The 55,296-nt window shown below is 64.4% G+C and carries 54 protein-coding genes and 1 tRNA gene (1 of these 55 only partly in view); 35 read left to right on the top strand and 20 right to left on the bottom strand.

The features are described from left to right. The 6 genes from AB8808_RS14905 to AB8808_RS14880 form a co-directional block, all read left to right on the top strand. Nucleotides 1-389, top strand: the 3' portion of a protein-coding gene (locus AB8808_RS14905; protein ID WP_369930434.1) for an AbiU2 domain-containing protein. Its footprint begins 337 nt before the window's first position; the window shows 389 of its 726 coding nt (coding positions 338-726); the start codon falls outside the window, past its left edge; its stop codon occupies nt 387-389. Nucleotides 390-781: 392 nt separating this feature from the next. Next, nucleotides 782-1,813, top strand: a complete 1,032-nt coding sequence (locus AB8808_RS14900) for a hypothetical protein (RefSeq protein ID WP_369930433.1) — start codon at nt 782-784, stop codon at nt 1,811-1,813. Between the two features lie 906 nt (nt 1,814-2,719). Further along, the gene (locus tag AB8808_RS14895; RefSeq protein ID WP_369930432.1) at nt 2,720-3,091 is read left to right on the top strand and encodes a DNA-binding protein; all 372 of its coding nucleotides are present in this window, start codon (nt 2,720-2,722) and stop codon (nt 3,089-3,091) included. Between the two features lie 421 nt (nt 3,092-3,512). Beyond that, on the top strand, nt 3,513-3,716 hold the full coding sequence (locus AB8808_RS14890; RefSeq protein WP_369930431.1) for a hypothetical protein: 204 nt from the start codon (nt 3,513-3,515) through the stop codon (nt 3,714-3,716). A gap of 35 nt (nt 3,717-3,751) precedes the next feature. Continuing rightward, nucleotides 3,752-4,054: a helix-turn-helix transcriptional regulator gene (locus tag AB8808_RS14885; RefSeq protein WP_369930430.1), complete on the top strand. Its 303-nt coding sequence runs from the start codon at nt 3,752-3,754 to the stop codon at nt 4,052-4,054. Nucleotides 4,055-4,096: 42 nt separating this feature from the next. Further along, a complete protein-coding gene (locus tag AB8808_RS14880; protein ID WP_369930429.1) occupies nt 4,097-5,104 on the top strand; it encodes a reverse transcriptase family protein in 1,008 nt (335 codons plus the stop codon). A gap of 433 nt (nt 5,105-5,537) precedes the next feature. On the opposite strand, the gene AB8808_RS14875 is transcribed toward AB8808_RS14880, so the two are convergent. The 3 genes from AB8808_RS14875 to AB8808_RS14865 are packed head-to-tail and all read right to left on the bottom strand — an operon-like array spanning nt 5,538 to nt 7,875. Then, nucleotides 5,538-5,795, bottom strand: coding sequence for a hypothetical protein (locus tag AB8808_RS14875; protein WP_369930428.1), 258 nt, complete (start codon nt 5,793-5,795; stop codon nt 5,538-5,540). Between the two features lie 11 nt (nt 5,796-5,806). Next, the gene (locus tag AB8808_RS14870; RefSeq protein ID WP_369930427.1) at nt 5,807-7,603 is read right to left on the bottom strand and encodes a type IV secretory system conjugative DNA transfer family protein; all 1,797 of its coding nucleotides are present in this window, start codon (nt 7,601-7,603) and stop codon (nt 5,807-5,809) included. A gap of 26 nt (nt 7,604-7,629) precedes the next feature. Then, complete coding sequence (locus tag AB8808_RS14865) at nt 7,630-7,875, bottom strand: hypothetical protein (RefSeq protein ID WP_369930426.1); 246 nt, start codon at nt 7,873-7,875, stop codon at nt 7,630-7,632. A 440-nt stretch (nt 7,876-8,315) separates the two neighbouring features. On the opposite strand from AB8808_RS14865, the gene mobA reads away from it, so the two are divergent. Continuing rightward, complete coding sequence (gene mobA, locus AB8808_RS14860) at nt 8,316-8,642, top strand: plasmid mobilization protein MobA (protein ID WP_369930425.1); 327 nt, start codon at nt 8,316-8,318, stop codon at nt 8,640-8,642. Continuing rightward, entirely contained in the window at nt 8,632-11,028 is a 2,397-nt protein-coding gene (gene traI, locus AB8808_RS14855; RefSeq protein WP_369930424.1) for a TraI/MobA(P) family conjugative relaxase, read from the top strand. Before mobA ends, traI begins: the two co-directional genes overlap by 11 nt. Here traI and AB8808_RS14850 read toward each other — a convergent pair. Then, nucleotides 11,023-11,199, bottom strand: a complete 177-nt coding sequence (locus AB8808_RS14850; RefSeq protein ID WP_369930423.1) for a hypothetical protein — start codon at nt 11,197-11,199, stop codon at nt 11,023-11,025. The two genes, traI and AB8808_RS14850, sit on opposite strands and share 6 nt — an antisense overlap. Nucleotides 11,200-11,240: 41 nt before the next feature. Here AB8808_RS14850 and AB8808_RS14845 point away from each other — a divergent pair, with 41 nt between their 5' ends. Beyond that, entirely contained in the window at nt 11,241-11,726 is a 486-nt protein-coding gene (locus tag AB8808_RS14845; RefSeq protein WP_369930422.1) for a hypothetical protein, read from the top strand. Between the two features lie 63 nt (nt 11,727-11,789). On the opposite strand, the gene AB8808_RS14840 is transcribed toward AB8808_RS14845, so the two are convergent. Then, nucleotides 11,790-12,089 (bottom strand): hypothetical protein, encoded by a 300-nt coding sequence (locus AB8808_RS14840; protein WP_369930421.1) that lies wholly within the window; start codon nt 12,087-12,089, stop codon nt 11,790-11,792. Nucleotides 12,090-12,099: 10 nt separating this feature from the next. Next, on the bottom strand, nt 12,100-13,125 hold the full coding sequence (locus AB8808_RS14835; RefSeq protein WP_369930420.1) for a YadA-like family protein: 1,026 nt from the start codon (nt 13,123-13,125) through the stop codon (nt 12,100-12,102). 544 nt (nt 13,126-13,669) lie between these two features. Between AB8808_RS14835 and AB8808_RS14830 the strand changes: the two genes are divergently transcribed. The 3 genes from AB8808_RS14830 (at nt 13,670) to AB8808_RS14820 (ending at nt 15,587) form a co-directional block, all read left to right on the top strand. Continuing rightward, complete coding sequence (locus AB8808_RS14830; protein WP_369930419.1) at nt 13,670-14,359, top strand: hypothetical protein; 690 nt, start codon at nt 13,670-13,672, stop codon at nt 14,357-14,359. Between the two features lie 61 nt (nt 14,360-14,420). After that, nucleotides 14,421-14,648 carry a hypothetical protein gene (locus tag AB8808_RS14825; protein ID WP_369930418.1) on the top strand — a complete coding sequence of 76 codons (228 nt, stop codon included), beginning with the start codon at nt 14,421-14,423 and terminating at the stop codon, nt 14,646-14,648. Between the two features lie 90 nt (nt 14,649-14,738). Then, the gene (locus AB8808_RS14820) at nt 14,739-15,587 is read left to right on the top strand and encodes an HNH endonuclease (protein WP_369930417.1); all 849 of its coding nucleotides are present in this window, start codon (nt 14,739-14,741) and stop codon (nt 15,585-15,587) included. Between the two features lie 50 nt (nt 15,588-15,637). On the opposite strand, the gene AB8808_RS14815 is transcribed toward AB8808_RS14820, so the two are convergent. From AB8808_RS14815 to AB8808_RS14805, 3 genes are all read right to left on the bottom strand, one after another. Further along, on the bottom strand, nt 15,638-16,279 hold the full coding sequence (locus AB8808_RS14815) for a DUF2026 family protein (protein WP_369930416.1): 642 nt from the start codon (nt 16,277-16,279) through the stop codon (nt 15,638-15,640). A 638-nt stretch (nt 16,280-16,917) separates the two neighbouring features. Further along, the gene (locus AB8808_RS14810; protein WP_369930415.1) at nt 16,918-17,736 is read right to left on the bottom strand and encodes a replication protein RepA; all 819 of its coding nucleotides are present in this window, start codon (nt 17,734-17,736) and stop codon (nt 16,918-16,920) included. Nucleotides 17,737-18,602: 866 nt separating this feature from the next. Further along, nucleotides 18,603-18,679 (bottom strand) — tRNA-Pro (locus tag AB8808_RS14805). Between the two features lie 155 nt (nt 18,680-18,834). Here AB8808_RS14805 and hisS point away from each other — a divergent pair. Both hisS and AB8808_RS14795 read left to right on the top strand, forming a co-directional pair. Then, a complete protein-coding gene (gene hisS, locus AB8808_RS14800) occupies nt 18,835-20,226 on the top strand; it encodes a histidine--tRNA ligase (protein WP_369930414.1) in 1,392 nt (463 codons plus the stop codon). Nucleotides 20,227-20,256: 30 nt separating this feature from the next. After that, complete coding sequence (locus AB8808_RS14795) at nt 20,257-22,152, top strand: HAL/PAL/TAL family ammonia-lyase (protein ID WP_369930413.1); 1,896 nt, start codon at nt 20,257-20,259, stop codon at nt 22,150-22,152. Here AB8808_RS14795 and AB8808_RS14790 read toward each other — a convergent pair whose 3' ends face one another. After that, complete coding sequence (locus tag AB8808_RS14790) at nt 22,153-22,851, bottom strand: response regulator (protein WP_369930412.1); 699 nt, start codon at nt 22,849-22,851, stop codon at nt 22,153-22,155. A gap of 146 nt (nt 22,852-22,997) precedes the next feature. Between AB8808_RS14790 and AB8808_RS14785 the strand changes: the two genes are divergently transcribed. Genes AB8808_RS14785 through hisIE form a run of 9 tightly spaced genes read left to right on the top strand, consistent with a single transcriptional unit; the run spans nt 22,998 to nt 30,369 of the window. Beyond that, the gene (locus AB8808_RS14785; protein ID WP_369930411.1) at nt 22,998-23,315 is read left to right on the top strand and encodes a YerC/YecD family TrpR-related protein; all 318 of its coding nucleotides are present in this window, start codon (nt 22,998-23,000) and stop codon (nt 23,313-23,315) included. Further along, nucleotides 23,312-24,205, top strand: a complete 894-nt coding sequence (gene hisG / locus AB8808_RS14780) for an ATP phosphoribosyltransferase (RefSeq protein ID WP_369930410.1) — start codon at nt 23,312-23,314, stop codon at nt 24,203-24,205. The genes AB8808_RS14785 and hisG overlap by 4 nt, the downstream gene beginning before the upstream one ends. Continuing rightward, nucleotides 24,202-25,509: a histidinol dehydrogenase gene (hisD, locus tag AB8808_RS14775; protein ID WP_369930409.1), complete on the top strand. Its 1,308-nt coding sequence runs from the start codon at nt 24,202-24,204 to the stop codon at nt 25,507-25,509. Before hisG ends, hisD begins: the two co-directional genes overlap by 4 nt. Further along, nucleotides 25,506-26,564 (top strand): histidinol-phosphate transaminase, encoded by a 1,059-nt coding sequence (hisC, locus tag AB8808_RS14770; protein WP_369930408.1) that lies wholly within the window; start codon nt 25,506-25,508, stop codon nt 26,562-26,564. Before hisD ends, hisC (AB8808_RS14770) begins: the two co-directional genes overlap by 4 nt. Continuing rightward, nucleotides 26,561-27,625 (top strand): bifunctional histidinol-phosphatase/imidazoleglycerol-phosphate dehydratase HisB, encoded by a 1,065-nt coding sequence (gene hisB, locus AB8808_RS14765; RefSeq protein WP_369930407.1) that lies wholly within the window; start codon nt 26,561-26,563, stop codon nt 27,623-27,625. The genes hisC (AB8808_RS14770) and hisB overlap by 4 nt, the downstream gene beginning before the upstream one ends. After that, nucleotides 27,625-28,215: an imidazole glycerol phosphate synthase subunit HisH gene (gene hisH / locus AB8808_RS14760; protein ID WP_369930406.1), complete on the top strand. Its 591-nt coding sequence runs from the start codon at nt 27,625-27,627 to the stop codon at nt 28,213-28,215. Before hisB ends, hisH begins: the two co-directional genes overlap by 1 nt. Continuing rightward, entirely contained in the window at nt 28,212-28,964 is a 753-nt protein-coding gene (gene hisA / locus AB8808_RS14755; RefSeq protein ID WP_369930405.1) for a 1-(5-phosphoribosyl)-5-[(5-phosphoribosylamino)methylideneamino]imidazole-4-carboxamide isomerase, read from the top strand. The genes hisH and hisA overlap by 4 nt, the downstream gene beginning before the upstream one ends. After that, a complete protein-coding gene (gene hisF, locus AB8808_RS14750) occupies nt 28,958-29,728 on the top strand; it encodes an imidazole glycerol phosphate synthase subunit HisF (RefSeq protein ID WP_369930404.1) in 771 nt (256 codons plus the stop codon). The genes hisA and hisF overlap by 7 nt, the downstream gene beginning before the upstream one ends. Then, nucleotides 29,725-30,369, top strand: a complete 645-nt coding sequence (hisIE, locus tag AB8808_RS14745; RefSeq protein WP_369930403.1) for a bifunctional phosphoribosyl-AMP cyclohydrolase/phosphoribosyl-ATP diphosphatase HisIE — start codon at nt 29,725-29,727, stop codon at nt 30,367-30,369. The genes hisF and hisIE overlap by 4 nt, the downstream gene beginning before the upstream one ends. A 163-nt stretch (nt 30,370-30,532) precedes the next feature. Here hisIE and AB8808_RS14740 read toward each other — a convergent pair whose 3' ends face one another. From AB8808_RS14740 to AB8808_RS14730, 3 genes are read right to left on the bottom strand one after another with little or no spacing between them, the layout of a single operon-like run. Continuing rightward, a complete protein-coding gene (locus tag AB8808_RS14740; RefSeq protein WP_369930402.1) occupies nt 30,533-32,221 on the bottom strand; it encodes a pseudouridine synthase in 1,689 nt (562 codons plus the stop codon). Beyond that, entirely contained in the window at nt 32,218-33,069 is an 852-nt protein-coding gene (gene scpB / locus AB8808_RS14735) for an SMC-Scp complex subunit ScpB (RefSeq protein WP_369930400.1), read from the bottom strand. The genes AB8808_RS14740 and scpB overlap by 4 nt, the downstream gene beginning before the upstream one ends. 23 nt (nt 33,070-33,092) lie before the next feature. Beyond that, on the bottom strand, nt 33,093-33,899 hold the full coding sequence (locus AB8808_RS14730) for a segregation and condensation protein A (RefSeq protein WP_185754507.1): 807 nt from the start codon (nt 33,897-33,899) through the stop codon (nt 33,093-33,095). Nucleotides 33,900-34,291: 392 nt separating this feature from the next. On the opposite strand from AB8808_RS14730, the gene dinB reads away from it, so the two are divergent. Further along, nucleotides 34,292-35,479 (top strand): DNA polymerase IV, encoded by a 1,188-nt coding sequence (dinB, locus tag AB8808_RS14725; RefSeq protein ID WP_369930399.1) that lies wholly within the window; start codon nt 34,292-34,294, stop codon nt 35,477-35,479. A gap of 155 nt (nt 35,480-35,634) precedes the next feature. After that, nucleotides 35,635-35,964, top strand: a complete 330-nt coding sequence (locus AB8808_RS14720) for a PilZ domain-containing protein (RefSeq protein ID WP_369930398.1) — start codon at nt 35,635-35,637, stop codon at nt 35,962-35,964. Between the two features lie 347 nt (nt 35,965-36,311). Here AB8808_RS14720 and AB8808_RS14715 read toward each other — a convergent pair whose 3' ends face one another. Further along, nucleotides 36,312-38,003, bottom strand: a complete 1,692-nt coding sequence (locus AB8808_RS14715; RefSeq protein WP_369930397.1) for an AMP-binding protein — start codon at nt 38,001-38,003, stop codon at nt 36,312-36,314. A gap of 313 nt (nt 38,004-38,316) precedes the next feature. Next, on the bottom strand, nt 38,317-41,064 hold the full coding sequence (acnA, locus tag AB8808_RS14710) for an aconitate hydratase AcnA (protein WP_369930396.1): 2,748 nt from the start codon (nt 41,062-41,064) through the stop codon (nt 38,317-38,319). Between the two features lie 229 nt (nt 41,065-41,293). On the opposite strand from acnA, the gene AB8808_RS14705 reads away from it, so the two are divergent. After that, the gene (locus AB8808_RS14705; protein ID WP_369930395.1) at nt 41,294-42,226 is read left to right on the top strand and encodes a LysR family transcriptional regulator; all 933 of its coding nucleotides are present in this window, start codon (nt 41,294-41,296) and stop codon (nt 42,224-42,226) included. Nucleotides 42,227-42,389: 163 nt separating this feature from the next. On the opposite strand, the gene hflD is transcribed toward AB8808_RS14705, so the two are convergent. The 3 genes from hflD to AB8808_RS14690 are packed head-to-tail and all read right to left on the bottom strand — an operon-like array spanning nt 42,390 to nt 44,663. After that, nucleotides 42,390-43,016 (bottom strand): high frequency lysogenization protein HflD, encoded by a 627-nt coding sequence (gene hflD, locus AB8808_RS14700; protein WP_369930394.1) that lies wholly within the window; start codon nt 43,014-43,016, stop codon nt 42,390-42,392. Between the two features lie 31 nt (nt 43,017-43,047). After that, on the bottom strand, nt 43,048-44,142 hold the full coding sequence (gene mnmA, locus AB8808_RS14695; RefSeq protein WP_369930393.1) for a tRNA 2-thiouridine(34) synthase MnmA: 1,095 nt from the start codon (nt 44,140-44,142) through the stop codon (nt 43,048-43,050). Next, a complete protein-coding gene (locus AB8808_RS14690; protein ID WP_369930392.1) occupies nt 44,139-44,663 on the bottom strand; it encodes an NUDIX hydrolase in 525 nt (174 codons plus the stop codon). The genes mnmA and AB8808_RS14690 overlap by 4 nt, the downstream gene beginning before the upstream one ends. Before the next feature lie 88 nt (nt 44,664-44,751). On the opposite strand from AB8808_RS14690, the gene clpS reads away from it, so the two are divergent. The 3 genes from clpS (at nt 44,752) to AB8808_RS14675 (ending at nt 48,137) form a co-directional block, all read left to right on the top strand. Continuing rightward, a complete protein-coding gene (gene clpS / locus AB8808_RS14685; RefSeq protein WP_036140598.1) occupies nt 44,752-45,084 on the top strand; it encodes an ATP-dependent Clp protease adapter ClpS in 333 nt (110 codons plus the stop codon). A 78-nt stretch (nt 45,085-45,162) separates the two neighbouring features. Further along, nucleotides 45,163-47,430, top strand: coding sequence for an ATP-dependent Clp protease ATP-binding subunit ClpA (gene clpA, locus AB8808_RS14680; RefSeq protein ID WP_369930391.1), 2,268 nt, complete (start codon nt 45,163-45,165; stop codon nt 47,428-47,430). A gap of 107 nt (nt 47,431-47,537) precedes the next feature. Then, complete coding sequence (locus tag AB8808_RS14675; RefSeq protein WP_036140600.1) at nt 47,538-48,137, top strand: ATP-dependent Clp protease proteolytic subunit; 600 nt, start codon at nt 47,538-47,540, stop codon at nt 48,135-48,137. Nucleotides 48,138-48,216: 79 nt separating this feature from the next. Here AB8808_RS14675 and infA read toward each other — a convergent pair whose 3' ends face one another. Together infA and AB8808_RS14665 are read right to left on the bottom strand one after the other, a co-directional pair. Further along, nucleotides 48,217-48,435 (bottom strand): translation initiation factor IF-1, encoded by a 219-nt coding sequence (gene infA / locus AB8808_RS14670; protein ID WP_036140601.1) that lies wholly within the window; start codon nt 48,433-48,435, stop codon nt 48,217-48,219. A gap of 95 nt (nt 48,436-48,530) precedes the next feature. Continuing rightward, a complete protein-coding gene (locus AB8808_RS14665; RefSeq protein ID WP_036140602.1) occupies nt 48,531-48,806 on the bottom strand; it encodes a polyhydroxyalkanoic acid system family protein in 276 nt (91 codons plus the stop codon). A gap of 140 nt (nt 48,807-48,946) precedes the next feature. Between AB8808_RS14665 and AB8808_RS14660 the strand changes: the two genes are divergently transcribed. The 6 genes from AB8808_RS14660 to kdsB all read left to right on the top strand — a co-directional run bounded on the left by AB8808_RS14660 (nt 48,947) and on the right by kdsB (nt 55,285). Beyond that, a complete protein-coding gene (locus AB8808_RS14660) occupies nt 48,947-49,720 on the top strand; it encodes an FHA domain-containing protein (protein WP_369930390.1) in 774 nt (257 codons plus the stop codon). 44 nt (nt 49,721-49,764) lie between these two features. Beyond that, the gene (gene serC / locus AB8808_RS14655) at nt 49,765-50,850 is read left to right on the top strand and encodes a 3-phosphoserine/phosphohydroxythreonine transaminase (protein WP_369930389.1); all 1,086 of its coding nucleotides are present in this window, start codon (nt 49,765-49,767) and stop codon (nt 50,848-50,850) included. An 80-nt stretch (nt 50,851-50,930) separates the two neighbouring features. Further along, complete coding sequence (gene pheA / locus AB8808_RS14650) at nt 50,931-52,031, top strand: prephenate dehydratase (protein ID WP_285402077.1); 1,101 nt, start codon at nt 50,931-50,933, stop codon at nt 52,029-52,031. After that, the gene (gene hisC / locus AB8808_RS14645) at nt 52,028-53,140 is read left to right on the top strand and encodes a histidinol-phosphate transaminase (protein ID WP_369930388.1); all 1,113 of its coding nucleotides are present in this window, start codon (nt 52,028-52,030) and stop codon (nt 53,138-53,140) included. The genes pheA and hisC (AB8808_RS14645) overlap by 4 nt, the downstream gene beginning before the upstream one ends. Then, the gene (gene aroA, locus AB8808_RS14640) at nt 53,137-54,453 is read left to right on the top strand and encodes a 3-phosphoshikimate 1-carboxyvinyltransferase (protein ID WP_369930387.1); all 1,317 of its coding nucleotides are present in this window, start codon (nt 53,137-53,139) and stop codon (nt 54,451-54,453) included. Before hisC (AB8808_RS14645) ends, aroA begins: the two co-directional genes overlap by 4 nt. Nucleotides 54,454-54,490: 37 nt before the next feature. Beyond that, the gene (gene kdsB, locus AB8808_RS14635; RefSeq protein WP_369930386.1) at nt 54,491-55,285 is read left to right on the top strand and encodes a 3-deoxy-manno-octulosonate cytidylyltransferase; all 795 of its coding nucleotides are present in this window, start codon (nt 54,491-54,493) and stop codon (nt 55,283-55,285) included. Nucleotides 55,286-55,296: the final 11 nt, after the last annotated feature.

Here is a 55,296-nt window from a genome sequence, read left to right as displayed (position 1 = left end):
GGTTCGCGGCGCTGAGTGCCGACGAGCGTGCCGGATTTAACCTTGACTCGTCGGAAGGCCTATACGAGCCAGATATCAGTGATTTCAGAATGCTCGATCGGCAGGTGAAGGAGCAGAGGCGGATCTTCAAAGCGAAGCACCAAGATATCCGTCACAAGTGGTTCGCCCACAGGGAGTACACCAAAGAGGACGTCGGCGTTCTATTCGAGGCGGCGGACCTCGCCAGCATCGAGGGGGTGGCAGCTTTCCTCAGTTCGCTTAACGCTGAGCTCTGGAATGCGTATCAGAATGGCCACCGGCCCGTTATCGACCTGCAGCGCTTTCAAGCCGACTCTCAGATGATCGTCACGAAAGACACCAAGGCCTTCCTAAAACGGATCGCACCCTGACGGTCGGCGCCCTTTCAGCACCGACTAAAGCCAGCGGCCCCGCGACTGTCCGCGGCCAGTGTTAAGGCGCAGAAGTTTTATGCGTCGGGGTGTCGCCCTGGTTTATAAAGTCCTGGAGGACCCGGTGCGGACTCTTCGGTGGCGGCGACGCGAAGCGAATCTCGCCGGGCTCCACTGTATAGACCTTGCCGTCCACGCCTTCGACGATGGCAACGGTTATACGAACGCCTCCAAAGTCGGGAGCGGCCGAGCGCTTGTTGCCGAATACAATGCTGACCGCGCCCGCTCCACATCCGCAGTCATCGCGCGATTCTTATCTCGCGTGGTTACCCCACGGTGGATAGAGCCACTATCTGGCGCTATGCTTCGCCCGAAATACGGGGGAGCTGAGTATGAGCCTAGGTGACCTGCATAACCCGAGGGCGGCCGCGCGCGTCTACGACGAGTTCCGCAGGCGCTATCAGCAGCGCGTCTGCTTGGCGCCGTTCGCCGAGCACTCCGGTGGCGTCGTGGCGGCCCACACGTTGGCGGTGGGCAGTGTCCTACGCCCGATATCCCGAGATGCGCGCGTCTATGCGCTGAACACTCGGAGGCTCGTACCCAACCAACCGCATTTTCAGCTAGCAAAACTAGGCATCGGCGACGTCTCTAGCTTGCATGCGTTCTGCGCTTCGCACGACAAATCACTCTTCAGTTGTGTCGAAGATGAGCCGTTTCGCTTCTCGCCCGAACAACGTTTCAAGATGGCGTACCGAGCCGCAGCCCGTGAGTGCTATCTAAAGCGCAAGCAATTCGATTCGTTTCCAAAACTGGAAGACATGGCCGAGATTCACGGTATTGATACGCCTGTAGGGTACACGCAGGAGGCCATGATTCACCAAGCCTCTATTTTGAAGGGCGCCGAAGAAGCTGAAGCATTCAAGGCTGCACTGGACGTGCATCTGTTAACGGGTGACTGGGGCCGCGTAGTGACCGCTGCGGTTGTGTTTGAGAAACGGCCGTCTGTTGTGGCTACATTCGCGTTCGGGCCCTTCTTCAACCTGGACGGAACGGAACTCCAGTTGATCGATGACCTAGAGACTAGCGCCTCCCTTCTGTCAATTTCAGTGATCCCACTGGAGGTTGGAGGAGCGGCGATCTTCAGTTGGCTGGACACCGCCAATAGTGCGCCGAGGTCATATTTCGAATCGGTCGCAAAGTCCACGGACCTAACGGCGGCCGTTCTGCACGTCATTTTCGACAACGGCGAAAACTTCGCCATTGCGCCTGACTGGTACGAATCTCTCTCTGATCTTCAAAAAAACTATATCGACAGCCGCTTACCGATCCAAGAAGCCGGATTTGAGTATGAAGTCACGGGAAGGCCTGAGTCGACCGCACCTTTCCTTGACGATTGGGGAAGCGCAGTCACCACGTATTTTTAGTTCTGCTGCCGGGGCATTTGCCTTCACGTTCGCTACCGGCTCTTGCTTGCCGCTTCACTGTGTTTCTGGTGTTAGATGGTGGCAACACGGTGACTATTGGGGCGCGGTATGGTGTGCACACCCCGCCTAGATGTTGGCTTCTTGGTGTGACCTTGGTGTACGCATGTTGCTAGTCCGGGGAGACAGCGGAGCTTTGTTCTGAGCTGGACCGCCGCGATGCCGTCCCCCGTTCCAGCTGCGCGAAAGCACCGTTAGAGTTATGAAGGCAGCGCGAACGCGACGGCCTTGTGGATAACGTCTGTATGGCGAGACTTATCCACGCCGAAACACGATCCCATTTTCGCGCCGAAAAACAAGCCTATTGGGCCGCTTTCACGCCGAAACGCTAGTGAAAAGCGGCCTAAACACTAGTTAAAGTAAGAACGCTGAAATGCTAACTTCCCCCGCCCAGTACCGCCGCTCGGCTGATTCTCCACTACCCCCAAGTAGCTCTAGTTCTTACTTCTATAAAAGAACAAGTAGTTGGCAAGGGTCATCTGTGGATAAGAGCTGCACCGAGGGGGACACAGGAGGCGGGAATGAGTGCTTCGAGATGCGTGAATCAAAAGCGGGTTTGGCGTAGCAGCGGCGAGGTTCACCGAATGCTTGCGCCCCACGAGCGCGAGGCGACCTTCCAGGTTCCGTTCGGAAGAGCGCCGCCGTCCCTCACCCGAAAGGCGGCTCTGACGCAGCTGGCCGCTGACAGCGGCATTGAGCCGTCCATCAAGATCGGGGGCGGGCGACGGCGTAGCTGTCGCGTGGCCACGATCCGCCCGAAGGGCAGTCCTTTTGTTACGTTACGTTACGGTAACGTAACGTAACGCCGTGCCGCATTGTGCTGCGCACTCGGGGGAATACACTTAGCTTATGGATCTTGCATCGATAACGCTTGCCATGCTCGGGCTTCGCCTTCCCGACGGCGTTGGTATTTCGCCGGAGCGAATGGCCGACGCCCTCGGTATGACCTTGGCTGATCTAGCCAATGGTGCAAATGTTCCACTGAACGTGGCGACTGTGGATCCTCGCTTTGCTCCGCTGCAGGCCCACTTACACGACCTAGTGGCGGCGCTCGCCGCCGCCGCTGTCGTCACCGACGATGTCCAGAAAGCGGCTTTGTGGCTGCGCCATGCGCCCATTCCGGCGCTGCGCCATCTAACTGGATACCAGCTCGTGTGTGCCGGACGGAAAGATGACGTCGTGACCTACCTGGAATCCATCGAGGCTGGCTTCGTCGGTTGACGAACCAGGCGGGCAGCTCTTAGTCAGCTAGTGATTCATGGCCCTGGTATGGGGCCGCAAAGCTGCTGGCCCCCATAAGCGTCGGACACAACAGCGAGCCGCTGAAAATAAATGTTGACTCTGAGCGACATAGTGTCTAGCCTTAGCGACGTCCGATCATGAGCGTGCTGGCAATATCGTGGGTATGCACATGACCCGTGGAGCGAAAGCTCCGACACCCAGTCGAGGCGCCGTCAGGGCCCATCCGATCGATCGATCGTGAGGGTCGTGGTCCGCCGGGACTGAGACCGCCTCCGGAAGGTGGCGGGGTGTGGCTTGGGGGGACAGAGACGGCGAACGCGTAAGCCATGGGTTTGGTTAACAACGGAAGCGTTACCGAGAGCGTGTTGCTCAAGGGGCGTGTTAACCAAGGATCACAAACATGGCTCAAAAAAGTAAGTTGAATGATCGGACTTCGCCCGTCTTGGAAGGGACGCAAAAACGTAGCTGGTGGCGCAAGCTTCCCAATTTCGTTTTTTGGGTTGTGAAGCTCATTGATGCGGTGACAAAACTGTTTGTTGCGGGCACGAAGTTGTGGCCGGCAGTGAAAGGTTTGATTGCCGCTATCGGGAGCTCGACCTTCTAACCCCTAAGTAAACATCCCATGACGAGGATTCAAATATGACGAACAACCTAGGGCGCGCGCTAAAGCTAGTGCGGTCATTTCACGACATCACCCAAGCGCAAGCGGCTGAGTCCCTCGGAATTTCGCGCTCGTATCTGTCTGAGCTCGAAGCCGGTCACAAAACGCCGAGCCTCGATCTGCTCGAAGGTTTCAGCAAGCAGTTCGAGATCCCCGTTAGTTCGCTCCTCATCGTCTCGGAGAGCTTCGATAATAAGTCGCTTGCTGGGCGCGTGAAGAAGTCGGCAGCCGACAAGGCACTCAAGTTCTTAGAGTGGATCGACGTTAAGCGCGCCGCCTGACGCATGGTCTCTTATAGCTTGGAGCAATCGCCCCTTTATCGTTTGAACAACAAACGTAAGCTAGCCGACCTTCTTGGATGTACTTTTTCTGACCTGAAAAAGGCTGCCCGCTCCAAGCAGTACCAGTGCTTTGACACTCAGGATAAATACGAGTCTCGGCACAAGGATCTGCAGCACAAGGCGCGCAAGGTAGAGGCTCCAAAGGGCGAGCTGGAAGTGATTCAACGGAGACTCGCCGTACTCCTGAGCCGAATTGAGACTCCTGATTACCTTCAATCTGCAACGCGCGGTCGCTCCTACCGGACTAACGCTGAGCGTCACGAATTCGGACGCGCGGTGGGCCGCATCGACATTCGGAAGTTCTATCCCAGCGTGAAGGCCGGCAGGGTCGGTGCTTTTTTTACGGAAACGCTCAAATGCGGTCGTGACATCGCGTATTGGCTTACGGAATTGACGTGCCTGGAGGGCCGGCTTCCGACGGGTAGTGCCATCAGTCCGTACATCTCATATTGGGCGTGCAAGCCGATGTTTGATGAACTACACGAGGCTGCTGTCGCTCGTGATCTGCGCTTAACCGTGTATGTGGACGATATTGTCGTCTCGGGTTCACGCGGCGTTGGTGGCTTCATTGCACTGGGCAAGACGATCGTCGCGAAACACGGATTTTTCGCTCACAAGCTTGCTGTTTACCGTCCGGGCCAGGACTTCGTTGTCACGGGCGTCAGGCAGTGTCGGGCTGGTATGAGCCTTCCACACCCACGCTTCAGGCGTATACGCGCGCTCACCGATGAGCTGCGTAGGGCAAAAACACCTGCTCGCAAGGCGCTTTTTCTCCGGGCGCTTGTCGGTCAGTACCGGGAGGCCAGTGAGCTTTTGTCAGTGGCTAAAGAGCGTGCTCGGCACTTCGATGCCGTGCTCACCGCGTTAGGTGCTCCGGGTGTCACCGAGCGCGCAAAGCGTCGGAAGAACCATCGGCTTGTACGATCCAAGATTCAGGCTCGGCTGCTCAGGAAGGTGTTACTGCCGGTCGCCGCGCGCAGTTCCGGCTAGCGCACGGGCTTTCCGTGCATCGGCGGGGACGCGATGGGCTCGGGTTACAGTACGTAACGGACGATCGTCCGGTGCAGATATGGCAGTAGCGGGTACCGCTAACGAGGCGCTATATGCCCTTGCCGTGATGTCAGGGGTGCTGAGGTATTGCCCGAAGCACGAGGCGTACTACAGAGGGGAGGCGGCGCTTGGAGACGCCATGCCCGTGTACTACAGGCATCTGGAAGAGGTGCGCGCGTTCTTCGGCTCGCCAGTGGCGTTCCACACGACACTGAAGCACGCGCGGTCGATGCACCCTGAGCAATATTGCCGACGGTGCACAGACGCGGTGGGCTTCAATTAGCATCTGACAAAGACAGTCCAGGCCACTAGCCTGGTCGAAGGCAAGGGTACCCTAACTTTGGACGCCCCTTGCCCGCCGCTCAAGGCCGTCCTACTTCTTCTGACAAATAGTGGAGTTCGGAAAATCTCGGCACTGTTCGGCCGCCAGTTCGGCCGCGCGCGTGCGCGCCTCTTCCCACCGCCCATACGGCGGTCTCAGCTCCTCGCGATGCCACAGGCCCACGGCCAGGCCGGCAACAATGCCCACGACCAACCCAGTGCGAATGAAGGCCAGCGCGACCTTCGGCGTCAGCGTTTCCATTGCCCTGTGGTCCGCGACGTGCCGATGCAAATGTTGGATCCAAGCCATATAGATTCTCCTTATGCGAGGTCGTTTTCGAATTCGACGACGGGTTCCGCTTGGGCGTGGGGTGCCATCTTCGGGGGGTAGAGGGGCGAGACATTGAGCACTTCGGCCACGCCGTAATTGCCGAGGTTGCCGACGAACAGGCACTCGTTAGCACTCATCTCCCGCATATCTGCGGCTTCGAACAAATTCCGCCACGTTTGGGACCAGCTGCTTCCAATGGATTCCGATTCCGACCATGACTTAGACCCTGCTGGACTACCGGGTGCGGCGGAATAGTTGTTCGAGATGCTTTCGCCGCTGTTGTAGCCCTCCTGGTGCATGAGAACTTGGCCGAGCACCTTCTGCACACTGTTCACGGTCGCCTCGTCCTCGGTGCGGAAGATGAGCCTCTGACGGAAGTTCTGCAGAATGGCGTTGGCGGCCTGATGGTTACCGTCCAAGGCTTGGATCAAGCTAGAAACACCCTGCATAGAGATGATGCCGACGGTGCCGGTGCTTCGGCTCTTGTCCCAGAAATCGGTATCGCTGATGGGATCGATGATTGCCTGGTATTCGTCGCAAATGAACGCGACCGCTCGATCCTGGTTCCACTCGTGACAAGTGGTGCGCTCGCGCATCATGTTCATGAAGCGCAGTTTGAGAATGAGGTAAGCGAAGCGGGCACCGGCCCGGCCATATTTGGTCATGGGAAGCTTGACCAGGAACACTTCGCCGTCGTTAATCAGCGCGGTCATATCAGCTTCGCCGTGCACACTGCCGGCGCTGAATGCATCGACCAGATCCGGGTGCGTAAAAGGCGATAGCACCTGGCTGATCGTGGCATTCATGTTTGACTTCAGCTTTTCGTCGCGGGTGTCCCATTGCTGGACGAGGAAGGACTGTGTTTGCTGGAAGAAGCGCTGATCTCGATCGCTGAGGTTCGCGATGTCCTGGGCTACCTGGGCGAGCATGTCGCCGCGTGCCTGGTCGTTGAAAACGACCTCGTATAGGCCAGCGAGCGAATAGTCAGCCTTCGCCAGGCGTAGTAGATGGAGGCAATGCCTAGACATTTCCGTCGCCGAATCGACCCAAAACGCCGAATCGCCACTACCCTGACCCTGTGCCAGAAAACAGCTTTTCAGGTAGCTGGAGGCCAGTTCCGGGGTGCAGCCCCTGAACAGATTGAGGGTCATTCCGCCATCGCCTACCACTTTGTAGCTGCGCCCCGCCTTAGCCGAGATTGCCTTCACTGCGTCCTCGAAGTCGGTTTTGATGTCGAAAATGAGTGCGCCAGTGTCCTGACGGAGGATCTGGTTCAGCAGCGGATTGATGGCGCGGGTCGTTTTGCCGCTACCGATGCCTCCGAAGATAATGAGGTTCTTGCACGCATCTTCGCGATTTAGATGGACCTCATCGCCCGCGATGATGCCGTTTGCGTAATCACGTTGGTGTCGCAGGAGACCTGACGACGTGCCGAGGACCACACCCGAAAAAGGCACCTCGAACGGATCGATGGCGGGGGCATTTTCAGCTGCTTCCTCCGCCTCCTTGCGCGCGGCATCCTCGACGGAATCCATCAGGCGAACAGCCTGGTTGATGCGGTTATGCCGAATCCTTGTGTAGAGCAGTCCACCCGCGATTGCCACCGGCAATGCCCACCAAAACGCGTAGCCGAACCGTCCCATTGCCCCGGGCAACGGATTCCAAAATGGCCACAGACCCAGCGCCATTCCCGGCCACGCTCCGACAAGGAACACAACTATCCGGTTACACAGGCTTTGCACGTGGAGCGTGCTGCCACGCCCTGTATTGATGTCGAAAACAGCCACGATGTTTCCCCTTCGAATGGATAGAGTTAGACGCTCTGGGATGCCCGGATGTCGGCGGTGCGAGCCTTCGATTTGCCCTTCAGCGCGGCTTTGAGGGTGCTCAAGCTGACTTGCACGTTGCCCTTTTTGAACTGCTCAACGATCTCTTCCAGGGTGTAGCCCTTGGCCTGCGCCGCCGCGATCTTTGACTTCAGTTGTTTGACCAACTCGGTCGTCGAAAGCGGGCGCTCGCTTTCTGGCTTTTCGGGGAGGGCATCAAACAGGCTTTCCATTGCTGTTTTGGCTTGCTGTGAATAACTCCGTGGACGTCCCGCCATGATTACATCTCAATAGTTGGTGTGGTTCCGGATTCTAGCCAAATCATTAGCGCATTCAAGAAATATCGCTGTTTATATCCATATAATTTTATCGTTAACAATCAACTAACTAGTTGGTGTAAACATGGTGGTTATTTGTTGTCATGTGAGCACAAATATAATGCACGCATTAGCACTATAAGGGTGTCCTTATAAACCCTTCTATTGCTATCCTTGTTCCATCCCGTATCCAATGTAGAGGCGTGGACAAGGTAGGGTTTGTCTTACCGCCGCTGACGCGTCGTTAATCCACCGGGCCTGCTCCACTCGTTGCACTCGTTTCTCAGACCCTAACCACCTTGCTCAGGGCTACGCCCCGAGACCCCGCCGCTGTGCGGCCACAGGAGCCACGCGCCATGTCCTCATCCGAAAGCCGCAAGCGGACACGCGTGCTCAACCTGCGTTGTTTCCCGGGCGAGGGCACCGAGATCCAGGCGCGTGCCCAGGACGCCGGGTTGACCACATCGGAATTCCTACGTTGCTCTGCACTCAGTCGGCGCATCAGGAATCAAACAGACCGAAATGTGGTCAATGAGCTGCGTCGTCTCGGAGGCCTTCAAAAGCACTTGTTCACCGAGAGCGGGGGCATCTTCAACGAGGAATACGCAGCGGTCCTGGACGAGATCAAGGCGGCCATAAAGCGGCTATCGCCCAGCATCGAGGAGGCTGACGATGCTGGCTAAAGTGCCTGGCAAACGCGGGGACGGCCGATCGAGCTTCTCAAGCCTGGCGAAATACATTGGCAATGAACGCGATCACATCGACCCGGTGACTGGCGAGGTCACACGTCGTGACGTGTCGATGGAGACCAACTGTGTTTCCCTGGACACGGCATGGTCAGAGATGTGGGCGGTGTCGGGTCAGAACCCACGCGTCAAAGATCCCGTCTACCACGTCGTGTTGGCATGGCAGCCTGGCGAGGTGCCGACGGATAAGCAGGCCTTCGAAGCGGCCAGAGCGGCCATGAAAGCGGTGGGCATGGAGGGTCATCAATACGTGGCGGCGATGCACCGCGACCGTGACCACCACCACGTCCACCTGATGGTCAACCGGGTGAATCCGGAGACCTATCGTGCGGTGTATCCCGATCGCGATTACTTCAAGCTTGATCAGTGCATGCGCGAGGTTGAACTTGCCCAGGGATGGCGTCACAGCGTAGGGCCCTACGCCGTGCACGAACGTGACGGGATGAAGGTGGTGGACTGGGCCAAGTCCAGCGCGCAGGAATGGCGGCGGGAGAAGGTAGATCGGCGAGTCGAAAAAACCCCTACAAAGGCTCGCCAGATGGAGGCCATGACTGGCAACGAATCGCTGGCCACCTACGCCCAGGGCGAGCCGAAGAAGGCGGCTCTACATGCGCTGAAAGCTCCCGGTGCCGACTGGCAGCGATTGCACGCGTCTCTGGCCGAGCATGGGCTAGGGATTCAGCCCAAGGGACAGGGCTTTGCTATTCACTCGCTTGGCGACCCGCAGCAGACACCAATCAAAGCATCCACGATGGCCCAGGAGCTGGGCGCGGGGAAGCTGCAGAAGCAGCTCGGTCCCTTCCAGGAACGGACGCCAGAGCGCGTGCCGAACCCGCCAAAGATCACCTACAACGAGAATCGGCCGAAACGGGATCTCGTGCAGCGTGAGGAACTTCGGGAACAGCGTGCCCAGGAACGGCTGGACCTGCGTGATCGATACCGCAGCTACGCAGCGGAGTGGCGGGAGGCGAAGAGCCCGGCCAGGGTGGCTATGTATGAGCAACAACGTGCGGAGCGAGCGGAACTAATAGACCGGCATCGGTCCACCCGCGACATCGTTCGCCGCAGCGGCCTGCCCGCCGTCGAGAAGAAGGCGCTTTACTCGGTGGCGGCCTTGAACGCTGCGAGTGAACGAGAGGCGCTGAACGACACGATTAAGATGCAACGCGAGGCATTCCGCAGCGAGCGCCCGAACAGCTATCGAAATTGGACAGTGGAGCGAGCCCAGGAAGGCGACCGGGCGGCGATCTCGCAGGTGCGTGGATGGGCCTATACGGACAAGCGGGACGCGAACCTGATTCGGCGAGAAGAGGCCGCAGGAAAGCGTGCCCCCCACCTAGGCACTGAGAGTTCCCAGGATCTCGATCCGGCCAAGCCACGGCGCATCACCGAGCGTGTCACCTGGTCGGTGGACAGGAAGACCGGCGCCGTCGACTACCAGGTGGACCAGAAGGCGGCGTTCCGCGATCAGGGACCTCGCCTGGCGTTCAATGGCGACAGCGCCCGAAACCACGATGCCATCGAGATGGGGCTGCGCCTGGCGTCGGAAAAGTTCGGCAAGATCAAGGTCTACGGGAACGACAACGCGTTTGCCGATGTAACGCTAATGGTCGCCGTCGAACGCGACCTGGATGTGCGCTTCAGCGATCCTAAGCTGGAATCGCGCCGGCAAGAGATGGTCCAGGTCAAGCGCGATCAAAACTACGCCCAGGAACGCGCCACGGCCTCTCCAAGGAAGCCTGAGGTCGCCCTGCCACCAATGACTGCCGCCCAGCGCGAAGCCGCGCTGAAGGCGCCTGAGCCGACTATCAATCGGGAGTTGGTCGAGGCGGCAGCGCTTGAAAGAGTTGTGGCGGTGTATCGAACGCAGCAGGAACAGGTCCACCGGGAGCAGCTTGGGCCACGTCCCGACCCGGAGGCGGGGGGCTTCATCGAGAAGATGCGGGCACGGAAGGCGGCAGATAAATGGGACCGCGACCATGTGGCTCACCAAGAGCAGCTGTCCATGCAGGTGGACGGCTACCGTGAAAAGATGCGCGGCGACGATCCCAAAGCCGTGGCATTTCGCGAAGATGCCTGGACGAAGGCGAAGAGCGCGCACGCTGTTATCCATACCGAGTGGAAAAGTAACCAAGTGCGGGCAACCAGTGAGATCGCTGGCGATGCCGCTGCCGAGCGTGCGGCCCGCATGGCGAAGATCAAGGGTCTCGAATCGACGCGCACTCAACAGGAGGCTGAACGCGTCGTCGTGCAAGGTAACCTCAGCGACACGCAGCGAAAGAAGAACCCGGGCGACGCGTCGGCGTTCGACATTGACCTATAGCGGGAGCCGGTGATGGCAAAGAGCGCAGTGCTGGAAATCTGGGCAAAGATCCGAGGGACCGCTTTCGGCGAGTTCGCGCGGCTTGAACTGGCCGACCAGGAAAAGCGAGAGCGACAGATGGCCGCCATACGGCAGCTGGAGCTTCAGCGACAGCAACAAGAACGGCAGCACGCCGATACTCCTCAGCCGAAGCTCGAGCGCGACAGGTAGCCATGCGCGTTTTCCTCGATACTGAATACACCGACGAGACGCGGCGCGAGCTGATCAGCGTTGGCATGGTTTCGGAAGACGGCCGCAGGGCGATCTATCTCGAACGTAACGACTATCCCCGCCATTGGTGCAGCCGCTTCGTTCTCGCCGAGGTGTTGCCTCACTTGGGCCAGGATACGGCAGCGGTCTGTGCGTTGCCGGAGCTTCGCGAACGGTTGCGGGTGTGGCTCCAGGAGCTGCCTCGTGCGGTGCAACTAGCATGCGATTCGATCGTTGACCTGAAGTTGGTGCGGGAGGTCTTGGGCGGTGTGCTTCCCCCGAACCTGGCCCCGACCCACTACGACCTCCGGCCTCTGGTGGACACGTCGGTCTACCATCGCGCCGTCGTGGACTATCACGGGCACCCGCAGCGTCCGTGGCATCACGCCTTGCACGATGCAGGAGCACATCGGGCCGGTTGGCTGGCATGGGCTGCGTCGAAACAGTAGTTCGATGAAAAAGACCGGCTTGGCGCCGGTCTTGGTGTGTTCTTGTGAAGCGATCGCCTAAGATTAGTTCAGCGGCCGGATCGATTTCCCATCGGCGCTTACTTTGACCGATGTGCCGGGGCGGATCGCCGGGATGTCACCGCTGTCGTAGGTAACCGAACGCGTCTCTAGGCCACCGCCCATGGCGACGACGTAGGTCAGGGATTTGAGGCGCTGTTGATCGTCATAAGCGATCTGAAAGCCCTGCACCGTGCCGCAGAGGTGGCACTCCTCCTGACTCTGCGGAGGAATATAGTCCGTTGCGTTAGCGACGGAGCCGACGCCAAGGGCGGCGGTGACGAGTGCGATGGCAAAATTCTTCATTCCTCAATCCTCAATGCAGACCAATGGCGAGACCGGCACCGACCGATCCCGCGTTGCTGGCACCGAACGCGGCGCCGACGGTAAGCGCGACGCGCTCGGAAAAGTGGTGATTGAGGCCGACGCTCACAGCGCCCTCTCCCCGGTAGCCCGCGACAGCCATCGAGAGCACGTCGGCGTTCTGAATGCTCGCGGCACTGCCTGCCATCAGACCCATGGCAGACGCCGCGGCCCCGGCGCGGTTGATGCTCGCTTCTTGCTTGCGAAAACGGTCATCGAGCTGGCTCACACGCCAGTCGGTGTAGTCGTTGGCGGACTGCAGGGTTCTGGTCGCGCTGACGTCGGTATAGGTTTTCGCTGTGGCGATCGCGTTGGCCGTCGCGGCATCGAGCTGGGCCACGTTGGCGGCATCGGTGCTTGCGGCGCCTGCGGCAAGGTTATGGATCTGCGTGCCGCCCAGCCCCTGCAACGTCACGCTGCTGCGCAGGCTGTCGTCGTAGTGCACGGCCATGGCGTCCGTTCCATCACCACCCGCAGCGGAACCGGGCTGGCCAGCGGGACCTGTTGGACCGGCTGGACCTGTCCCGGGCGGCGGGAGGTTGCTGACGGTGTTGTAGAGCGACGACAGGCCCCGATCTAGCGCAGACAAGGCACCACCTACGTTGTTGTAGACGCCCAATGCGCCGGGCGATGAGAGTGCGTAGGAGGGGGCGTTAAAGAGATACGCGCCTGCGGCTGTTTTCGTGACGTTCGCACCTCCGCCCAGCCATGCGCTTTGTCCAGCTGCTACTTGGTCGAGTTGGGCCACCGTTGTGGCATCCCAGGCACTCACCCCCATTCCCATGTACGTCAGTCTGCGTAGTTGCGAGGGCGAGCCGATTGAGACGGTATTCGGTTCGTTGGCGAGCGAATCGGCGCCAAGCGCGACGGAATTGGTACCTTGGCTTGTCACGATCGAACGTGCGCCGATGCCGATGGCATTTGCGGCGGCTACGTCGGCACCGTCGCCGATGACGACGGCGTAGTCAGCTGATGCCATAGATCTACCGAACGCCAGGCTGCCGCCGCCAACGGCTTTGGCGAAGGACGAATCAGGCCCGCATGCTATCGGCTGGCCCGTTACCTGGTCGAGCACGACAGGGCATGCGGCCGTGTAGGTGCCGGTCCCGGCTACAGCTACCGGAGCTGTCTGGGCGAAGGCGGAGTGGGCGGCCAACGCAAAGAGACCCGTCGCCGCAATACCAACAATTTTAGACGACCGAATAGACCGGCCTTTCCTTGCGGCGTCGCCCTGATATGGATAGCTCCTTTGACGTCCAAACATGATTAACTCGCGCTAGTTGATGTGGCTCCGAATACTAGCCAAATAATTAACGCGTTCAAGCGAAATGTGTGGTTATCTATTAAATATCTTTTGCCTTAACAATCAGGTGGTTACTTAGTGTCAGCTTGGTGGTTACTTCGTGTCGATAGGTGTATTAAATGATGTTTAATTGATGCTTATGTATTCCGTAGAAATCGGTTTATTGATATTCTTAATTAGGCTCGTTACCAACGGAATTTGATCTCCGGGAGAGAGAGGCATGCACATCTGGAAATTTGACGAGAACCGCTGTGACTTCGCTCCCGCTCAGGCGAAGTCCATCACGGCGGATCCGGAAGGGATTTATCTGGTCGCGGATGGGGATCAGCTGGTGCTCAATGAAGGCGGTTCCCTTCGTTCGATCCCGCACGATGAAACGCTAATAGCCGTTGCTGGCCAGCGCTTCGAGCGTGAGCGGTTCGATGTCCATCCTCTGCCCGACACCTATCTGCAGTCTCGGCAACTCGCGGCGCGACAGATCGCCCTTCTGCAGGACGAAATGCGGCGCGATGGCATCGCTATGCAGCGCTGGCTGCGAGCGCGGTCATCCATCGACCGTTGGATAAGAGAGGAGATGCTGCCTCTGGCTGAGGGCCCATGGTCCTTCATATCGGGACGTTGGATCGGTGACGGGCTCTATACGGAAGCAACTCTTCAGTTCGAGCCACAAACGCATTGGCTGCCCGTTCTTGAGATGAAGGTAGGGCGTGCGTCTCAGACGGGGCCGGTGCAGATCCAGGGAGCGCTCAGGGGGAACTGGAATGGTGAGCGGCTGGCCAATCATAGCTGCGTGCGTGAAGGCGTGGATGGTGGGGAGCCCAGTGAGTTGGGCGCCTGGTGGGCCGACTTCATTCCGTGGCTCGATCTTCCACGATCGTGCGAGAGCTTCTGCCCACTCGATAGGGATTGATCGGCGGCCGAACAAGTAGTTTGTGCGGGCTTTTCCTTCCCTAACCCACCCGAGGACTGCTGTGCCCGACCATGTGCTCGAACAAATCGTTGGCAAATCTAGGGACGCCCGAAATGGCGGTTTTGATGCGCTTTCTACGGGTGAAAAGCTTGTCACCGCCCTCGTCCTAAACCGCGCCGACTGGCTCGCCGATATGGGCTACACGATGGCCGAGGCCATCGACCGTGTTAGCCCAGATTGGCTGATTCGCGTCCACGACGCAGCGGTGATCCTGACCGAAGACGACTAGGGGGGGGGGGGGGGGGGGGGCGGCGAAAGCCTCTAAAAGGAACCATATAGGGGTGCTACGCTGACCCTCACAGGAGCGAGGGGGAGGGCGATGAGCAAGAAGTATCTGGGCAAGGCATGCGCGTACTGCGGGGCGGTGGCAAACACCGTTGACCATGTCTTTGCTCGCGCGATGTTTCCGATCGCTCAGCGTGCGAATCTCATCAAGGTTCCTGCCTGCGAGGCGTGCAACGGCGAAAAATCGCGATTGGAACATTACCTGTCAGTCGTGGTGCCATTCGGTAGCGCCGACGAGTCCATTCATGAAGAGTTCCTTCCTCGCTTTAAGAGCCGCCTCGACAAGGATCGCGTTCTTGAGCGTGAAATGGCGGAGAGCATGCATACGGTCACGGCCGATGGCGAACGGTCCGAGCTCTATTTCACGTCCCTTCGCGAAGGGTATCTGCAGCAGTATGCCGGATGGCTTATTCGTGGCCTCATGGCGCACCACTTTGGGCTGTGTGGTGACTTTTACATCAAGTCGGACATCGTCCCGCTGGAAGCGATACCTCTGATCGACAGTATGTTCATGAAGCTTGGCGACGCCATGTTAGTCGTTGAAGACGCTGTGCCAGGGGTATCTTATCGAGGCGTCGTTGCTAAGGTAAACCCGAGCTCGTCGACGTGGTACGTGGTAATACATGGTGGCATCCGACTCGGAGATTCGCGCAAGCCAGGTAAGGTTATACCCGTGGGTTTTAGAGCGATGACCATTGCAAAAGGGAATTTCGTTTTCTTGGAGCCAAGATTGTTCCCTTGGTCAGGAGCCTGCCCACCCCTGCTCGTGTCCCCACGCATGCACGAGATGGCCCTCTTCTTCACTCTGAATCCGCTTTCAGGCGCATCGTACGGCCAAGCACCTTGCTATCGGAGCGTGAGGCTCACGCGGCCTTCTGCGTAGGTCACGCACTTTGTTCGCTTCGGTGCCGCAGTTGCACGGGAGATACGGCCTTATCTACCCCAGGCGGCGGTCAGTCGAATAGGGCTCAACGGAATCACCTTGTTAATTCCGTCATTTGAAATCAGCGGGATCCGTGGCGCGATGGGCCTTGGGGAGCGCTGGAACCAGTTGCCGCAAAGCTGCAACAGGTCGACCATATCGCTGCGGCCTAGGTTTTCGTTGATTAACTTTTCCGAAAGCTCCGGATTGGGGTAGTGCGCAAAGTCGCCAGCGCGCTTAAAAGCGCCATTGCAGTCTTCATTCATTCCGCGCTGAAACATGAGGCGCGGAATTGTGAAAGTAGTGACCTGGTCGGCAAATGCTTCGCGAAACAACGGAGCCTGAAAGTCGATGATGTGGCTTTTAGTTTGAACCCACATGTGGAAATTGCTTTCGTCGCTGTAGGGGCTGCCGTCGCGCATTCCCCCCACAAAAGCGACCCTGTCGTCGTTGTCGTCAAGGCGGTACAGGGCCGTGCCTGCAACCGCAGAGGCTGCGACGCCGCAGTAACGATTCAATACGTAGGAGCCGACCATTGCGAAGAAGACGCACGACTTTTCAGGGGTAGATCCGACACCGTTCAAAACAGCGTGCATGACGCGAAACGCGCGTTCGTAATCCTTTATGGGTAGCTGCATTGGTAATAGCTTCATTGCTGTCCTGTTCCCAGATTTGCCCGACCTCGGGGCCGCAAATGTATCCTATGTAGGCGTTGCTAGCCGCCATCGCGTCCGTTAGCTTTGATTCGGCTGGCGGGGCCTAGACGCCAATTGGGCCACTCGGGCAATGCACCGCGCAGGGTGTGTGGTCAGTGACGAGGTCGTGTGGCCGTGCGCGCGCGGTCATTGACGCGCTAACCTAAGGACTCCTTAGGTGTCCTTAGGTGGCAAGCCGTTTACTACCTTCCCCTGGCGCTCTTGTTCCTCCCACCATTCCCGCCGAGCGACTGCATCCTTGTAGTCTCGCTCAGCTTTCTCGCTGCGGAGGAGGTAGTAGGCGAACTCGTATGCGAACACCAGGCTCCAAGGGCTAGATATGACGCTGGAATACCCGCGCTTCCCGGCATATAGCATGATGCTGAACCATAGGATGCTTCGAATGATGGTCCACGTGACGACGCTGCGCCGTTCATCCCTTGGCTTCAACATAGCGGTGTCTCCCTGTGGGATGGCGCCACTCTACCGTTTTCGACTCAGTTGTAGCGGTCGGGGTCGCCAAGGTTCCTCTAGCTACATGGTGGGTGCGCGGGGCTGCAGCATGTTCGCCTTAAACTCGGCCTCGATAGGTCCCTTCAGTAGCTCGCAGCCGGACGCGCGGCAACGCTGGTTCTGCTCGGCAGCAAAATCAGCTTGCCACGCTCAAATATGTACTTCGCGTCTGGATACAAAGCGTGAACGGCCCTCAGGTGCTTCTTAAAGTTGCCGCTGAAGTTCTTTTGCTCGGAGTAGTCCGCTCCGAACTGATCGCTCAGCTGCTTCCAAGTTATATGGGTCGGCGTCCTGATGAAATTGAATCGATACGTCAACCAAATATAGATGTCGATCGCCATTGGTGAGCGAAGCGCGTTGATGATATCCATTTTGATCGGGACCGCATGTTCGATGCATTCGGTATAGAACTTTTCCGACAGCTCGATCCAGCTTTTCCATAGAGAAGGGGCCTCCGCGTTGTTCAGGCCCCACAGCTCGCCTTCGTCCGCAATAATGACGTTCTTAAATCGGTCGCTCACGTCTGTCTTACGGATGAGCGTGATCTTTGATGTGAAAAGGCGGGTGCACTGGTCCTTGAGACGTGTCAGACCGCCACGCTCTCCGCCGGTGGAGCTGAGCCCCAATTTCTTGGCAAACTCCGCTTGCGAGCGGCCTAGGTAAATACGTCGGTCATTGGTTGTCTTGGCTTGAAGTTTGGCTTGAGTGCAGAGGAAAGCCGTGATGACGCGAGGTATCTTGCCGTAGGGCAAACCAATCCTCGGGTCGTTAACGATTGAGAGGGTGTGCGCATCGGATCGACGGTCGAAGAAGGCGTCATCAGGTTCGGAATGGGGCAACGAGGCGAAGATCATCGCTGTCGGCATGTAGGTTCCGTACGCTGGTTGCTCTTCGAGGGCCATGCCAGCACGGGTCACGGCCGACCCTCCGCCGCGTTGCTGGTCGCCCAGCGCTGACGTTCGAGCTGTTCCAGCTTGGTGGGGCGGCCCGGTCGCCTATGCTTGGGAGGCGGAAACACCGGTTTCGTAGATTCCATCCAACGAATCACATCGCGCTCACGCCAGCACAGCCGACGAGACCCCTGCAACTTATAGGGCGGAGGAATCAAGTGGTGGTAGCTCTCGCGCCGACTTACGAAGGTGCGGATGGTGCTTTTGGTCTTGCCGATCAGCGACGCCAGATCCTCAATAAAGAGGACGCGTACGCGTGTCTCAAGGGCAAGCGTCGATCGCTCTACGGAAGCGAGATTGAGGTTTTCGGGGAGATATGGGGCAGGCACCGTGATGTCCTGGAGCGAAGCCCCCTGAGGGGCTTGAACCAGCGATCTGCAGAATGCAGAAAATAGATGCGTGCAGGACTCAAGCTCTTGCCACCGTTGCGAAGGATGCGCTCAGGCGGTTACGGCAATGCTTTTCGATCATTACGTCCGGCGCGTCAGTGCCGGATACCGTGTTTGTCGTGGCGAGCTATCGCTTGGTCGCTCGCTTACGTGCTGGCTCATCCTTCTTTACCCGGGCGAGGGCCACTAACCCACATCGCCGAACCAGCCACACAGTATGATCGCTGGTGAGTAAATTAGAGGAGCGCGAGGGGTGCGGTCAAGTCCCGCGAGCTGGGACATTCCTCGGGACAGCCTTGGGACACTGCGACGACAGAATTGCTCGATTTACCTCATATATGAGGGATGATGAGTAATTGGGCCGAACAAAGAAAAAGGCCCTGGAAGCTCGCTTTGATGCGGTTTCCAGGGCCTAATTTCTTCGAATATTGGTCGGGGAGACAGGATTCGAACCTGCGACTTCTACGTCCCGAACGTAGCGCTCTACCAGGCTGAGCTACACCCCGACGGGAGCCGCGTATATTAGCCATGCACCCGCCGGATGGCAACAGGGCGCTCCAACTTTTTTACCACCCCGCCACGGGGGCGGCCCTGGCCATCTGCTAACCTAGGCGGCTGCCGCGTGGCGGCGCCCGTATAGCCTGTCCCCAAGAGGAATTGCATGGCACTCACCCCGGCCCGCACCATGCCCGGTGTCCTCGAGCTCCTGCCGCTCGACCAGATCGCCTTCCAGCGCATGCTGGACACGATCCGTCGCAACTACGAAAAATTCGGCTTCCTGCCGATCGAGACGCCCGTCATCGAGCACAGCGACGTCCTGCTGACCAAGACCGGCGGCGAGACCGAACGCCAGGTGTACTTCGTGCAGTCCACCGGCGCGCTGGGTGCGGCGGCGGAGAAGGACGCCGGCGGCGTACCCGACCTGGCGCTGCGTTTCGACCTCACGGTGCCCCTGGCCCGTTACGTCGCCGAGCACGAGCACGACCTCAGCTTCCCGTTCCGTCGCTACCAGATGCAGCGCGTGTACCGGGGCGAGCGTGCGCAGCGCGGCCGCTTCCGCGAGTTCTACCAGTGCGACATCGACGTGATCGGCAAGGATGCCCTCTCGGTGCGCTACGACGCCGAGATTCCGGCGGTCATCTACAACGTGTTCAAGGAACTGAACATCGGTGCGTTCACCATCCAGATGAACAACCGCAAGCTGATGCGCGGTTACTTCGAGAACCTGGGCATCGCCGACGCGGAGCAGCAGATGCTGGTGCTGCGCGAGGTGGACAAGCTGGACAAGCGCGGTGCCGATTACGTGCGCGACACGCTCACCGGTGACGCGTTCGGCCTGTCGGCCGAGGTGGCGGCGAAGATTCTCGCCTTCGTGCAGGTGCGTTCCACGTCCGTGGCCGATGCCTTCGCCCACCTGGATGCGCTGGGTGCCGGCTCGGAAACCTTCGAGCAGGGCAGGGCCGAGCTGAAGGACGTGCTGACGATGATCCGCGACTTCGGCGTGCCGGAGACGCATTTCACGCTCAACCTGTCGATCGCGCGCGGGTTGGATTACTACACGGGTACGGTCTACGAGACCACGCTCAACGACCACCCCGGCATCGGTTCCATCTGTTCGGGCGGACGCTACGAGAACCTCGCCGGGCAGTACACCAAGTCGCACCTGCCGGGTGTCGGTATCTCCATCGGCCTCACGCGCCTCTACTGGCAGCTGCGCGACGCCGGCCTCGTCTCCACCGCGCGCAGCACCGTGGACGTGCTGGTGACGCAGATGGACGCGGCCCAGTTGCCCACCTACCTGGCCGTGGCCACCGAGCTGCGCAACGCCGGCATCGCCACGGAAGTGGTGCTGGAAGGCGGCAAGCTGGGCAAGCAGTTCAAGTACGCGGACCGTGCCGGCATCCGTTTCGTCGTGGTGCTGGGCGAGGACGAGATCGCCAAGGGCGTCGTTACCGTGAAGGACCTGCGCCGCGAAGACCAGTTCGAGGTGGCGCGCGCCGACCTGATCAAGACCTTGCGCGTCGAACTGGCCCAGGCCGACATCGGTCGCTGATCCTCCTCCTCACTTCGCACGGCATCGCCCATGACCTCTCCTATCCTTCTCGATGGCCGCAGCCTCACGCGCGCCCAGGTGGCGGCCATCGCCCGCCACGGTGTCTCGATTCGCCTGGATGACGCGCAACTGGTCAAGGTGAAGCGCGCGGCCGACTTCCTGGCGGAGAAGGTGGGCGGCGGCGAGCCGATCTACGGCGTGACCACGGGCTTCGGCAGCAATGCCGACAAGCTGCTGGGCGCCCACCGCGTGCGCGACGAACTGGCCGGTGGCAACCCCGAGCCGCGCGAAGGCACGCTGCTGGAAGAACTGCAGCACAACCTGATCATCACCCATGCGGTGTGCGTGGGTAAGCCGTTCGCCGAGGACGTGGTGCGCGCGATGCTGGCCATTCGCGTCAACACGCTGATGAAGGGGCACTCCGGCATCCGCGTGGAAACCCTGCGCGCGCTGGCCGAGTTGCTCAATCGCAACGTGATCCCGGTGATCCCGGAGAAGGGCTCGGTGGGCGCCAGTGGCGACCTCGCGCCGCTGTCGCACCTGGCCATCGTGCTGCTGGGCGGTGGCGAAGCCTTCTACCAGGGCGAGCGGCTGCCCGGTGCGGAAGCGCTGAAGCGTGCGGGCCTGGCCCCGGTGCGCCTGTCGTTCAAGGAAGGCCTGGCGCTCAACAACGGCACCACGCAGATGCTGGCCACCGGTGTGCTCGCGCTGGACACGATGGACATGCTGATCCGCACGGCCGACCTGGCCGCGGCGATGACGTTGGATGCCTTCGCCGGTCGTACCGGCGCCTACGCCGAGCAGGTGCACGCATTGCGCCCGCATCCGGGCCAGGTGGCCGCGGCGCGGAACATACGCGGCCTGCTCGACGGCTCGACGCTGGCCGACATCGCCTATCACATGGTGCCGCGATTCCGTCCCTGGTTGTCCGACTCGTGGGCCGATCCGGCCGACCAGGGCCACCGCTTCGACATCGGCTGGGACTGGGTGCCGGCCACGCAGCGGCATGGCAAGGAGGCGTTCTACTCGCGCTTTTTGCCCTTCAAGGGTGGCAAGAAGCACCAGCCGCAGGATGCGTATTGCCTGCGCTGCGCGCCGCAGGTGCACGGCGCCGTGCGCGATGCGTGGGAGCAGGCCTGCCGCGTGTTCGACGTCGAGCTCAACGCGGTAACCGACAACCCGCTGGTGTTCCCCGATGCCGAGGATGCCCAGGTCATCGAGGACCAGGTGATCTCCGCCGGTCATTTCCACGGCATGCCGCTGGCCCTGGTGATGAGCTACGTCAAGGCATCGATCCCGGTGCTGGCCTCCATCTCCGAGCGGCGCACGGCAAAGCTGGTCGACCCGGCCAACAACGACGGCCTGCCGGCCTTCCTGATCGGCAACGAGGACGCCACGGATTCCGGCTTCATGATCGTGCAGTACACCGCCGCGGCCCTGGTCAACGACCTGGCCACGCGCGCACACCCGGCTTCCGTGTATTCGATCCCGACCAGCGCCAACGCCGAAGACCACGTGTCGATGGGTGCCAACGAGGCGCGTCACGTGCTGGAGATGACCGAAGATCTCGGCCACGTGCTGGCCATGGAGCTGTACACGGCCGCCCAGGCGCTGGAGTACCGCCAGGACATGCTCAACGCCGCCCGCACGCTGGCCATGCGCGGCGACTGGCAGGCGCTGGCCGCCAAGGTCGCCGGCGCGCCACGCGCCGATTCGCCGCACTACGCCCGTTTCGAGACGGAAGTGCGCGCCCTGATGGATGCCCTGGCAGGTGCCGAGGACTTCCATGGCGGCGTGGCGGTGCGCAAGGCCCTGGCCAGCGTGCGCGAGTACATCGCCTTCATGCAGCGCGATCGCGCGATGGACGGCGAAGTGCGCCTGATGTGCGAGCTGGTGGCCTCCGGCCGGCTGGTGGCCGGCGCCTGATCAGGGCGCGCAGAAGTTGAGGCTGGCGGCGGCTTCGTCCGCCGGCGACCAGTCGTCCAGCATGCCGGCGCGCACGCCGGCGAGGTACTGGTACAACTGGGCATCATTGGCCAGGCCCAGCTTGAGCATGGCCGAGCGCTTCTGCCGGCTGATCGTCTTGAAGCTGCGCCCCATCGCCCTGGCGATCTCCGCCAGCTGGTAGCCCTGGGCATAGGCCCGGAGGACCTCCACCTCGCGTGGGGACAGCCGCGTGACCAGTTCCTTGTCGGTGGGTGAGCAGTCCGTCTCGTGGAACAGTCGGCGGATGGCCGGGCTGAGGTAGCAGCGGCCGACATCGGCCGCATGCACGGCCACCGGGATATCGCGCAGGCTGGTGCGTTTGTCGAACAGCGCCGCCACGCCCATGTCGAGCAGGCTGCGCAGGATGGCCGCGTTGGACAGCATGGTGAGGACGACGATGCCGGTGTCCGGCCGCAGGGCGCGTATGCGGCGGATCATCGGCATGCCGTCCGGGCGGCTGCCCTCGGGCATGGAGAAGTCGGTGACGACGACATCGCACGGGTGATCGGTCAGGGCGTCGAAGAGGGCATCGGTGTCGTGCGCACGCGCCACGATGTCGTAGCGGTGCGACCTCAGGATGGTCTCGACCCCTGCAACCACGACCGGGTGATCGTCCGCGATGATCACGGTGCTCGGCATGGGTAGGGCTCATGGAAAAGATGGCGTCATGGTGGCGGGGAGCCGCGGCGCGGTATATGGAACAAAAGCGCAATTCGGGGTCGGCGCTTGCCACGATTCGGTTGCTCAAGTTAGTATGCGTTATCGTATTAACGCATTAGTACATTATGAAGCGACGCCACCTCGATCCCGAGACACCCGCGGACTCCGCCGAGGCCAGCCTGTGCGAGGCCCTGGCCGGCCTGGCCTCCGTCGAGGAGATGCGGGCCTTCCTGCACGACCTCTGCACCCCGGCCGAGATCGAGGTGATGGTCGATCGCTGGCGCGTGGTGCCTTTCCTGCTGGAAGGGCGGTCGTATCGCGAGATCCACGAGCGCACGGCGGTCAGCATCACCACCATCGGGCGCGTCGCCCGTTACCTCAACCAGGGCAATGGCGGCTACATGGCCGCCGCCGCCCGCCGCAACGCCGGGAGTGCCGCATGAAGCCGCGTGATCGACTGCGCATCGCCATGCAGAAATCGGGGCGGCTCACGGAGCCCGCCCAGGACCTGCTCGCCCGATGCGGGCTGAAGTTCCGCCAGAGCCGCGACAAGCTGTTCTGCTTCGGCGAGGGCGAGCCGGTGGACCTGCTGCTGGTCCGTGACGACGATATCCCCGGCCTGATCGCCGAGGGCGTGTGCGACTTGGGCATCGTCGGCCGCAACGTGCTGCGCGAGTTCCAGCTGTCCAACCCGGCGGCCGGCACCGGCATCGACGAACTGCGCTCGCTCGGTTTCGGCCACTGCCGGCTGTCCATCGCCGTGCCGCAAGACGATACGTACGAGAGTCCCGCGCAGCTCGCCGGGCAGCGCATCGCCACGTCGTACCCCGGCCTCACCGGCGAATGGCTGCGCACGCATGGCATCGAGGCCACCGTGTTCATGCTCAACGGCTCGGTGGAAATCGCACCGCGCCTGGGTACCGCCGACGCCATCTGCGACCTGGTCTCCAGCGGCGCCACGCTGGTCGCCAACCAGCTGCGCGAAGTGGCCGTGGTGATCGAAAGCGAAGCCGTGCTGGCCGGCCATGCGGAACTGCCGCTGGACGAACGCGGCGAGATCGCAGAACTGCTGCTGCGCCGCCTGGACGGTGTGATCCAGGTGCGCGACTCGCGCCTGATCCTGATGCAGGCGCCGCGCGCGGCGCTGGCGGAGATCACCCGGCTGCTGCCCGGTACGCCGGTGCCGACCTTGACCCCGGTGGACGGCGCACCCGACCAGGTGGTGTTGCAGGCGCTGTGCGCCGGCTCGGTGAGCTGGCGCCAGCTGGAAGACATGAAACGCGCCGGTGCCCGCGACATGCTGGTGCTACCGGTGGAGAAGATGCTGGCATGAAACGGATCGACTGGACCTCCCTCGACGACACCGCGCGTAACGCCGCGCTGGCGCGCCCCATGCAATCGCGCGCCGCCGACCTGCGCCAGGGTGTGGAAGCCATCGTGGCCGACGTCCGTGCACGGGGCGACGTGGCCGTGCGCGAACTCACCGCGCGCTACGACGGCACCTCCCTCGACGACCTCGCCGTCACCGACGCGGAATTCGACGCCGCCGAGGCGCGCCTGGCACCGGCGCTGAAAGCCGCGGTGCGCGAGGCCGCCAGCCGTGTCGATCGCTTCCATCGCGCGGCCGCGCCCACCGAGGTCGCAGTCGATACCGCGCCCGGTGTCCGCGTGGAGCGTGTGCTCCGCCCCATCCGTCGCGTCGGGCTGTACGTGCCGGCCGGTGGCGCGCCGCTGCCCTCCACGGCAATCATGCTGGGCGTGCCGGCGGCCATCGCCGGTTGCCGCGAGGTGGTGCTGTGCACGCCGGTGCAGGCGAACGGACGCTGCGACGATGCGGTGCTGTTCGCGGCGCGTGCGACGGGCGTGCATCGCGTGTTCAAGCTGGGTGGCGCGCAGGCGATCGCCGCCATGGCCTACGGCACCGCCTCGGTGCCGCGTTGCGACAAGCTGTTCGGGCCGGGCAACGCCTGGGTCACCGAAGCCAAGCTGCAGGTGGCCGGCGATCCCGCCGGCGCCGCCATCGACATGCCGGCCGGTCCGTCGGAAGTGCTGGTGGTCGCCGACGCCGAGGCCAATCCGCGCTTCATCGCCGCCGACCTGCTCTCGCAGGCCGAGCATGGGCCGGATTCCCAGGTGCTGCTGGTCAGCCCGTCGGCCGACCTGCTCGATCGGGTCGAAGTGGAAGTGGAGCGCCAGCGCCGCGAACTGCCGCGTGCCGAGGTCGCCGCCGTGGCGCTGTCGGAGAGCCGGCTCGTCCTCGTTGCCGATCTGGCCGAGGCGATCGAGGTCAGCAACCTTTATGCGCCGGAACACCTCATCATCCAGACGGCCGACCCGCGCGCGTTGCTCGCCGATGTGGAATCGGCCGGCTCGGTATTCCTCGGCGAATGGACGCCCGAATCCCTGGGCGACTATTGCAGCGGCAGCAACCATGTCCTGCCGACCTACGGCTACGCGCGCAGCTACAGCGGCGTGTCGGTGGCCAGCTTCCAGAAGCAGGTGACCGTGCAGGAAGCCACCGCCGAGGGCCTGCGTGCCATCGGTCCGTGCGCGGCGACGCTGGCGGAAGCCGAGCAACTGGAAGCACACCGCCGTGCGGTCACCCTGCGCCTCGCCGCCATGGAGGCCGCCGCATGAGCGTGCTCGATCTTGCCCGCGCGGATATCCGCGCCTTCGCGCCTTACTCCAGCGCACGCATGGAAGCGCAGGGCGGCACGGTGCTGCTCAATGCCAACGAGTCCTCGCGCTCGCCCAACATCCCCGGCGGCGAAGGCCTCAACCGCTATCCCGATCCGCAGCCGCGCGGCCTCGTCGAAACGCTGGCCGAGTTGTACGGCAGCGTGAGCGAGCGCGTGCTGGTGACCCGGGGCAGTGACGAAGCCATCGACCTGCTCACCCGCGCGTTCTGCCGCGCCGGGCAGGACGCCGTCCTGGTGTCGCCGCCCACGTTCGGCATGTATGCCGTGTGCGCGCGTATCCAGGGGGCGATCGTCATCGAATCGCCCTTGCCGGCCGATGGCGCGCTGGATGCCGACACGCTGCTCGCCGCCGTCACCGATGCCACGAAGCTCGTGTACGTGTGCTCACCGAACAACCCCACCGGCAACCTGGTGGATCTGCCCACCATCGAGCGCATCGCGCGCGCGTTGCAGGGCAGGGCGGTGCTCGTGGTCGACGAGGCTTACCTCGAATTCAGCGGCACACGCAGCGCGGTGGGCCTGATCGACGCGTACGACAATGTGGCCGTCCTGCGCACGCTGTCCAAGGCCTGGTCGCTGGCTGGCGCACGCGTCGGTACGCTGGTTGCGCGGGAAGAGGTGATCGCGCTGCTGCGCCGGATCATCCCGCCGTACCCGCTGCCGTCGCCGTGCGTGGACGCCGCGCTGGGTGCGGTGTCCTACGAAGGGCGCCGCCTGCAGCGGCATCACGTGCACGAGGTGCTCAACGAGCGCGCGCGCATGGTGGTCGAGCTGGCGAAGCAGCCGGGCGTTCGCGCGGTGCTGCCTTCGCACGCCAATTTCCTGGCCGTCCGTTTCGACGATGCGGCCGGCACCTATCGCCGCCTGCTCGCCGCCGGCGTGGTGGTACGCGACATCACGAAGTATCCCGGCCTGCGCGATGCCTTGCGTATCACGGTGGGCACGGGCAACGAGAACGACCGCGTGCTCGCGGTGCTGAGGGCAGGGGCATGAGCCGCAAGATTCTTTTCGTCGATCGCGACGGCTGCCTGATCGAGGAGCCGGCCGACCAGCAGATCGACAGCTACGAGAAGCTGGCGTTGCTGCCGGGCGTGATCGCCGCGCTGCAGCGTTGCGTGGCCGCCGGCTACGAGCTGGTCATGGTCACCAACCAGGATGGCCTGGGCACGCCGTCGTTCCCGCAGGAAACCTTCGACGGCCCGCATGCCTTGCTGCTGCGTATCCTCGCCTCGCAGGGCATCACCTTCCGCGAACAGCTGATCGACCGCAGCTTTCCGCACGAGCACCGCGACACGCGCAAGCCGGGCGTCGGCCTCGCGCGCCACTGGCTCGCCGACGACGGCTGGAGCCGGGCGCAGTCGGCCATGGTCGGCGACCGCGAGACCGACCTGGCTTTTGCCGCGAACATGGGGGTGCGTGGCTTCCGCGTCGGGCCGGAAGGCATCACCTGGGCCGAACTGGTCCATGCCTTGCTCGATGCCCCGCGCACCGCCGAGGTGGTACGCAAGACGAAGGAGACGTCGATCACCGTCGCCGTCGATCTCGACCGCGTCGCCGATCCCGTCGTGCACACCGGCCTGGGCTTCTTCGACCACATGCTCGAGCAGATCGGCAAGCATGGCGGCTTCGCCCTGCAACTGCGCTGCGACGGCGATACGCACATCGACGAGCACCACACCATCGAGGACTCCGCGCTGGCGCTGGGCCAGGCCCTGAAACAGGCGCTCGGCGACAAGCGCGGCATCGGCCGCTACGGTTTCGCGTTGCCGATGGACGAGAGCGCGGCGCGTGCGGAGCTGGACCTGTCGGGTCGTCCGTATTTCGTCTTCGACGGCCAGTTTCCGCGTGAGCGTGTCGGCGACATACCGACCGAACTGGTGCCGCATTTCTTCCGTTCGCTGTGCGAGACGCTGGGTGCCAACCTTCACCTCACGGTGCACGGCGACAATGCGCACCACATGGTCGAAGGCTGCTTCAAGGTCGTCGCCCGTACGCTGCGCCAGGCCATCCGTCGCGAGGGATCGGAACTGCCCAGCACGAAGGGAAGCCTGTGATGCGCGTGGTCCTGGTGGATGCGGGCGGCACGAACATCGGCTCGGTGCGTTACGCGCTGCAGCGCCTGGGTACGGACGCGACGCTGACCTCGGACGCCGACCGCATTCGCGCCGCCACGCATGTGATCTTGCCCGGTGTGGGTGCTGCCGCGCCCGGCATGCGCATGCTGCGCGAGGCCGGTCTGGTCGAGGTGATGCGCGGCCTGACCCAGCCGGTGCTCGGCGTCTGCCTCGGCATGCAGTTGCTGTGCGCGCGTTCGGAAGAGGGCGATACCGAATGCCTGGGCGTGATCCCGGCCACGGTGCGGCGCTTCGACGAGCAGCCGGGCCTGCGCGTGCCGCACATGGGCTGGAACACCTTACGCGCGACCGGCGACCACCAACTCACCGACGGCCTGCGCGAAGGCGACAGCGCTTACTTCGTCCACAGTTACGCCGTCCCCACGGGTGACTACACGCTGGCGTCCAGCGAGCACGGCATGCCGTTCTCCGCCGTCGTCGCGTCCGGCAACTTCATGGGTATGCAGTTCCACCCCGAGCGTTCGGCGGGTGTCGGCGCCCAACTCCTGCGGAATTTTCTCTCGCTATGACGTTACCCATTCCCGCGATCGACCTGCGCGAAGGCAAGGTCGTACGCCTGTACAAAGGCGATTACGCGCAGCAGACCACCTTTGCGTTCGAACCCGAGGCGCTGGCTGCACGGTATGCGGACGAGGGGGCCGGATGGCTGCACGTCGTCGACCTCGATGGTGCGCGTACCGGCCGCTTCGAAAACCTTTCCACCCTGGCCGGCATCGCCTCCAGCGGCCGACTCAAGGTGCAGGCCGGCGGCGGCGTGCGCGACGAAGACGGCGTGCGTCGCCTGCTGGACGCCGGCGTGCAGCGCGTGGTGGTCGGCAGCGTGGCGATGCGCGACCCGGAAACCGTGGCCGCGTGGATCGGTCGCTACGGTGCCGATCGCATCGTGCTTGCGCTCGACACGCGTTTCCGTGACGGTCTCTGGAAACTGCCCAGCGCGGGCTGGACCGCCGACGAAGAGCGCACCCTGGACGACCTGGTACCGTGGTACCAGACGGCGGGTGCGCGTCATCTGCTGTGCACCGACATCGATCGTGACGGCACGATGACCGGTCCGAACCTCGCCCTCTATCATCACCTGGCCACGCTGGCGCCCGGCCTCGACGTGCAGGCGTCCGGCGGCGTGCGCTCGCTGGACGACATCGCCACGCTAGCGTTGCGGGGCGTGTCCGGGGTGATCCTCGGCCGTGCGTTGCTCGAGAGCGCCTTCGCGCTTCCCGACGCCTTCGCCGTGGCCGACAAGGCGAGCGCGTCATGCTGAGCCGCCGCATCGTTCCATGCCTGGACGTGCGCGACGGCCGGGTGGTGAAGGGCGTGCGCTTTCGCGATCACGTGGTGGTCGGCGAGATCGTCGAGCTGGCCTTGCGCTACCGCGATGAAGGTGCCGACGAACTGGTGTTCTACGACATCACGGCCAGCCCCGAGGGGCGCCGCGTCGATCGCGACTGGGTCGAGCGCGTGGCGCGCGAGATCGACATCCCGTTCTGCGTCGCCGGTGGCATCCGCAGCGTCGATGACGCGCGCGAGGTATTGCACGCGGGTGCCGACAAGATCTCGATCAATTCGCCTGCGCTGGAGCGCCCGGCTCTCGTCGCCGAGATTGCCGATGCGTTCGGCGTGCAGTGCGTGGTGGTCGGCGTGGACAGTCTGCGTGACGACGACGGCGAATGGCGCGTGCGCCAGTACACCGGCGATCCCTCCCGTACGAAGGCGTTGCGCAAGCGCACGCTGGACTGGATCGAGGAAGTGCAGGCGCTGGGTGCCGGCGAGATCGTGCTCAACTGCATGGGCACCGATGGCGTGCGCCGTGGCTACGACATCGAACAGCTCAGCGCCGCGCGTGCCCTCAGCCGCGTGCCGCTGGTCGCGTCCGGCGGTGCCGGTACGCCGGCGCATTTCGCCGAGGTGTTCCGTGTGGCGGACGTGGACGCGGCGCTGGCCGCCAGCGTGTTCCACAGCGGCGACATCGGCATTCCCGCCCTGAAGCGCGAACTGCGTACGCAGGGCATCGAGGTAAGACTATGAGCGTCGCGTCAGACGATGAGTGTCGAGGTAGGACGATGAGTGAGATGACGACACCCGATTTCGCCAAGGGCGACGGTTTGCTGCCGGCCATCGTGCAGCATGCGCGCACGGGCGAGGTATTGATGCTGGGCTACATGGACGAAGCCGCGCTGGCGAAGACACGCGAACTCGGCCTGGTCACGTTCTTCAGCCGTAGCAAGCAGCGCCTGTGGACCAAGGGCGAAACCTCCGGCGACACGCTGGCACTGGTCGACCTCCGGATCGATTGCGACGCCGACACCTTGCTGGTGCGAGCGATCCCGGCCGGTCCGACCTGTCACACCGGCACGACCAGTTGCTTCGGTAACGACGTGGCCCCGTCGCTGGGGTTCCTCGGCGAACTGGATGCCCTGGTCGCGTCACGCCACGCGGAGCGGCCGGAAGGCAGCTACACGACGACGCTGTTCGAAGGCGGTATCCGCCGGATGGCGCAGAAAGTGGGCGAGGAGGGCGTCGAGACGGCCCTTGCGGCGGTCGCCGAAGACGACGACGCGCTGATCGGCGAAGCCGCCGATCTGGTCTTCCACCTGATGGTGATGCTACGTGCCCGGGGCATCGGCTTCGACGCGGTAGCCGCCAGGCTGGCCGCCCGCCACCGCTAAACGTAACCACGGCCGTAACCACGACCGCAACCGTGTAGGAGCGCACGATGTGCGCGAAAAGCCAACGAAGCGGCGATGAGGCACCCCCCAATCGCCGACGTATCCCCCCATCGCGCACATCGTGCGCTCCTACACCGCGTATGTCGGTAGATGGAGGCGTTGGTTATCGGTTACCGCTGCGGTTGCCGCCGCCGGCACCGCCGCCGCGATTGCCACCGCCGCCGCCGCCCGGACGCGGGCCACGGTTGCCACCGCCACCGCCACCCGCACGCGGGCCGCCGCCGGTGCGATTGCCACCGCCGCCACCTGCACGGTTGCCGGCGTTGCCGCCGCCACCGGGACGACCGCCACGATTGCCGCCGCCTTCGAAGCGTGCGCCACCGCCGCCACCCGGGGCGGCGCGGTTGCCGTCGCGGGCGGGACCGGCGGCACGGTTGCCACTCGAACCGGCCGCACGATTGCCACCCGGACCCGCGGCGCGATTGCCACCCGGACCCGCGGCGCGATTGCCACCGGTGCCCGCGGCGCGGTTGCCATATCCGCCACCGCTGCCGGTATTGCCGTAGCCGCCACCGGCACCCGCGTTACCGGTGTTGCCACCGCTGCGGCCACCAGGACGCGGACCACGGTTGCCCGCGCCGTTGCCCGTCGCGTTGCCTGCATTGCCGCCGCCGGTGCGCGAGTCGCCAGCGAACCAGGTGCGCACGCCCGGCAGTTCCTGGCCCGGTGCGACACGACGCTTGCGCTGCGCGCCGCCGGCGGCATTGCCGCCGCGTTCGGGACGCGCCACGTTGCCGTTGACCTCGCGACGCGGAGCGCCGCCCTGGCCACCACGGCCGCCGGCACCGCCGCCGCCCGCACGACCACCACGGCCGCCGCGCGGGTTGTCGTCGCGCAGGCGATCGAACGCGGTCAGCTCGCGGGCTTCGTCGTGACGGCCCGAGCTCCAGGCGCTGGCGCCACCGGCGTTCGGCTTGTATTCGGTGACGTGGCGCGGTGCGCGGCGCTGGTGCACCACGGCGCTCAGCGTCAGCACCGGCGCGGGAGCGCCCAGGCCGGACCGCTCGCGCAGTTCCTTGATGGCGGTTTCGTCCAGCGATTCGCAGTCGCCGCGACGCAGCGCGCGCGGCAGCTCGACGGTGCCGTAGCGGATGCGCTTGAGGCGGCTGACCAGGAAGCCGGCGAAATCCCACAGGCGGCGGACTTCGCGGTTGCGACCCTCGCGGATGGTCACGCGGAACCAGCTATGACTGCCGCCGCGGCTGATCGTGGCGATCTCGTCAAAGCGGGCGGGGCCGTCTTCGAGTTCGACGCCGGCCTTCAGGCGCTCGATGGTCTCGTCGGGCACTTCGCCGTGCACGCGGCAGAGGTATTCGCGCTCGAGCCCGCTCTTGGGATGCATCAGTGCGTTGGCCAGTTCGCCATCCGTGGTGAGCAGGAGCAGGCCGGTGGTGTTGATGTCCAGGCGACCCACGGCCACCCAGCGCGCACCCTTCAGGCGCGGCAGCTGTTCGAACACGGTGGGACGGCCCTCGGTGTCGTCGCGCGTGGTCACCACGCCTTCCGGCTTGTGGTAGACCAGCACCTCGGCATCGTTGCGGTTGTCGGTGGCGACGACGAACTGCTTGCCGTCGATCGTCACGCGGTCGCCGGCATGCACGCTGGCGCCGATGGTGGAGACGGTGCCGTTGACCTCGACCTCACCGGCCTGGATGCGCTGCTCGAGCATGCGGCGCGAGCCGAGGCCGGCGTTGGCCAGGACCTTGTGCAGGCGCTCTTCGAGCTGCGGGCCTTCTTCGGTGCGGTTCTCACCGCGCTTCAAACTGAGTACGGAACGTTGCGGCGCATTCATGCGCGTGACTCCTCGGTATCTTTGCGGGCGTCGTCGTCGACGTCGCCTTCGGGGTTCTCTGCCTCGTCGGCAGTGGGGGAAGCCGCGGCGACGTCGTCGTCGCCGGCAGGCATGTGGTTCGCCACGTCGACATCGACGCCCTCGTCGGGCGCGGTCTCCACGGCGGTGCGGTCGATCGTCGGGGCTTCGGCCACGACATCATCGGTGGGTTCGGGATTCGTGGGGCTTTCGTCGTCCACGTCGACCGGAAGATCGGTCGGCATGGACGCCTTGGCGGGAACGCCATCCGCATCCGACAGGCGAAGCTGGGGGTTGAGCTCTTCCAGGTCGCGAATTTCGGAAAGCGGGGGCAGGGCGTCCAGCGATTTCAGGTTGAAGTAATCGAGGAAGAGCCGGGTGGTGCCGAACAGGGCCGGCTTGCCGGGTACGTCGCGGTGGCCGACGATGCGGATCCACTCACGTTCTTCCAGCGTCTTGATGATGTTCGAGGACACCACCACGCCACGGATCTGTTCGATCTCCGGACGCGTGATGGGCTGGCGGTAGGCGATCAGCGCCAGGGTTTCCAGCAGGGCGCGCGAGTAGCGGCTGGGTTTTTCGGCCCACATCCGCGAGACCCAGGGGTGAACTTCGCGGCGGACCTGGTAGCGCCAGCCGGTGGCCACTTCCTTCAGTTCCACACCGCGACCGTCGGTGTCGTGCGTGAGGGAGGCCAGGGCGACGACCAGGTCGTCGTCGGTGACTTCATCCTCTTCGGCGAAGATCGCCTTCAACTGCGCGACCGTCATCGGCTGGGTCGACGCAAGCAGCGCCGCTTCCACGATGGGTTTGAGTTGTTCGGGTTGCATAGGCCTTCGGGTGCTTGCTTGGGTCAGGCGAGCGCTTCTTCGCGCGCGGCCTCCGTCTGTACCTTCGTCTTCAGGTAGATCGGCCCGAGAGCCTCCTCCTGAACGATCTCGATGAGCATTTCCTTTGCCAGCTCGAGCATGGCCAGGAAGGTGACCACTACACCGAGTCGGCCTTCGCTGACGTCGAACAGCGTTTCAAACCGGCGGAAGCCGCCACCTTCGCTCAGCGTGCCGAGCAGGTCGCCCATGCGCTGGCGGACGCTGAGCGGCTCGCGCTGGATCGCATGGTGCGTGAACAGGTCGGCGCGTCCCAGCACGTCCTTGAGCGCGAGCAACATCTCCCTGAGGTCCAGCGGCGGCGGCACCCGGACCACGGTGTGCTCGCCGACGAAGGCGTGGACCACCGCCGTGTCGCGTTCCAGCCGGGGCAGCTCGTCGATATCCGCCGCGGCCCTCTTGAAGCGTTCGTACTCCTGTAACCGCCGGACCAGCTCGGCGCGGGGGTCGTCTTCCAGGCCTTCTTCCGCGGGAGGTCTCGGCAGCAGCAGCCGGGATTTGATCTCCGCGAGGATGGCGGCCATCAGCAGGTATTCCGCCGCCAGCTCCAGGCGCATCACCTCGCGCATCATCTCGATGTAATCCATGTACTGCCGGGTGATTTCGGCGACGGGGATGTCGAGGATGTCCAGGTTCTGCCGGCGGATCAGGTAAAGCAGCAGGTCCAGCGGACCTTCGAACGATTCGAGGATGACCTCGAGGGCGTCCGGTGGGATGTACAGGTCCTGGGGCATGTGCAGCACGGGTTGCCCGCGCACCAGCGCAAGGGGCATTTCCTGTTGCTGCGGGATGCCCGCGAAGGCACCCGGCATGTTTTCGACCACCTGGACGTCGGTTGTCTCGTTAGTCATCGGCACACGTCAGAAGGGTCGCGAGTGCGACCGGGAACGCAACAATCGATGCCGTCCGGCGGCCATACCGCCGCCTCGTCCGGCATGCCACGCATCGTCGCCGACGAGCGAAAGGCCTTGCCGCTGGACACCCCAGGAGGGTCACCGCCTGTGAAGAATCGTCGGAAGCTGTCAGCTGCCGGTCCAGAAGACGGACCGGGGAGGGCGTGACGCCCGAATAAGTTCACCCGAATGGACACAGGGTATCGCCTGTTTCCGCGCAAGTCCAGCGGGGCCATGCGCCGGGCACTCCGCGGTTTTGGCACAATGGACGAATGCAGCCCGCCGACCGCGCGATCATCCACGTGGACATGGACGCCTTCTACGCGTCCGTCGAGGAACTGGACGACCCCAGTCTCGTGGGCAAGCCGGTCATCGTGGCCGGCCTAGGGCGGCGCGGCGTGGTGTCCACGGCCAACTACCAGGCCCGCACCTACGGCGTGCGCTCGGCGATGGCCACGGCCGAGGCGCGCCGCCGCTGCCCGCACGGGATGTACATCTACCCGCGCCACGCCCGCTACGCGGAGATATCCCGGGTCGTGTTCGGGGTGTTCGCCGAAGTCACCCCGATGATCGAAGGCCTGTCGCTGGACGAGGCCTTCCTCGACGTGACCGCCAGCCTGAGGCTTTTCGCCTCCATCGAGGCGATCGGGCGCCGGGTCAAGGAGGCGATCCGGGCCCGCACCGGCCTCAATGCCTCGGTGGGCATGGCCCATAACAAGCTGCTGGCCAAGCTGGCCAGCGAGCTGTCCAAGCCCGACGGCTTCCTGGTTATCCCGCCGGACCAGGTGCGTGGCTATCTCGATCCGCTTCCCATCGGGCGGATGTGGACGGTCGGCAAGGTGGCCGAGGAGGCCTTGCAGCGGGTCGGCATCCGCACCATCGGCGACCTCGTGCACGCGGACGCCTGGCGACTGAACAAGGCGGTGGGGGAGCGTCACGCCGCGCAATTGCGCCAGCTCTGCCGGGGCGAGGATCGTCGTCCGGTGGTCACCGACGCCCCCGAGGTGTCGATCGGCGCCGAATGGACCTTCGAATACGACGTGGAAGACCTTGGCATCGCCGAGGCCTGGCTGCTGCGCCAGTGCGAGCGGGTCGGCGCGCGCGCCCGCAGCCGTGCGGTGGAGGCCCGTACGGTGTCGGTCAAGCTCCGCGAGCCGCCCTTCGTCACCCACAGCCGCCAGGCATCGCTACCCGTTCCCGGCAACGCTACACCGGCTATCTACGAAGTGGCACGTCGCTTGCTTCACGTTTGGTGGAACCAACATCCCCGCCCGCGATTGCGGCTGCTGGGGGTGACGCTTTCGGGATTCGACGCGCGGCGCGGCGACGAGCAGCAGGACATGTTCGCGGCACCCGCAACGAAAAAACCATCCGATGGCGTGCAGGATCTGATCAACGGGCGCTTCGGCGCCGGGGCGCTGGTACGTGCGGGTGTGCTTAAAACGCGTGGCAGCGAATGAACGCTTACGTTAAGGAGCGGAACCTCCGACTGCGCTAATGTGTCCGTTTGTGACACGAAAGGTAAGTCGGTCGAGGTGTGACCATGCAAATCGCCACAAGCACGAACGTTGAACCGGTATGGACCCAAAGGCAGATGTCGTCTGACAAGGAAGGAATGCGTTACCGCCACGCACGCATGAAAGTGCACAGTGCCGTGCTGATGAGCCGTGGCGGCGAAGCGCACCCCACCGACCTCGTGGATATCTCCGCCACGGGCGCCTTGCTGCGCCGCCCGCTCGGCTGGCGCGGCGAGCCCGGCCAGACCTGGGTCCTGGACATGATCTTCGGCCACGACCTGCACATCCACATGGAAGCCAGCGTCGCGCGCGTGTCCGCCCGCCAGATCGGCCTGGAATACACCCTGATTCCCGAAGACAAGCAGTCCGCGCTATGGGAGCTGCTGGGCGGCTACGCCGACACCCTCGAGGCCTGGCAAGACCCGTAATACGTCACAAGCCCCCCCCCCCTCGAAACGCACGCGCCCGCCAAAACAGAGGTGTAGGAGCGCACGATGTGCGCGAACCCTCAACCCCCACCGAAACGAATGAAGCCCTCCCGCCTGAACAGGCGAGCGCTTCCGTGACCCCCGGCATTCGCTCTTCCGGCGCAACATCATTTCTTCCGACGCCCGGAAACGCTCGCACGGATGCCGTGCACCGCCTTTGTGACGCCTCCTTTGTGTCGCCCGGAAACGCCTGCACGGAGTCAGTGCGCGGCCTCATTCGCCATAGAAACGTTGAGGGTTCGCGCACATCGTGCGCTCCTACACCTCTTGTGTGAGCCGGGGTTTAGTCAGACCTGGGCGCGCTTGCGGCGATCCTCGTCGCGCAGTTCGCGACGCAGGATCTTGCCGACGTTGGTCTTCGGCAGGGCATCGCGGAACTCGATCTGCTTGGGACGCTTGTAGCCGGTGAGGTTTTCCCGGCAGTATTCGCGCAGGGCTTCCTCGGTCAGCGAGGGGTCCTTGCGGACCACGAACAGCTTCACCACTTCGCCCGAGTGCTCGTCGTCGATGCCGACGGCAGCCACCTCGTTGACGCCGGGGTGCCGGGAGACGATGTCCTCGATCTCGTTCGGATACACGTTGAAGCCCGAGACCAGGATCATGTCCTTCTTGCGATCGACGATGAAGGCCTGGCCGTTCTCGTCCATCCTGGCGATGTCGCCGGTGCGCAGCCAGCCGTCGGCGTCGATCGCCTTGCTGGTTTCCTCGACCTGGTTCCAGTAGCCCTTCATCACCTGCGGGCCCTTGATGCAGAGCTCGCCGGCTTCGCCCACGGGCAGCACGCGGTCGTCTTCCCCGCGAATCTGGGCGTCGGTGTTGGGGATCGGGTAACCGATGGCGCCGGTGTAGCCGGTGACGTCAACCCGGTTGGCGAACGCGACGGGCGAGGTTTCCGTCAGTCCGTAGCCTTCGATGATGACGCGCCCGGTGACCTTCTGCCAGCGATCGGCCACGGAGCGCTGCAGGGCCATGCCGCCGGCCATCGCCAGGTGCAGGTGCGAGAAGTCGACCTGGTCGAAACCCGGCGTGTTGAGCAGGCCGTTGAACAGCGTGTTGACGCCGGTGATCGCGGTGAACTTCGTCTTGCGCAGTTCCTTGACGAAGCCCTTCATGTCGCGCGGGTTGGTGATCAGGTGGTTCAGGCCGCCCAGGCTGGCGAAGATCAGGCAGTTCACCGTGAGCGAGAAGATGTGGTACAGCGGCAGCGCGGTGATGACCGTTTCTTCGCCGAGCTTGGCGAAGCCGGCTACCCACGGGCGCGTCTGCAGCATGTTGGCGACCATGTTGCGGTGGGTGAGCATCGCGCCCTTGGCCACGCCGGTGGTGCCGCCGGTGTACTGCAGGAAGGCCAGGTCGTCTGGACGGATCGTGACGGCGGGCAGCGCATGCGCCTTGCCCCTGGCCAGCGCATCCTTGAAGCGGATGGCCAGCGGGATGCGGAAGGGCGGCACTTCCTTGCGGACGCTCTTCACCACGAAATTGATGATGTTGCCCTTGGGGAAGCCAACCATGTCGCCCACGGCCGTGGTGATCACCCTCTGTACCTTGGTGCCGTCCAGCGCGTGCTGCGCGGTAGCCGCGAAGTTGTCCAGCACGACCAGGGCCTTGGCGCCGGAGTCTTCCAGCTGGTGGTGCAGTTCGCGCGCGGTGTACAGCGGATTGGTGTTGACCACGGTGAGGCCGAGGCGCAACGCACCGAACAGGGCGATGGGGTACTGCAGGAGATTGGGCAGCATGATGGCGATGCGGTCGCCCTGCTTCAAACCCATCTCGCCGGAGAGGAAACCGGCGAAGGCCGCGGAGAGTTCGTCGAGTTGCCCGTAGGTCAGTACCTTGCCGAAGTTCGAGAACGCGGGGCGGTCACGAAATTTCTTAAAGGATTCTTCGAAAACGGCCGCGACCGAGGAGTAACCGTCGATGTCGACCTCGGCCGGGACACCGGCCGGGTAGTGGGCAAGCCAGGGACGCTCAATGCTCATGGATCGGACGGGCTCCGTAGTGTGACGTGACGCACGGCAATCGTCGTACGATCGCGGCATTGGAGCATACGCCCGCGTATAGCGGCAAGCCGCAATGCAACGTGAAACAGGCGGGGAGATGGTGTCTTCGGGTGCGTGCGATGGGCGGTCCTGCGGTGTAAGCGACATCGCCCACATCGTGGGCTCCTGTGGCGTGGGCTGCTGCGTAAATGACATCGCCCACATCGTGGGCTCCTACTCGATGCGATACGGCATCGTGTAGGAGCCCACGATGTGGGCGATGCTTTTACCCGCCTACCAGGCTAGTAAACCCTCAGGCCGCCTTAGCCAGCTGGCGCAGCACGTACTGCAGGATGCCGCCGTGGCGGAAGAACTCGCGCTCCTTCGGGGTCAGCAGCAGCACCTTCACGGTGAACTCCTTGACCGAGCCGTCGGGGCGCGTGGCCTTGACCGTCGCGGTCTTCGACTCGCCGCCGTTGAGGCCGGTGATGTCGAACACTTCGTCGCCCTTCAGTCCCAGCGTCTGCGCGTTCTCGCCTTCCTGGAACTGGCAGGGCAGGACGCCCATGCCGACCAGGTTGGAGCGGTGGATGCGCTCGAAGCTCTCGGTGATCACGGCCTTGACGCCGAGCAGCAGGGTGCCCTTGGCGGCCCAGTCACGCGACGAGCCGGTGCCGTATTCCTTGCCGGCGAGGACCACCAGCGGCGTGCCTTCGGCCTTGTACTTCATGGCGGCGTCGTAGATCGCCATTTCTTCGCCGGTCGGGATGTACCTGGTGAAGCCACCCTCGACGCCGTCCAGCATCAGGTTCTTGATGCGGATGTTGGCGAACGTGCCGCGCACCATCACGTCGTCGTTGCCGCGACGCGAACCGTAGGAGTTGAAGTCCTTCGGCTCGACACCCTTGGAGATCAGGAAGCGACCCGCCGGGGAGTCCTTCTTGATCGAGCCCGCCGGCGAGATATGGTCGGTGGTGATCGAATCGCCGAAGATACCCATGGCGCGGGCGCCGTGGATGTCCTCGATGGTGCCGGCCTCGGCGGACATGCCGTCGAAGTAGGGCGGGTTCTTGATGTAGGTCGAATCGTCCCAGGCGTACGTCTGGCCATCCGGCGAGGCGATCTGGTTCCAGCGGCTGTCGCCCTTGAACACGTCGGCGTAGCTGTCCTTGAACATCTGCGGATTGATGGCGCCCGCGATGGCGTCGGAGATTTCCTGGTTGCTCGGCCAGATGTCCTTCAGGTACACGGGCTGACCGTCGCTGCCGTTGGCGATCGGATCCTTGGTCAGGTCGATGTCGAGCGTGCCGGCCAGCGCGTAGGCGACCACCAGCGGCGGCGAGGCCAGGTAGTTCATCTTCACTTCCGGGTGAACGCGGCCTTCGAAGTTGCGATTACCCGACAGCACCGACGCCACGGCGAGGTCGCCCTCGGCGATACCCTTGCTGATCTCGGCCGGCAGCGGGCCGGAGTTGCCGATGCAGGTGGTGCAGCCGTAGCCGACGACGTAGAAGTTGACCTTCTCCAGTTCGGCGAGCAGGCCGGTCTTCTTCAGGTATTCGGTGACCACGAGCGAGCCTGGTCCGAGCGAGGGCTTGACCCACGGCTTGGAGGTGAGACCACGCGCGGCGGCCTTCTTCGCCAGCAGGCCGGCGGCGAGCATGACGGCCGGGTTGGAGGTGTTGGTGCACGAGGTGATCGCGGCGATGACCACCGAGCCGTCGTTGATGCGGAACGAGGTGCCGTCCTTCTCGACCAGCACGCCGCCGTCTTCACCGACGTTGTTGGCTTCATTGCCGACCGCAGTGCCGCCGCCTTCATTGCTGAAGCTGGCTTCGCCGTGGCTCTTCGGCTTGCGGTTGGCGGTGAGCGAACCGACCACGTCGAGGAAGCTCTGCTGCACGCCTTCCAGCAGCACGCGATCCTGCGGACGCTTCGGGCCGGCGAGCGACGGGCGCACGTCGGCGAGGTCCAGTTCGAGCACGGTGGTGAACTCGGCTTCCGGCGTGTCGGCGTCGTGCCAGAGGTTCTGCGCCTTGGCGTAGGTCTCGACCAGCGCGATCTGCGCTTCGTCGCGGCCGGACAGGCGCATGTAGTTCAGTGCTTCCTGGTCGATCGGGAAGATGCCGCAGGTGGCGCCGTATTCCGGGGCCATGTTGGCGATGGTGGCGCGATCGGCCAGCGGCAGGTTCTGCAGGCCGTTGCCGAAGAACTCGACGAACTTGCCGACGACGCCGAGCTTGCGCAGCATCTGGGTCACGGTGAGCACGAGGTCGGTGGCGGTGACGCCTTCCGGCAGCTTGCCGGTGAGACGGAAGCCGACGACCTGCGGGATCAGCATGGAGGAGGGCTGGCCGAGCATGGCCGCCTCGGCTTCGATGCCGCCCACGCCCCAGCCCAGCACGCCGATGCCGTTGATCATCGTGGTGTGCGAGTCGGTGCCGAACACGGTATCCGGGTAGGCGAACGACTCGCCGTCCACTTCATTGGTGAACACGACGCGGGCCAGGTTCTCCAGATTGACCTGGTGGACGATGCCTGTGCGCGGCGGCACGACCTTGAAGTTGTTGAAGGCTTTCTGGCCCCAGCGCAGGAAGGAGTAACGCTCCTGGTTGCGCTCGAACTCGATCGCGACGTTCTCTTCCAGCGCGCTGGACGAACCGAACGCGTCGACCTGCACCGAGTGGTCGATGACCAGTTCGGCCGGCGCCAGCGGGTTGATCTTGTTCGGGTCACCGCCCAGCCTGGCGACGGCGTCGCGCATGGCGGCCAGGTCGACCACGCAGGGAACGCCGGTGAAATCCTGCAGGACCACGCGCGCCGGCATGAAGGAGATCTCGGTGTCCGGCTCGGCCTTGGCATCCCACTTGGCCACCGCCTCGATTTCCTTGGTGGTGACGTTCACGCCGTCTTCCTGGCGGAGCAGGTTTTCCAGCAGGATCTTCATGGAGTACGGCAGGCGCTTGATATCGTGCTGCTCGCCGAACTTGGCCAGGCTGGCGATGGTGTGCCGCTTGCCGTTGACTTCGATGCTGTCTCGTACCGAGAACGAGTCTTTCATGCTGTACTCCTGGCGTGACGTTCTTTAGCTGGGGAGGCCGGCGAAACCCCCGAGGGCGTCCGCCAAAGCGTCGATTATCGCGCAGTCCGCTGCCCCTGTGCGACCGCCACGGTTCTGGCGTCGGGCTAGAATGGCGGGCTTCGGGGCATGGCCGGGCGATGATTCGGCGGCGAAAGGATGGAGCGGCAGGCGGATGGGTGCAAACGTATTTGATGGCACGCAGCGTTCGATGATATCGATGGCCCTCTCGTCGGTGTCGCTGCGCGACCTCGCCCTGGTCCAGGCCGTGGCCCGGGAAGGCAGCTTCACCGGCGCCGCGCGGGCCATGCACATCAGTCCTTCCGGCCTGTCGCACCAGGTGCAGAAGGTGGAGCAGGCCCTGGGCGTGCCCCTGTTCGAGCGCGGCGGCCGCCGCGTGGTGGCCACGGTGGGCGGACAGCGCCTGCTGGGTTACATCGAGGCGGTGCTGGGCTCCGCCGAGCACCTGGAGCACGCGGCACGCGCCGGCGATGTCGCTTTCGGTGGCGAACTGCGGCTGGGCGTGCCTTCCACCCTGGGGCCCTACCTGCTGCCCCATTTCATCGAGCCGTTTCCGCAGCGCTTCCCGGGCGCGCGGCTGACCATCTCGGAAGGCAAGCCACGCGGCCTGCTGCGGCGCCTGCACGAGGGCGAGCTGGATGCCGTTCTGGCGCCGCCCAGCGTCACGGCCACCGGGCTGGAATCGGCGCCGCTGTTCTTCGAGCCCTATGAGTTGCTGCTCAATGCGGCGCATCCGCTGGCCGGACGCGCCGCCATCGCCCTGACCGAACTGGACGCGGCGGAAGCCACCCTCATGGCGGAAAGCCACGGTAATGGCGTATCCGACCTGGGCATGGCCGGCGCGGCGCGTCCGGAGCGTATCCAGGACGTCAGCCTGGAAAGCCTGGCCACGCTGGTGGCCATGCGCGGCGGCTACACCCTGGTGCCGATCCTGGCGCACGAGCGCCTGGGCTCGATCCGCAACGTGGTGCTGGCCGGCGTGGACGCCGCGCGACCCGGCCGGCACATCGCGCTCTACTGGCGCAGCGCCACGCCATGGCGCGACGACCTGGACCGTTTCGGCGACCTGCTACGCGAGCTGGCGCGGACCATTCCTGGCCTGGATGCAGCCACAAACGCCTAGGCCCTCAACGTCGGGTGTAGGAGCGCACGATGTGCGCGAAAAGCCAGCAAGGCGGAAAAGCGGTATCCCACATCGCGTGCCGATCATTGGGAATGAGGCACCCCGGATCGCGCACATCGTGCGCTCCTACACCCGCCCGCGAGGTCAGGGGGATCGGGGCATATCAACCGCCGTCGTCCAGGGTCGACCCGGTCAACAGGCCACGCGCCAGCATCGCGCATTGCTTGCGGTAGATCAGCAGGTGCCATTGCCGGCCGCCGATCTGGTGGTAGAGCACGGCCGAGCGTACGGACGCCAGCAGCGCGGCCCGCACCCGGTCCACGTTGCCCTTCTGCTGCAGGTGGGTGGGGTTGCCGGTCACCATGACGCGGGGCTTCAGGGTGGACAGGGTGCCGGCGTAGACCTCCGCCAGCCGGGCGGCCACGTTGGGGTGCTCGATCCCGAAATGCTCCACCTGCCGCTGCGTGGACACGATGCCCTCGCGCAGCCGATCGAGCAGGCCGCGATTGCGCGACAGCGAGCGCTCCAGCCGCAGCACGGTGATCGCCATGCGCATGACGGCGACATCGCGGGTGGCATCCTCGAACTGGGCCACCAGCGTGCGCAGGCCACGGCGTACCTTGCCCACCCCGCCGTACACCGAGGCCACCGAGTCGGCGTCGATGCGGAACACGCTGCCGATGCTCGCTTCGAACGCCGCGTCGTCGCAGCGGCCCTCGGTGGCCAGCTGCTGGGCCAGCGAGGCACCCTGGAAAACACCCGCAAGGGCGAGCACGCGTTCTTCGTTCATTCGCAAAGCCTGGAAAAGGAGGCGGCGCGGCTCACGCCAGGCCGCCGTAGGTGGCATCGGTGGCGTCGATCACGGCGCCGCCGAGGCAGGTTTCATCGTCGTAGAACACGACGGATTGGCCGGGGGTGACCGCGCGCTGGGGTTCGTCGAAGCGCACGTGCACGCTGGCGCCGCTCACTTCCACGTGGCAAGCCTGGTCCGACTGGCGGTAACGGGTCTTGGCCGTGCAGCGGAAGGCGGCCGCCGGGGGCTCGCCCGCCACCCAGGTGGCCTCGCCAGCGCTCAGGCGGGTGGACTGCAGCCAGCGGTTCTCGCCGCCCTGGGCCACGATGAGCGTGTTGGCAGCCACATCCTTGCCGACCACGTACCAGGGCTCGTTCGGCGCATCCGCCCGGCCGCCGATGCCCAGGCCGTTGCGCTGGCCCAGCGTGTAGTACATCACGCCCTGGTGCTCGCCGATGACATGCCCCTCGGGATCGACCATGGCGCCGGGCCGGGCCGGCAGGTAGGCCGAGAGGAAGGCGCGGAAATTGCGCTCGCCGATGAAGCAGATGCCCGTGGAATCCTTCTTGGCGTGCGTCGGCAGTGCGGCGTCGCGGGCCATCTGGCGGACCAGCGGTTTTTCGATCTCGCCCACGGGGAACAGCGTGGCGGCCAGTTGCTTCTGGCCCAGCGCATGCAGGAAGTAGCTCTGGTCCTTGGCGGCATCCACGGCGCGGAGCAGGCGATAGCGTTCGTCGCGATAATCGACCCGGGCATAGTGGCCGGTGGCGATCTTCTCGGCGCCCAGGGCCTGGGCGTGATCGAGGAAGGTCTTGAACTTGATCTCGCGGTTGCACAGCACGTCCGGGTTGGGCGTGCGTCCCGCGGCGTATTCGGCCAGGAAATAGGCGAACACGCCGTCCCAGTACTCGCCGGCGAAATTTCTTGCATGGAACGGGATGCCCAGGCGGCCGCAGACGGCCACGGCGTCCCGGCGGTCGTCGTCGGCGGTGCAGGGGCCCGAGCGGTCGTCTTCCTCCCAGTTCTGCATGAACATGCCTTCCACGTCGTGTCCCGCCTGCTGGAGCAGGAGGGCGGCGACCGAGGAGTCCACCCCGCCGGAGACGCCCAGGATTACCTTCACGCGACCGCCCCTGGCAGTCGGCAGCTCACGGTGTCCAGCGACAGGCGGCGCCCGTCCAGCCAGGCGTCGATGGTTTCGAGGACCAGCGGACTGCGCAGGCGGGGGCCCAGGGCCGCTATTTCGTCGCGGCGCAGCCAGATCGCCCGCCGGATGCCGTCATCCAGGGGGCGGTCCGCATCGTATGACTCCACATGACCCGCAAAACCGAAGCGCAGCACCTGTTCGCCATGTTCCGGGCTGGCCCACTGCCACACGCCCAGGAAGTGGTCCAGCGCGATGGTGTGCCCCGTTTCCTCCAGGGTTTCGCGGATGGCCGCGGCCTGCAGGCTCTCGCCCGGATCGAGGTGCCCGGCCGGCTGGTTGTACGCCACCTCGCCGAAGACATCCTCCTCGACGATCAGGTAGCGGTCGCCCCGGGCGACCACGCACGCCACCGTGGCGCGGGGGCGCCAGACGTTTTCTGGCTGGGAAGGTGTCGGCGGCATGGGCGTGGTGATCGGTCTGGCTCTGGAAAAAGGCATATTGTGCCATCACCTGTGGAAATCGAGCCGGAGGGTGGGCGAATTCCGGTGTATATAATCGAATCGCGCACCGACAGGTTCTTAATTAATGTCCCAGGAACACGAACACGATCAGGAAAGCGATCGCGGCCACGGGCTAGCGGTCGAGACCGTCAGACCGGAAACGGCAAGACCGCCCCTTTTCCAGGTGGTTTTGCTCAATGATGACTTCACCCCCATGGATTTCGTGATCGAGGTGCTACGCAGTTTCTTCGGCATGGACCAGGAACGGGCCGTGCAGGTCATGCTCCATGTGCATACCCGCGGCAAGGGCGTGTGCGGCGTGTTCACTCGCGAGGTGGCAGAAACCAAGGTGACGCAGGTCAACGAGTACGCGCGAGCCAATCAGCATCCGCTCTTGTGCACTATGGAAAAAATGTAAGCGCTACCCCATCTGGTGTTCATGCGGCAAGACGAAGGGGCTGGTCCCCGCCGCCCACATCTATCGGAGACGGTCCGTATGTTCAGCAAGGATCTCGAAGTCACCATCGGGCACTGCTACAAGCAGGCTCGCGAACAGCGCCACGAATTCATGACCGTCGAGCACCTGCTGCTTGCGCTCACTGAAAACACGTCCGCTTTGGCCGCCCTGCGTGCCTGCGGCGTCGATCTGCCGAGGCTTTCGGCCGATCTGCAGCGCATCGTCGCCGAAACCGTGCCGGTGCTGCCGGCCGGTGACGAGCGCGACACGCAGCCCACGCTGGGTTTCCAGCGTGTCTTGCAGCGCGCCGTGTACCACGTGCAGTCGTCGGGCCGGAAGGAAGTCACCGGCGCCAACGTGCTGGTGGCGATCTTCGGCGAAAAAGACTCCCACGCGGTCTATTTCCTGCATCAGCAGGAGATCACCCGTCTTGACGTGGTCAATTACATCTCCCACGGCATCGCCAAGATCGGCGATGAAGCGGCCGCGGCCGCGCAAAGCCCCGAGCGCGAAGGGGAAGAGGGCGGTGAAGGCAAGGGCAATCCGCTCAACGAATACGCCGCCAACCTCAACGAACTGGCGGTGCAGGGCAAGATCGACCCCCTGATCGGCCGCCAGGACGAGGTGGAGCGCACCATCCAGGTGCTCTGCCGCCGCCGCAAGAACAACCCGCTCTACGTGGGCGAGGCCGGCGTGGGCAAGACCGCCCTGGCGGAAGGCCTGGCCAAGCGCATCGTCGAGGGACAGGTGCCCGAGGTGCTGGAAGATTGCACTATCTGGTCGCTGGACCTGGGTGCCCTCGTGGCCGGTACCAAGTACCGCGGCGATTTCGAGAAGCGGCTCAAGGCCGTCATCGGACAGCTGAAGAAGCAGCCCAACTCCATCCTCTTCATCGACGAGATCCACACCATCATCGGCGCGGGTTCGGCGTCGGGTGGCACCATGGACGCTTCCAACCTGATCAAGCCGATGCTGGCCTCGGGTGAGCTGCGCTGCATCGGCTCGACCACCTTCCAGGAGTTCCGCGGGGTGTTCGAGAAGGACAGGGCGCTGGCGCGTCGTTTCCAGAAGATCGACGTGGTCGAGCCCACCGTGGCCGACTCGATCGAGATCCTGAAGGGCCTGAAGACCCGCTTCGAAGAGCACCATTCGGTGGAGTACACCGGTGAGGCCCTGCGTGCGGCCGTGGACCTGTCGGTCAAGCACATCCCCGACCGCCTGCTGCCGGACAAGGCCATCGACGTCATCGACGAAGCCGGTGCCCGCCAGCGCCTGCTGCCCGAGGAAGAGCGCACGGGCAAGGTCGACGTGCCGGAGATCGAATACATCGTGGCCAAGATGGCGCGTATCCCGGCAAAGCAGGTCTCGGCGTCGGATCGCGACGTGCTGCGCAACCTGGAGCGCAACCTCAAGATGGTGGTGTTCGGCCAGGATGGCGCGATCGAGGCCCTGTCGTCGTCGATCAAGATGGCACGCTCCGGCCTGGGTGACCCGTCCAAGCCGATCGGCAGCTTCCTGCTCGCCGGCCCCACGGGCGTGGGCAAGACGGAAGTGACCCGTCAGCTCGCCATGCAGCTGGGCATCGAGATGGTGCGGTTCGACATGTCCGAGTACATGGAGGCTCATTCCGTGTCGCGCCTGGTCGGTGCGCCTCCGGGCTACGTCGGCTTCGACCAGGGCGGCCTGCTGACCGAGCAGATCACCAAGCATCCGCACTGCGTGCTGTTGCTGGACGAAATCGAGAAGGCCCATCCGGATGTGTACAACATCCTGCTGCAGGTGATGGATCGCGGCGTGCTGACCGATACCAACGGCCGCGAAGCCAACTTCAAGAACGTGATCATCGTGATGACCACCAACGCGGGCGCACAGCTCGCATCGCGTCGCGGCATCGGCTTCGTCAAGCAGAACCACGCGACGGACGCCATGGAGACCATCCGTCGCCTGTTCACGCCGGAGTTCCGCAACCGGCTGGACGCGGTGATCCAGTTCAACGCGCTGGACTTCGACCACATCCTGCGGGTGGTGGATAAGTTCCTGATCGAGCTGGAAGCTCAGCTGGCCGAGAAGAAGGTGAGCGTGGATGTCACGCCGGAAGCCCGTCGCTGGCTGGCGGAGCACGGCTTCGATCCGCAGATGGGCGCCCGTCCGATGGCCCGTGTGATCCAGGACAAGGTGAAGCGCGCGCTGGCCGACGAACTGCTGTTCGGCAAGCTGGCCGACGGCGGCAAGGTCACCTTGTCGGTGGACGGCGACGAGCTGCACGTCGAGACGGAGTCGGCGGAACCGGCGGCCGTGACGGCCTGAGTCGGAATGATGGTTTGAAAGACATGCTGGCGTAAGAGAAAGGGCGGCCTGCGGGCCGCCCTTTTTTGCCGCCTGACGTTTACTACTGCCCCATGGAGATAATGCACATGTTCAGCAACGAAACCGAGCCCAAGGCGTCCGCCGGTCAGGGCCAGGGCAGCACCTTCCTCGAAGAAAAAGCCTTCCGCGCGCGTACCGTGCTGGTGTTCGGCACGATCACCGACGCCGTCGCCGCGGATACGGTTCGCCGCCTGCTGGCGTTGGACGCGGAGTCCGATGCGCCGATCGACATGATCGTGTCCTCGCCGGGCGGTCACCTGGAGTCGGGTGACGTGATTCACGACGTGGTGCGTTTCATTACGGCGCCGGTCAACATGATCGGCACCGGCTGGGTCGGCAGTGCCGCCACGCATCTGTACCTGGGCGCGCCGCGCGAGCGTCGGGTCTGCCTGCCGCAGACGCGCTTCCTGATCCATCAGCCCAGCGGTGGCGCCGGTGGTCAGGCCAGCGATATCGCCATCCAGGCCAAGGAGATCATGAAGGCGCGCGAGCGCATCGCCCGCGTGATTTCGCGTGAGAGCGGCCAGCCGATCGAGCGTGTTCGTGAGGATATCGAGCGCGACCTCTGGATGTCGGCCGAAGACGCGGTGACCTACGGTCTGGTCTCGCGCATCATCGAGCATCGCAAGGACGTCCGCCTCGACTGAGTGCGGATCGGTCGGACAACAAAAAGCCGCAGCGTGAGCTGCGGCTTTCTTGGCCTACCGGGTGCGGCGCGAGACGCGCTTACTTCATGCGGTAGGTGATACGACCCTTGGTCAGGTCGTACGGGGTCATCTCTACCTTCACCTTGTCGCCGGTGAGGATGCGGATGTAATGCTTGCGCATGCGGCCGGAAATATGGGCAATGATGACGTGCCCGTTCTCGAGCTGCACGCGGAACATGGTGTTGGGAAGGGTCTCCTGGATCGTGCCTTCCATTTCGATGACGTCGTCTTTTGCCATGTGTTCCGGGTCGGATGAACGGCCGGAATGGCCGCATAAGTCCCTTAGTATGCCATAGCGGACCGGCTCGGGCCAGCCCACGCAGCCGCCTTGGCTCAGGCGAAGTGCTCGTCCAGCTTCTTTCGGATCTCTTCCTCGATGGTGCCCTTCAGGGGCGACAGCAGCATGCCAAGCTCGGCGGTGACGTGCACGTCGGACGGTGACACGGCGATGGCGCCCTTTACCCCGGAACGGGCGAAGCTCATCGTGTCGCCGTCCCAGCGGCCCTCGGTACCGAACTTCTCGCTCATGCGCGCGGCCACTTTCTCGACCACGGCGCGTGCTTCCGCGACGGTCTTGCCATGCGGGCGGCGGATATCGATTCTTGCCATCGGAGCGACCCTCTGCACTGAAAGCGGCGGAGTCTAGCAGGATGGGGCATCACGTCATGTCGACACCTTCGTCGACACCTTTAAGGTCAAACAGATAGCGCACTCTGCTAAAGTTACTTCGTCAACGTCCCGGTTCCTCCATGCGCATCGAATTCGTCAGCTCGGCTCGCGGTGATTTCCACTGGTCACGGCCCGTGCTCACGATCGGCCGTGGCGAGGACAACGACCTGGTCGTGTCCGAAAACCACGTGGCCGCCAGGCACGTCACCCTCCATCGCGACCGTCGCGGCATGGTGCTCGAAGTGGCCCCGTCCACCGGGCGCGTTTATGTCAACGCCCGCCCCGTGCGCGAACGCGCGATCCTGCGCCCGGGTGACAGCCTGTCGCTGGGCGACTGCCGCATGTTGCTGCGCGACGATGCCGACCTGGACGCCCGTCCCACCGTGGAGCCGACAGACCCCCGTTGCACCGTCGCGCTGCGGCCGGTGGCCGGTCCCTTGTCCGGCCGTGTCATCGCCGTGGGCGATCGCCTCGAACTGGGCGCCACGCATGGTGCCTTGCCGCTGGAGCTGCCCGGCAACGACGTCGCCCTGTTGGTGCTGGCCTGGGAGCACGGCGAGCTGATCCTCGACGGCTCCCGCGTCCCGGCGCGCCATGCCGTGCGGGTCAACGGCATCACCGCCGTGCGCGCCGTGCTCCAGCCGGGCGACCAGATCGGCCTGGCCGCGCATCGCTTCGTGGTCGATGCCCCGGGCTGGTCGGCGGAGCCGCCGGTGGTGCTGCCCGAGCCCGCTCCCGCGGCCGACCCCCGCGGCGACGATACCGCCGGCGCACGCGGCGACGTCTGGTGGCTGATCCTCACCGCGGCGTTGCTCGCCGTGGGTATCGCGCTGGTGCTGTTCGTCAAGCTCTGAACCGGGCGCATAATCGGGGTTTACTTCCCGAGGGTGCATCGAGCATGACAAGAGCCTGGAACTTCAGCGCAGGCCCGGCGGCCCTGCCGGAAGCGGTGCTGCGCCGCGCCCAGTCGGAACTGCTCGACTGGAACGGCACCGGTGCCTCGGTGATGGAACTGTCCCACCGCGGCAAGGCTTTCATGGCCCTGGCAGCCGATGCCGAGGCGCGCCTGCGCCGGCTGATGGCGGTACCCGAGGGCTACACGGTGCTGTTCCTGCAAGGCGGGGCCACGCAGCATTTCGCGCAGATTCCCATGAACCTGGCCGGCGCCGATGCGTCGGCCGATTACATCGTGACGGGCCACTGGGGCGAGAAAGCGGTGCGCGAAGCGTCGCCTTACCTCACCGCCCGCGTGGCCGCCACGTCGGAAGACGCCCAGTACCTGGCCCTGCCTGCGCGCGACACCTGGCAACTCGATCCCCGCGCCGCCTACCTGCACTACACGCCCAACGAGACCATCCACGGCGTGGAGTTCCACGACGTGCCTGACGCGGGCGACGTGCCGCTGGTGGCGGACATGTCGTCGAACATTCTCAGCCGGCCGGTCGACGTATCGCGCTTCGGCCTGATCTACGCCGGTGCGCAGAAGAACATCGGGCCCTCCGGCCTGGTGGTGATGATCGTCCGCGACGACCTGCTGGCCCGCGAAGGCCGGCCCATGGCGAAGATATTCCGTTACGCCGAGCACGCCGCCAACGATTCGATGCTCAACACGCCCAACACCTGGGGCTGGTACCTCGCGGGGCTCACGTTCGAGTGGCTGGAAGATCAGGGCGGCCTCGAAGCGATGGGCGAGCGCAATGCGCGCAAGGCGGCCACGCTGTATGCCGCGATCGACGGCTCGGGCGGTTTCTATCGCAGTCCGGTCGAGGTGGCGTCGCGCTCGCGGATGAACGTGCCTTTCACCCTGCACGACAGTGCGCTGGACGCCGCGTTTCTCACTGAATCCGCCGCGGCGGGTTTGCTTGCCCTCAAGGGACACAAGGCCGTGGGTGGCATGCGCGCATCGCTGTACAACGCCGTGCCGCAGGACGCCGTGGATGTACTGGTGAACTTCATGCGGGACTTTACGGCGCGTCACGGTTAAAGTCGGGATTCACCGCATTGCAGCATGCGTAGTGCGGTGATAACCGTTTCATTTGCAACCACTTAGCCGCCTGGAAGTCCATGAGCAAGACCCCCACCGATAAGCAAGCCACGCTGATCGAAGCGCGTACGCGCATCGACAGCATCGACCAGCAACTGCAGTCGCTCATCAGCGAGCGCGCCCGTTGGGCACAGCAGGTCGGCCGGGCCAAGGGCCCGTTGAAGGCGGCGGTGGAGTATTACCGACCCGAGCGCGAGGCCCAGGTGCTGCGCGGTGTCATCGACCGCAACGACGGCCCGCTGCCCAACGGCGAGCTGGTGCGGCTGTTCCGCGAGATCATGTCGTCGTGCCTGTCGCAGCAGCAGCCGCTGAAGATCGGCTTCCTCGGCCCCGAGGGCACCTTCAGCGAGCAGGCCGTGCGCAAGCACTTCGGTCATGCCGCGTATGGCCTGCCGCTGGGCAGCATCGAGGAGGTCTTTCAGGAAGTGGCCGCGGGCAATGCCGATTTCGGCGTCGTGCCGGTGGAAAATTCCGGGCAGGGCATGATCCAGATGACGCTGGACATGTTCCTCGTCTCCAAGGCCACCATCTGTGGCGAGGTGGAACTGCGCGTCCACCAGAACCTGCTCTCGCTCAACGGCGAGCTGAAAGAGATCAAGCGCGTCTACTCGCACCCGCAGTCGTTGCAGCAATGCCAGGGCTGGCTGCGCGTGAACCTGCCCAACGCCGAGCGCATTCCCGTTTCCAGCAACGCCGAGGCCGCGCGAACGGCCAAGCTGTCACCGGAATCCGCCGCCATCGCCGGCGAGACGGCCGGCCGCGTGTACGGCCTGAAGACCATCGCCGGCCCGATCGAAGACCGCTCGGACAACACCACGCGGTTCCTCGTCATCGGTCGCTCGATCTTCCCGCCCTCGGGCAACGATCGCACGTCGCTGCTGGTGTCCGTGCGCGACAAGCCCGGCGCGCTGTACGACGTGCTCAGCCCGCTGGCGCAGCACGGCATCAGCATGAACCGTATCGAGTCGCGCCCGGCACACACGGGCAAGTGGCAGTACGCGTTCTTCATCGACGTGTCGGGCCATGTCGACGACGACGCGATGAAAGCCGCCCTCGACGAGATGAAGCCGGCCGCCGCCGACGTGCGCGTGCTCGGTTCCTATCCGGTCGCCTTGCCGTGACCGTCGGGTTCGACGCGGCCGCGCTCGCGAACCGGGCGACGGCCGCGCTGCGCGCGTACGATCCAGGCCACGACCTGCCCGCGCTGCGTCGACGTTTCGGCGCGGCCATCGCCGAACTGGGCTCGAACGAGAATCCGCTCGGCCCCAGCCCAATGGCCATGCAGGCGGCCACACGGGTGCTGCAGGACATGTGGCGCTACCCCGACCCGACCGGCACGGCGCTCAAGGCCTGCCTCTCGACCGAGTTGGACATCGCACCGGCAGGCATCACGCTCGGCAACGGTTCGCACGAACTGCTGATGTTGCTGGCGCAGTGCTTCGCCGACGCCGAGCATCCGGTGGTGTTCTCGCAGTACGGTTTCGCGGTGTTTCCCATCGCCGCCGCGGCGGCCGGTGCGCATGGCATCGCCGTGCCCGCCTTGTCGGCCGACCATCCCCAGGCGCCTTACGGGCACGACCTGGAGGCGATCGCGCACGCGGTGACCCCGACGACGCGGCTGGTCTACCTCGCCAACCCGAACAATCCGACCGGCACCTGGTTCACGGCCGCCGCGCTCGCCGCGCTCCTCGAGCGCGTTCCGCCGGCCACCCTGGTAGTGGTGGACGAGGCGTACCACGAGTACGTGGACGCCGCCGGTCCCGCAACCGCCGTCGCCCTGATGGACCGCTTCCCCAACCTCGTCGTGACCCGCACCTTTTCCAAGGCGCACGGCCTGGCCGGGCTGCGTATCGGCTACATGGCCAGCCATCCGTCGGTGGCGGCGGTGTGCGAGCGGCTGCGCGAATCGTTCAACGTCAACGCCGTGGCCCTGGCCGCCGCGGAGGCCGCGCTCGCGGATCGCGCCCATCGTGATCGCGTGCGCGAGGTCAACGCGGGCGACCGCGCGTGGCTGGCCGATGCGCTGACCGCGCGCGGCATGCGCGTGCTGCCGTCGCAGACCAACTTCCTGCTGGTCGACCTGGGGCGCGACGCCGCGCCCGTCGAGGCCCATCTGTTCGAGCGCGGCGTGATCGTGCGGCCCATGGGCGGCTACCGGCTGCCCCATACGGTCCGCATCAGCATCGGCAGCCGTGCCGAACTTCACCGTCTACTGGAGAACCTGCCATGAGCCGCATGGACTGGCAAAGCCGCGCGGGTCGCCCCCTGCGCGGCGAGATCGCGGTACCGGGCGATAAATCCGTATCCCATCGCGCGCTGATGTTCGGCGCGCTGGCCGAGGGCGTCACCCACATCCGCGGTTTCCTCGAAGGCGAGGACACCCGCGCCACCGCGGCGATCCTGGGCACGCTGGGCGTGCGTTTCGACACGCCGGCCCCGGGCGAGCGCGTGGTGCATGGCGTGGGTCTGCATGGCCTGCGCGGCAGCACGGACGACCTGGACTGCGGCAACGCGGGCACCGGCATGCGCTTGCTCGCCGGACTGCTGGCCGGGCAGGCGTTCGACAGCACGCTGGTCGGCGACGCCTCGCTGTCGCAGCGACCGATGCGTCGTGTCACCGATCCGCTGGCGCTGATGGGTGCCTCGATCGACAGCGTTGACGGCAAGCCGCCGTTGCGCATCCACGGCGGCGCCCGGCTGAAGGGCATCCGCTACCAGCCGCCCGTCGCAAGTGCGCAGATCAAGTCGGCGCTGCTGCTGGCCGGCCTGTACGCCGAGGGCAGCACCGAGGTGATCGAGCCGCATCCCACCCGCGACTACACTGAAAGCATGCTCAAGGCTTTCGGCTGGCCGATCGAGTATTCGCCGGGCAAGGCGAAGCTGGAAGGTGGCCATCGTCTCACCGCGGTGGACGTGGACGTGCCGGCGGATTTCTCGTCGGCGGCCTTCTTCATCGTCGCAGCCTGCGTGGTGCCCGGTTCCCACGTGCGCATCAAGGGCGTGGGCCTCAATCCGCGCCGCACCGGACTGTTGGCCGCACTCGAGCTCATGGGCGCGGATATCGCCGTGGAAAACGAGCGCAGCAGTGGCGGTGAGGACATCGGCGACCTCGTGATCACCTATGCGCCGCTGCATGGTGTGGCCCTGCCGCTGGATATCGTCCCCGACATGATCGACGAGTTTCCCGCTTTGTTCGTCGCCGCGGCCGTGGCCGAGGGCATGACCACGATCCGCGGCGCGGCGGAGTTGCGGGTGAAGGAGTCGGATCGCATCACCAGCATGGCCAACGGGTTGAAGGCCTGTGGCGTGTTGATCGACGAACTGCCGGATGGCGCGATGATCCGTGGCGGCAGCATCGGTGGCGGGCATATCGACAGCCACGGCGATCACCGCATCGCCATGAGCTTCGCCGTTGCAGGCCTGGTCGCCAGCGCACCGATCGTCATCGGCGACTGCGCCAACGTCGCCACCTCGTTCCCCGGCTTCATGGCGCTGGCCAACGGGCTGGGTTTCGACCTGACGGATTCCGTGGCGTCCGCGTAGGCGCTACGCTGGTCGCCTTCCCCGACCGGATGCCCCCATGGCAGACAAGCTCCCCCCGTTCGTCGTCGTCGTCCCGGCGCGGTTCGGCTCCACCCGACTGCCGGGCAAGCCGCTGCTGAAGATCGCCGGCGAATCGATGATCCGGCGGGTGGCGGCAAGGGCAGGGCAGGCCGGCGCCGCGCAGGTGGTGGTCGCCACGGACGACGACCGCGTGGCGACGGAGTTGCGCGGTTGCGGCGACCTGCTGGTCTGCATGACCCGGACGGACCACGCCTCGGGCAGCGACCGCATCGCCGAGACCGTGGCTCACTTCGGTTGGCCCGACGACACCATCGTGGTGAACCTGCAGGGTGACGAGCCCTTCGCCCCCGCCGCCGGCATCCGTGCGGTGGTGGCCACGCTGGCGGGGGACGACGCGCCCATGGCCACCCTGGCGACGCCCATCGTGCATGCCGACGAATTCTTCGACCCCAACATCGTCAAGGTGGTGCGCAGCCAGAACGGTCGCGCGCTGTATTTTACCCGCGCGCCTGCGCCCTGGGCCCGGGACGATTTCGCCCGGGACCGGGGCGTGCTGCCACCCGGCCTGCCGTTCCTGCGCCACATCGGCATCTACGCGTATCGGGCCGGCTTCCTGCGCCGGCTGGCGGCCCTGCCGCGCACCCCGCTGGAGCAACTGGAGTCGCTGGAACAGCTGCGCGCCCTGGAGAACGGCCACGCCATTTCGGTCCAGCCCACGCCGGAGCCGTTCCCGCCCGGGATCGACACGGCCGAGGATCTGGAACGGGCCGAGCTCTGGGTGGCGACCCAGGTCGGGGTTCGTGAGTCCTAGGGGATTTCCTA

This window comes from Xanthomonas sp. NCPPB 2632 (assembly GCF_041228075.2).
In the GTDB taxonomy this organism is placed as follows: Bacteria; Pseudomonadota; Gammaproteobacteria; order Xanthomonadales; family Rhodanobacteraceae; genus Luteibacter.
Note: the sequence above shows the minus strand (reverse complement) of the source record. Positions and strands in the feature narration are given on the sequence as shown.

What these genes read in the sequence shown, in the direction of transcription:
- AB8808_RS14810 (WP_369930415.1), bottom strand. Translation starts at nt 17,736, where the DNA reads ATGGCCCTCGAAGAGCAACCAGCGTACGGAACCTACATGCCGACAGCG.
- infA (WP_036140601.1), bottom strand. Translation starts at nt 48,435, where the DNA reads ATGGCAAAAGACGACGTCATCGAAATGGAAGGCACGATCCAGGAGACC.
- AB8808_RS14900 (WP_369930433.1), top strand. Translation starts at nt 782, where the DNA reads ATGAGCCTAGGTGACCTGCATAACCCGAGGGCGGCCGCGCGCGTCTAC.
- AB8808_RS14720 (WP_369930398.1), top strand. Translation starts at nt 35,635, where the DNA reads ATGCGTTACCGCCACGCACGCATGAAAGTGCACAGTGCCGTGCTGATG.
- hisH (WP_369930406.1), top strand. Translation starts at nt 27,625, where the DNA reads ATGCGCGTGGTCCTGGTGGATGCGGGCGGCACGAACATCGGCTCGGTG.
- kdsB (WP_369930386.1), top strand. Translation starts at nt 54,491, where the DNA reads ATGGCAGACAAGCTCCCCCCGTTCGTCGTCGTCGTCCCGGCGCGGTTC.
- AB8808_RS14795 (WP_369930413.1), top strand. Translation starts at nt 20,257, where the DNA reads ATGACCTCTCCTATCCTTCTCGATGGCCGCAGCCTCACGCGCGCCCAG.
- AB8808_RS14740 (WP_369930402.1), bottom strand. Translation starts at nt 32,221, where the DNA reads ATGAATGCGCCGCAACGTTCCGTACTCAGTTTGAAGCGCGGTGAGAAC.
- aroA (WP_369930387.1), top strand. Translation starts at nt 53,137, where the DNA reads ATGAGCCGCATGGACTGGCAAAGCCGCGCGGGTCGCCCCCTGCGCGGC.
- AB8808_RS14730 (WP_185754507.1), bottom strand. Translation starts at nt 33,899, where the DNA reads ATGCCCCTTGCGCTGGTGCGCGGGCAACCCGTGCTGCACATGCCCCAG.
- AB8808_RS14660 (WP_369930390.1), top strand. Translation starts at nt 48,947, where the DNA reads ATGCGCATCGAATTCGTCAGCTCGGCTCGCGGTGATTTCCACTGGTCA.
- hisIE (WP_369930403.1), top strand. Translation starts at nt 29,725, where the DNA reads ATGAGCGTCGCGTCAGACGATGAGTGTCGAGGTAGGACGATGAGTGAG.
- AB8808_RS14820 (WP_369930417.1), top strand. Translation starts at nt 14,739, where the DNA reads ATGAGCAAGAAGTATCTGGGCAAGGCATGCGCGTACTGCGGGGCGGTG.
- hisS (WP_369930414.1), top strand. Translation starts at nt 18,835, where the DNA reads ATGGCACTCACCCCGGCCCGCACCATGCCCGGTGTCCTCGAGCTCCTG.
- scpB (WP_369930400.1), bottom strand. Translation starts at nt 33,069, where the DNA reads ATGCAACCCGAACAACTCAAACCCATCGTGGAAGCGGCGCTGCTTGCG.
- hflD (WP_369930394.1), bottom strand. Translation starts at nt 43,016, where the DNA reads ATGAACGAAGAACGCGTGCTCGCCCTTGCGGGTGTTTTCCAGGGTGCC.
- mobA (WP_369930425.1), top strand. Translation starts at nt 8,316, where the DNA reads ATGTCCTCATCCGAAAGCCGCAAGCGGACACGCGTGCTCAACCTGCGT.
- hisB (WP_369930407.1), top strand. Translation starts at nt 26,561, where the DNA reads ATGAGCCGCAAGATTCTTTTCGTCGATCGCGACGGCTGCCTGATCGAG.
- AB8808_RS14885 (WP_369930430.1), top strand. Translation starts at nt 3,752, where the DNA reads ATGACGAACAACCTAGGGCGCGCGCTAAAGCTAGTGCGGTCATTTCAC.
- hisG (WP_369930410.1), top strand. Translation starts at nt 23,312, where the DNA reads ATGAAGCCGCGTGATCGACTGCGCATCGCCATGCAGAAATCGGGGCGG.
- dinB (WP_369930399.1), top strand. Translation starts at nt 34,292, where the DNA reads ATGCAGCCCGCCGACCGCGCGATCATCCACGTGGACATGGACGCCTTC.
- AB8808_RS14785 (WP_369930411.1), top strand. Translation starts at nt 22,998, where the DNA reads ATGAAGCGACGCCACCTCGATCCCGAGACACCCGCGGACTCCGCCGAG.
- acnA (WP_369930396.1), bottom strand. Translation starts at nt 41,064, where the DNA reads ATGAAAGACTCGTTCTCGGTACGAGACAGCATCGAAGTCAACGGCAAG.
- AB8808_RS14815 (WP_369930416.1), bottom strand. Translation starts at nt 16,279, where the DNA reads ATGAAGCTATTACCAATGCAGCTACCCATAAAGGATTACGAACGCGCG.
- hisD (WP_369930409.1), top strand. Translation starts at nt 24,202, where the DNA reads ATGAAACGGATCGACTGGACCTCCCTCGACGACACCGCGCGTAACGCC.
- clpA (WP_369930391.1), top strand. Translation starts at nt 45,163, where the DNA reads ATGTTCAGCAAGGATCTCGAAGTCACCATCGGGCACTGCTACAAGCAG.
- serC (WP_369930389.1), top strand. Translation starts at nt 49,765, where the DNA reads ATGACAAGAGCCTGGAACTTCAGCGCAGGCCCGGCGGCCCTGCCGGAA.
- AB8808_RS14690 (WP_369930392.1), bottom strand. Translation starts at nt 44,663, where the DNA reads ATGCCTTTTTCCAGAGCCAGACCGATCACCACGCCCATGCCGCCGACA.
- hisC (WP_369930408.1), top strand. Translation starts at nt 25,506, where the DNA reads ATGAGCGTGCTCGATCTTGCCCGCGCGGATATCCGCGCCTTCGCGCCT.
- clpS (WP_036140598.1), top strand. Translation starts at nt 44,752, where the DNA reads ATGTCCCAGGAACACGAACACGATCAGGAAAGCGATCGCGGCCACGGG.
- AB8808_RS14715 (WP_369930397.1), bottom strand. Translation starts at nt 38,003, where the DNA reads ATGAGCATTGAGCGTCCCTGGCTTGCCCACTACCCGGCCGGTGTCCCG.
- AB8808_RS14845 (WP_369930422.1), top strand. Translation starts at nt 11,241, where the DNA reads ATGCGCGTTTTCCTCGATACTGAATACACCGACGAGACGCGGCGCGAG.
- AB8808_RS14890 (WP_369930431.1), top strand. Translation starts at nt 3,513, where the DNA reads ATGGCTCAAAAAAGTAAGTTGAATGATCGGACTTCGCCCGTCTTGGAA.
- traI (WP_369930424.1), top strand. Translation starts at nt 8,632, where the DNA reads ATGCTGGCTAAAGTGCCTGGCAAACGCGGGGACGGCCGATCGAGCTTC.
- AB8808_RS14830 (WP_369930419.1), top strand. Translation starts at nt 13,670, where the DNA reads ATGCACATCTGGAAATTTGACGAGAACCGCTGTGACTTCGCTCCCGCT.
- AB8808_RS14835 (WP_369930420.1), bottom strand. Translation starts at nt 13,125, where the DNA reads ATGGCATCAGCTGACTACGCCGTCGTCATCGGCGACGGTGCCGACGTA.
- AB8808_RS14675 (WP_036140600.1), top strand. Translation starts at nt 47,538, where the DNA reads ATGTTCAGCAACGAAACCGAGCCCAAGGCGTCCGCCGGTCAGGGCCAG.
- pheA (WP_285402077.1), top strand. Translation starts at nt 50,931, where the DNA reads ATGAGCAAGACCCCCACCGATAAGCAAGCCACGCTGATCGAAGCGCGT.
- AB8808_RS14840 (WP_369930421.1), bottom strand. Translation starts at nt 12,089, where the DNA reads ATGAAGAATTTTGCCATCGCACTCGTCACCGCCGCCCTTGGCGTCGGC.
- hisF (WP_369930404.1), top strand. Translation starts at nt 28,958, where the DNA reads ATGCTGAGCCGCCGCATCGTTCCATGCCTGGACGTGCGCGACGGCCGG.
- AB8808_RS14875 (WP_369930428.1), bottom strand. Translation starts at nt 5,795, where the DNA reads ATGGCTTGGATCCAACATTTGCATCGGCACGTCGCGGACCACAGGGCA.
- AB8808_RS14790 (WP_369930412.1), bottom strand. Translation starts at nt 22,851, where the DNA reads ATGCCGAGCACCGTGATCATCGCGGACGATCACCCGGTCGTGGTTGCA.
- AB8808_RS14895 (WP_369930432.1), top strand. Translation starts at nt 2,720, where the DNA reads ATGGATCTTGCATCGATAACGCTTGCCATGCTCGGGCTTCGCCTTCCC.
- AB8808_RS14665 (WP_036140602.1), bottom strand. Translation starts at nt 48,806, where the DNA reads ATGGCAAGAATCGATATCCGCCGCCCGCATGGCAAGACCGTCGCGGAA.
- AB8808_RS14705 (WP_369930395.1), top strand. Translation starts at nt 41,294, where the DNA reads ATGATATCGATGGCCCTCTCGTCGGTGTCGCTGCGCGACCTCGCCCTG.
- AB8808_RS14865 (WP_369930426.1), bottom strand. Translation starts at nt 7,875, where the DNA reads ATGGAAAGCCTGTTTGATGCCCTCCCCGAAAAGCCAGAAAGCGAGCGC.
- hisA (WP_369930405.1), top strand. Translation starts at nt 28,212, where the DNA reads ATGACGTTACCCATTCCCGCGATCGACCTGCGCGAAGGCAAGGTCGTA.